Annotated in this window: 57 protein-coding genes, 1 tRNA gene and 1 other RNA gene (1 of these 59 only partly in view); 5 read left to right on the top strand and 54 right to left on the bottom strand. The window is 43.2% G+C overall.

Going from position 1 to position 57671, the window contains the following annotated elements; all coding sequences use genetic code 11:
* Together AA980_RS08660 and AA980_RS08655 are read left to right on the top strand one after the other, a co-directional pair.
* Positions 1-513, top strand: the 3' portion of a protein-coding gene (locus AA980_RS08660) for an ABC transporter ATP-binding protein (RefSeq protein ID WP_024031026.1). The gene continues 231 nt to the left of window position 1, outside the view; 513 of the gene's 744 nt are visible here — the last part of the coding sequence; its start codon lies beyond the left edge, outside the window; it ends in the stop codon at positions 511-513.
* 93 nt (positions 514-606) lie between these two features.
* Complete coding sequence (locus AA980_RS08655; protein WP_024031027.1) at positions 607-1368, top strand: (S)-benzoin forming benzil reductase; 762 nt, start codon at positions 607-609, stop codon at positions 1366-1368.
* 1072 nt (positions 1369-2440) lie between these two features.
* On the opposite strand, the gene AA980_RS08645 is transcribed toward AA980_RS08655, so the two are convergent.
* The 9 genes from AA980_RS08645 to AA980_RS08605 form a co-directional block, all read right to left on the bottom strand.
* On the bottom strand, positions 2441-3808 hold the full coding sequence (locus tag AA980_RS08645) for a HAMP domain-containing sensor histidine kinase (protein ID WP_024029091.1): 1368 nt from the start codon (positions 3806-3808) through the stop codon (positions 2441-2443).
* Positions 3786-4496: a response regulator transcription factor gene (locus AA980_RS08640; RefSeq protein ID WP_024029090.1), complete on the bottom strand. Its 711-nt coding sequence runs from the start codon at positions 4494-4496 to the stop codon at positions 3786-3788. Before AA980_RS08640 ends, AA980_RS08645 begins: the two co-directional genes overlap by 23 nt.
* 553 nt (positions 4497-5049) lie before the next feature.
* Positions 5050-6570 carry a flotillin family protein gene (locus AA980_RS08635; RefSeq protein ID WP_024029089.1) on the bottom strand — a complete coding sequence of 507 codons (1521 nt, stop codon included), beginning with the start codon at positions 6568-6570 and terminating at the stop codon, positions 5050-5052.
* 19 nt (positions 6571-6589) lie between these two features.
* On the bottom strand, positions 6590-7135 hold the full coding sequence (locus AA980_RS08630) for an NfeD family protein (protein WP_024029088.1): 546 nt from the start codon (positions 7133-7135) through the stop codon (positions 6590-6592).
* A 286-nt stretch (positions 7136-7421) separates the two neighbouring features.
* A complete protein-coding gene (locus tag AA980_RS08625) occupies positions 7422-8156 on the bottom strand; it encodes an amino acid ABC transporter ATP-binding protein (RefSeq protein WP_024029087.1) in 735 nt (244 codons plus the stop codon).
* 105 nt (positions 8157-8261) lie between these two features.
* Positions 8262-8957, bottom strand: coding sequence for an amino acid ABC transporter permease (locus AA980_RS08620; RefSeq protein WP_024029086.1), 696 nt, complete (start codon positions 8955-8957; stop codon positions 8262-8264).
* On the bottom strand, positions 8944-9768 hold the full coding sequence (locus AA980_RS08615) for an amino acid ABC transporter substrate-binding protein (RefSeq protein WP_024029085.1): 825 nt from the start codon (positions 9766-9768) through the stop codon (positions 8944-8946). Before AA980_RS08615 ends, AA980_RS08620 begins: the two co-directional genes overlap by 14 nt.
* Positions 9769-10008: 240 nt before the next feature.
* Entirely contained in the window at positions 10009-10824 is an 816-nt protein-coding gene (nadE, locus tag AA980_RS08610; protein ID WP_024029084.1) for an ammonia-dependent NAD(+) synthetase, read from the bottom strand.
* A gap of 62 nt (positions 10825-10886) precedes the next feature.
* Positions 10887-11954: a serine hydrolase domain-containing protein gene (locus tag AA980_RS08605; protein WP_152681117.1), complete on the bottom strand. Its 1068-nt coding sequence runs from the start codon at positions 11952-11954 to the stop codon at positions 10887-10889.
* Positions 11955-12214: 260 nt separating this feature from the next.
* Between AA980_RS08605 and AA980_RS08600 the strand changes: the two genes are divergently transcribed.
* The gene (locus AA980_RS08600; RefSeq protein WP_024029082.1) at positions 12215-12727 is read left to right on the top strand and encodes an acyl-CoA thioesterase; all 513 of its coding nucleotides are present in this window, start codon (positions 12215-12217) and stop codon (positions 12725-12727) included.
* A 26-nt stretch (positions 12728-12753) separates the two neighbouring features.
* On the opposite strand, the gene AA980_RS08595 is transcribed toward AA980_RS08600, so the two are convergent.
* From AA980_RS08595 to AA980_RS08565, 7 genes are all read right to left on the bottom strand, one after another.
* Positions 12754-13752 carry a DUF3231 family protein gene (locus AA980_RS08595; RefSeq protein WP_024029081.1) on the bottom strand — a complete coding sequence of 333 codons (999 nt, stop codon included), beginning with the start codon at positions 13750-13752 and terminating at the stop codon, positions 12754-12756.
* Positions 13753-13828: 76 nt separating this feature from the next.
* Positions 13829-14800, bottom strand: coding sequence for a cation diffusion facilitator family transporter (locus tag AA980_RS08590; RefSeq protein WP_024029080.1), 972 nt, complete (start codon positions 14798-14800; stop codon positions 13829-13831).
* A gap of 131 nt (positions 14801-14931) precedes the next feature.
* Positions 14932-15165 carry a hypothetical protein gene (locus AA980_RS08585; protein WP_024029079.1) on the bottom strand — a complete coding sequence of 78 codons (234 nt, stop codon included), beginning with the start codon at positions 15163-15165 and terminating at the stop codon, positions 14932-14934.
* An 87-nt stretch (positions 15166-15252) separates the two neighbouring features.
* Positions 15253-16254 carry an AI-2E family transporter gene (locus AA980_RS08580; protein ID WP_034724314.1) on the bottom strand — a complete coding sequence of 334 codons (1002 nt, stop codon included), beginning with the start codon at positions 16252-16254 and terminating at the stop codon, positions 15253-15255.
* A 94-nt stretch (positions 16255-16348) separates the two neighbouring features.
* Complete coding sequence (locus tag AA980_RS25750; RefSeq protein WP_024029077.1) at positions 16349-17359, bottom strand: polysaccharide deacetylase family protein; 1011 nt, start codon at positions 17357-17359, stop codon at positions 16349-16351.
* 593 nt (positions 17360-17952) lie between these two features.
* Positions 17953-18564 carry an undecaprenyl-diphosphatase gene (locus AA980_RS08570; RefSeq protein WP_024030771.1) on the bottom strand — a complete coding sequence of 204 codons (612 nt, stop codon included), beginning with the start codon at positions 18562-18564 and terminating at the stop codon, positions 17953-17955.
* 239 nt (positions 18565-18803) lie between these two features.
* Positions 18804-20051: an MFS transporter gene (locus AA980_RS08565; protein ID WP_024030772.1), complete on the bottom strand. Its 1248-nt coding sequence runs from the start codon at positions 20049-20051 to the stop codon at positions 18804-18806.
* A gap of 399 nt (positions 20052-20450) precedes the next feature.
* Here AA980_RS08565 and AA980_RS08560 point away from each other — a divergent pair, with 399 nt between their 5' ends.
* The gene (locus AA980_RS08560; RefSeq protein WP_034725075.1) at positions 20451-21095 is read left to right on the top strand and encodes a spore coat protein; all 645 of its coding nucleotides are present in this window, start codon (positions 20451-20453) and stop codon (positions 21093-21095) included.
* Between the two features lie 502 nt (positions 21096-21597).
* Here the strand turns inward: AA980_RS08560 and ssrA are convergent.
* From ssrA to AA980_RS08490, 15 genes are all read right to left on the bottom strand, one after another.
* Positions 21598-21932, bottom strand: a transfer-messenger RNA (tmRNA) gene (gene ssrA / locus AA980_RS26240).
* Positions 21933-22084: 152 nt separating this feature from the next.
* Positions 22085-22552: an SsrA-binding protein SmpB gene (gene smpB / locus AA980_RS08555; RefSeq protein WP_024030774.1), complete on the bottom strand. Its 468-nt coding sequence runs from the start codon at positions 22550-22552 to the stop codon at positions 22085-22087.
* Between the two features lie 92 nt (positions 22553-22644).
* The gene (rnr, locus tag AA980_RS08550) at positions 22645-25020 is read right to left on the bottom strand and encodes a ribonuclease R (RefSeq protein WP_024030775.1); all 2376 of its coding nucleotides are present in this window, start codon (positions 25018-25020) and stop codon (positions 22645-22647) included.
* A 25-nt stretch (positions 25021-25045) separates the two neighbouring features.
* On the bottom strand, positions 25046-25792 hold the full coding sequence (locus AA980_RS08545; protein WP_024030776.1) for an alpha/beta hydrolase: 747 nt from the start codon (positions 25790-25792) through the stop codon (positions 25046-25048).
* A gap of 637 nt (positions 25793-26429) precedes the next feature.
* Positions 26430-26663 carry a preprotein translocase subunit SecG gene (gene secG / locus AA980_RS08540; protein ID WP_024031179.1) on the bottom strand — a complete coding sequence of 78 codons (234 nt, stop codon included), beginning with the start codon at positions 26661-26663 and terminating at the stop codon, positions 26430-26432.
* A gap of 107 nt (positions 26664-26770) precedes the next feature.
* On the bottom strand, positions 26771-27688 hold the full coding sequence (locus AA980_RS08535) for a DUF7916 family protein (protein WP_024031178.1): 918 nt from the start codon (positions 27686-27688) through the stop codon (positions 26771-26773).
* A gap of 86 nt (positions 27689-27774) precedes the next feature.
* Positions 27775-29073: a phosphopyruvate hydratase gene (gene eno / locus AA980_RS08530; protein WP_024031177.1), complete on the bottom strand. Its 1299-nt coding sequence runs from the start codon at positions 29071-29073 to the stop codon at positions 27775-27777.
* Positions 29074-29145: 72 nt separating this feature from the next.
* On the bottom strand, positions 29146-30678 hold the full coding sequence (gene gpmI, locus AA980_RS08525) for a 2,3-bisphosphoglycerate-independent phosphoglycerate mutase (RefSeq protein WP_024031176.1): 1533 nt from the start codon (positions 30676-30678) through the stop codon (positions 29146-29148).
* A complete protein-coding gene (tpiA, locus tag AA980_RS08520) occupies positions 30671-31432 on the bottom strand; it encodes a triose-phosphate isomerase (RefSeq protein WP_024031175.1) in 762 nt (253 codons plus the stop codon). The genes gpmI and tpiA overlap by 8 nt, the downstream gene beginning before the upstream one ends.
* 177 nt (positions 31433-31609) lie before the next feature.
* Positions 31610-32794 (bottom strand): phosphoglycerate kinase, encoded by a 1185-nt coding sequence (locus AA980_RS08515; protein ID WP_024029093.1) that lies wholly within the window; start codon positions 32792-32794, stop codon positions 31610-31612.
* A gap of 93 nt (positions 32795-32887) precedes the next feature.
* The gene (gene gap, locus AA980_RS08510) at positions 32888-33895 is read right to left on the bottom strand and encodes a type I glyceraldehyde-3-phosphate dehydrogenase (protein WP_024029094.1); all 1008 of its coding nucleotides are present in this window, start codon (positions 33893-33895) and stop codon (positions 32888-32890) included.
* A gap of 52 nt (positions 33896-33947) precedes the next feature.
* The gene (locus AA980_RS08505; RefSeq protein ID WP_024029095.1) at positions 33948-34970 is read right to left on the bottom strand and encodes a sugar-binding transcriptional regulator; all 1023 of its coding nucleotides are present in this window, start codon (positions 34968-34970) and stop codon (positions 33948-33950) included.
* Positions 34971-35092: 122 nt separating this feature from the next.
* Positions 35093-35359, bottom strand: coding sequence for a glutaredoxin family protein (locus AA980_RS08500; RefSeq protein WP_024029096.1), 267 nt, complete (start codon positions 35357-35359; stop codon positions 35093-35095).
* Between the two features lie 18 nt (positions 35360-35377).
* Positions 35378-36700 carry an RNA polymerase factor sigma-54 gene (gene rpoN / locus AA980_RS08495; RefSeq protein ID WP_024029097.1) on the bottom strand — a complete coding sequence of 441 codons (1323 nt, stop codon included), beginning with the start codon at positions 36698-36700 and terminating at the stop codon, positions 35378-35380.
* A 201-nt stretch (positions 36701-36901) separates the two neighbouring features.
* A tRNA-Arg gene (locus AA980_RS08490) sits at positions 36902-36973 on the bottom strand.
* A gap of 206 nt (positions 36974-37179) precedes the next feature.
* On the opposite strand from AA980_RS08490, the gene clpP reads away from it, so the two are divergent.
* Entirely contained in the window at positions 37180-37782 is a 603-nt protein-coding gene (gene clpP, locus AA980_RS08485; protein WP_024029098.1) for an ATP-dependent Clp endopeptidase proteolytic subunit ClpP, read from the top strand.
* A gap of 153 nt (positions 37783-37935) precedes the next feature.
* Here the strand turns inward: clpP and AA980_RS08480 are convergent, their stop codons facing one another.
* From AA980_RS08480 to AA980_RS08375, 23 genes are all read right to left on the bottom strand, one after another.
* Entirely contained in the window at positions 37936-38193 is a 258-nt protein-coding gene (locus AA980_RS08480) for an HPr family phosphocarrier protein (protein ID WP_024029099.1), read from the bottom strand.
* Between the two features lie 115 nt (positions 38194-38308).
* Positions 38309-39259: a DNA-binding protein WhiA gene (gene whiA / locus AA980_RS08475; protein ID WP_024029100.1), complete on the bottom strand. Its 951-nt coding sequence runs from the start codon at positions 39257-39259 to the stop codon at positions 38309-38311.
* A gap of 46 nt (positions 39260-39305) precedes the next feature.
* The gene (locus tag AA980_RS08470; protein ID WP_024029101.1) at positions 39306-40292 is read right to left on the bottom strand and encodes a gluconeogenesis factor YvcK family protein; all 987 of its coding nucleotides are present in this window, start codon (positions 40290-40292) and stop codon (positions 39306-39308) included.
* On the bottom strand, positions 40289-41182 hold the full coding sequence (gene rapZ / locus AA980_RS08465) for an RNase adapter RapZ (protein WP_024029102.1): 894 nt from the start codon (positions 41180-41182) through the stop codon (positions 40289-40291). The genes AA980_RS08470 and rapZ overlap by 4 nt, the downstream gene beginning before the upstream one ends.
* Before the next feature lie 21 nt (positions 41183-41203).
* Positions 41204-41662, bottom strand: a complete 459-nt coding sequence (locus tag AA980_RS08460; protein WP_024029103.1) for an 8-oxo-dGTP diphosphatase — start codon at positions 41660-41662, stop codon at positions 41204-41206.
* 277 nt (positions 41663-41939) lie between these two features.
* The gene (gene trxB, locus AA980_RS08455; RefSeq protein ID WP_024029104.1) at positions 41940-42890 is read right to left on the bottom strand and encodes a thioredoxin-disulfide reductase; all 951 of its coding nucleotides are present in this window, start codon (positions 42888-42890) and stop codon (positions 41940-41942) included.
* Between the two features lie 142 nt (positions 42891-43032).
* On the bottom strand, positions 43033-44529 hold the full coding sequence (locus tag AA980_RS08450; RefSeq protein ID WP_024029105.1) for a tetratricopeptide repeat protein: 1497 nt from the start codon (positions 44527-44529) through the stop codon (positions 43033-43035).
* A 313-nt stretch (positions 44530-44842) separates the two neighbouring features.
* Entirely contained in the window at positions 44843-45448 is a 606-nt protein-coding gene (gene hisIE / locus AA980_RS08445) for a bifunctional phosphoribosyl-AMP cyclohydrolase/phosphoribosyl-ATP diphosphatase HisIE (RefSeq protein ID WP_024029106.1), read from the bottom strand.
* The gene (hisF, locus tag AA980_RS08440) at positions 45445-46206 is read right to left on the bottom strand and encodes an imidazole glycerol phosphate synthase subunit HisF (protein WP_024029107.1); all 762 of its coding nucleotides are present in this window, start codon (positions 46204-46206) and stop codon (positions 45445-45447) included. The genes hisIE and hisF overlap by 4 nt, the downstream gene beginning before the upstream one ends.
* Positions 46197-46931, bottom strand: a complete 735-nt coding sequence (gene hisA, locus AA980_RS08435; RefSeq protein ID WP_024029108.1) for a 1-(5-phosphoribosyl)-5-[(5-phosphoribosylamino)methylideneamino]imidazole-4-carboxamide isomerase — start codon at positions 46929-46931, stop codon at positions 46197-46199. Before hisA ends, hisF begins: the two co-directional genes overlap by 10 nt.
* Positions 46928-47557 (bottom strand): imidazole glycerol phosphate synthase subunit HisH, encoded by a 630-nt coding sequence (hisH, locus tag AA980_RS08430; RefSeq protein WP_024029109.1) that lies wholly within the window; start codon positions 47555-47557, stop codon positions 46928-46930. Before hisH ends, hisA begins: the two co-directional genes overlap by 4 nt.
* 114 nt (positions 47558-47671) lie before the next feature.
* Entirely contained in the window at positions 47672-48259 is a 588-nt protein-coding gene (gene hisB / locus AA980_RS08425) for an imidazoleglycerol-phosphate dehydratase HisB (RefSeq protein WP_024029110.1), read from the bottom strand.
* A 29-nt stretch (positions 48260-48288) separates the two neighbouring features.
* The gene (gene hisD / locus AA980_RS08420) at positions 48289-49560 is read right to left on the bottom strand and encodes a histidinol dehydrogenase (protein ID WP_024029111.1); all 1272 of its coding nucleotides are present in this window, start codon (positions 49558-49560) and stop codon (positions 48289-48291) included.
* Positions 49538-50200 (bottom strand): ATP phosphoribosyltransferase, encoded by a 663-nt coding sequence (hisG, locus tag AA980_RS08415; protein ID WP_024029112.1) that lies wholly within the window; start codon positions 50198-50200, stop codon positions 49538-49540. The genes hisD and hisG overlap by 23 nt, the downstream gene beginning before the upstream one ends.
* Positions 50193-51365 (bottom strand): ATP phosphoribosyltransferase regulatory subunit, encoded by a 1173-nt coding sequence (locus AA980_RS08410; RefSeq protein WP_024029113.1) that lies wholly within the window; start codon positions 51363-51365, stop codon positions 50193-50195. Before AA980_RS08410 ends, hisG begins: the two co-directional genes overlap by 8 nt.
* Before the next feature lie 246 nt (positions 51366-51611).
* A complete protein-coding gene (locus tag AA980_RS27180; RefSeq protein ID WP_156351189.1) occupies positions 51612-51761 on the bottom strand; it encodes a hypothetical protein in 150 nt (49 codons plus the stop codon).
* 286 nt (positions 51762-52047) lie between these two features.
* Positions 52048-52587: an acyltransferase gene (locus AA980_RS08405; RefSeq protein WP_024029114.1), complete on the bottom strand. Its 540-nt coding sequence runs from the start codon at positions 52585-52587 to the stop codon at positions 52048-52050.
* A gap of 3 nt (positions 52588-52590) precedes the next feature.
* Positions 52591-53235: a pyrophosphatase PpaX gene (ppaX, locus tag AA980_RS08400; RefSeq protein ID WP_024029115.1), complete on the bottom strand. Its 645-nt coding sequence runs from the start codon at positions 53233-53235 to the stop codon at positions 52591-52593.
* The gene (locus AA980_RS08395; RefSeq protein WP_024029116.1) at positions 53228-54172 is read right to left on the bottom strand and encodes a nucleoside recognition domain-containing protein; all 945 of its coding nucleotides are present in this window, start codon (positions 54170-54172) and stop codon (positions 53228-53230) included. The genes ppaX and AA980_RS08395 overlap by 8 nt, the downstream gene beginning before the upstream one ends.
* An 84-nt stretch (positions 54173-54256) precedes the next feature.
* Entirely contained in the window at positions 54257-55075 is an 819-nt protein-coding gene (lgt, locus tag AA980_RS08390) for a prolipoprotein diacylglyceryl transferase (protein ID WP_024029117.1), read from the bottom strand.
* A gap of 20 nt (positions 55076-55095) precedes the next feature.
* Positions 55096-56031 carry an HPr(Ser) kinase/phosphatase gene (hprK, locus tag AA980_RS08385; RefSeq protein WP_024029118.1) on the bottom strand — a complete coding sequence of 312 codons (936 nt, stop codon included), beginning with the start codon at positions 56029-56031 and terminating at the stop codon, positions 55096-55098.
* Between the two features lie 129 nt (positions 56032-56160).
* Entirely contained in the window at positions 56161-56526 is a 366-nt protein-coding gene (locus AA980_RS08380; RefSeq protein WP_024029119.1) for a phage holin family protein, read from the bottom strand.
* A gap of 17 nt (positions 56527-56543) precedes the next feature.
* Positions 56544-57653 (bottom strand): DUF4097 family beta strand repeat-containing protein, encoded by a 1110-nt coding sequence (locus AA980_RS08375; protein ID WP_024029120.1) that lies wholly within the window; start codon positions 57651-57653, stop codon positions 56544-56546.
* Positions 57654-57671 lie beyond the last annotated feature (18 nt).

The raw sequence follows: 57671 nt of genomic DNA, 5'->3' as shown, positions 1-57671 counted from the left end.
CGCCGGAAGTTCTCGATTGCCCTGCAGCAATCGTTGCTTCTTGATGGAACTGTGTTTCATAATATCGCCATTGGCTTAACCTTAAGAAAAATGCCAAAAACAGTTATTAAAGAGAAAGTGGCACATTGGCTGGAGCTTTTCGGCATCAGTCATTTGGCGAAAAAAAACGCCCTTTATTTATCCGGAGGCGAGGCGCAGCGGGTTAACTTAGCGCGGGCAATGATTATTGAACCGGAAATCCTTTTTCTCGATGAACCATTTTCAGCTTTAGACTTTCCAACAAAAATTAAGTTAATGGAAGATTTTAAGGGCATTATTGAAACGGCCCGAACAACGGCTGTGTTTGTCAGCCATGATTTAATGGAGATTAACTATCTCACGAATCGACTGGCGATTATCGTCAATGGTGAAGTTAAGCAATCCGGACCCACTCCTCGGGTCCTAGAACATCCTAATTCTTCCACCGCATCCTTCCTAAACGAGTGGAAGAAATTCTATCCCCTTGCACGTTGAAGCAGTTCCTTCGGGAGCTGCCCTTTTTTATTTGATTAAAAATTTCTTGAAGCTTAAAATAAATGTAGCTAGGTTCTAAGGGGGAATTTTTCAATGAAATATGCAGTTATTACCGGGGCATCTAAAGGGTTAGGTGAGGCGATTGCCAAACGGCTTATCCACGAACAAATCGCGATTGTCTCTGTATCCCGAACTGAAAATAAAGATATCAAAAAGCTGGCTTTAGAAACTGACCTTTATTATAAGCATTATTCCTGCAACCTCTCGTTAGAAAAAGAAGTACAGGAAGTTTTTATGGAAATTGCTCATAGTCTTTATCAAAAGGAACCACAGGAAATTCTTCTATTTAATAATGCCGGTGTGGTTGAGCCGATCGAAACGGTTGGAAATTTAGATCAAACACCAATAATTAGCAACATCCAGGTAAATTTAATCGCGCCAATTCTTATTAGCAATTTATTTTTTAATAAAGCACAATCAACGAATACAAAGATTCAGGTTATTAATGTAACCTCAGGTGCAGCCGTTCGCCCGATTGATGGCTGGAGTGTGTATTGCAGCTCAAAGGCAGGCATCAATATGTTCACTCAAACGGCCGCCTTAGAGCAAGTGGAATTAAAAACCAACAATACGATAATCGCCTTCAGTCCCGGCATCATGGATACGAATATGCAGGAAACAATTAGATCCTCGTCAAAGACAGCCTTTAGGGATTTAGAAAAATTTATCGAATATAAGGAAAAAAATATGCTGCTTGAGGCAGATGTGGTCGCGGACGCTTTAGTGGACTTGGTACTAAGCGGCAATGTTGAAAGTGGGAAAGTGTATAATATTAAAGATTTATTGAGTGAGTGAGAAAAAGGGGCTCCTTTTTAAACAATGTTGTGAATATTTACTTAAAAAAATAGTGTTGAGTGCCCGGCTCGGGGAAATAAAGCGCCAAGCAGGCACTGTGAATAGCTCAGAGTGCCCGTTTCGTGAAAAAATTAAGGCGTGCGGGCACTGTGAAACACTCAGGGTGCCCGTTCCGTGGAAAAATTAAGGCCGGCGGGCACTGTGAACCACTTAGAGTGCCCGTTCCGTGGAAAAATTAGGGCCGGCGGGCACTGTGAACCACCTAGAGTGCCCGTTTCAAGAAAAAATTGGGGCCGGCGGGCACTGTGAACCACTTAGAGTGCCCGTTCCGTGGAAAAATTAGGGCCGGCGGGCACTGTGAACCACCTAGAGTGCCCGTTTCAAGAAAAAATTGGGGCCGGCGGGCACTGTGAACCACTTAGAGTGCCCGTTCCGTGGAAAAATTAGGGCCGGCGGGCACTGTGAACCACCTAGAGTGCCCGTTTCAAGAAAAAATTGGGGCCGGCGGGCACTGTGAACCACTTAGAGTGCCCGTTCCGTGGAAAAATTAGGGCCGGCGGGCACTGTGAACCACCTAGAGTGCCCGTTTCAAGAAAAAATTGGGGCCGGCGGGCACTGTGAACCACTTAGAGTGCCCGTTCCGTGGAAAAATTAGGGCCGGCGGGCACTGTGAACCACCTAGAGTGCCCGTTTCAAGAAAAAATTGGGGCCGGCGGGCACTGTGAACCACTTAGAGTGCCCGTTCCGTGGAAAAATTAGGGCCGGCGGGCACTGTGTTGGACGCAGAGTACCAGAGAAAAACGCTTCGGTCACTCAAAAGTTTATTTGTTACCGTTCAAGGTGAAAAAGCGGCTCCCGGTCACAAAAAACATTATTTGTTACCGTTAAAGGAAAAAAGGCGGCTCTTCGGTCACTATAAAGAAAAAAAAGCGCCCCGCTTACCATAAAAGTTAATTTATGCCCAACGCCCCCACTTTTCTTCTAATAAACAAATTGGTCGCCATTCAATTATATGGCGACCTTAGTGTGAAATCCTCGTTATTTCTTTTTCCGCATAGGGCAAGCTTTAATCCTATTGCGGAAACCACAACGTAACGCTAGTACCCTTATTCAACTTGCTTTTCACCTTGACGATCCCTTTATGGGCATCCATCAACGCTTTTACTATTGAGAGTCCGATGCCGACACCGCCTGTTTTGCGGTCGCGTGATTTATCGCCGCGGTAGAAGCGTTCAAAGATATGCGGGATATCGTCCTCATTCATTCCCGAGCCTTCATCTTGAATCTTAAAGCCGACATAACCTTCCTTTTCCGTCACTACCGAAATTGTGACATTTTTGCCCTCTGGTGTATATTTCAGCGCATTATTTAAGATGTTTGAGAGGATTTGCATTAAGCGGTCCTTGTCCGCCTCAAACATTTCCTCCCGTAGCGGTTCCTCAATCTGAAGTCCAACGCCCTTCTCCTTAAATAACGGCATAAAGATTTCCCATAATGCTGCCAGCACACTGCCGGCTTCTAATTCGATTTTTTCGAGCCTAATTTGCGGATTCTCCGCTGCAAGCAGTTTTTCTAATTCATTGACTAGCCTTACTAAGCGCATCAGCTCTTCATGACTTGTCTGCAGGCGCATTGGGGTCGGCTCCCAAATTCCGTCCTGATAGGCTTCGATTTGACTTCTTAACGTCGCAAGCGGTGTCCGTAGTTCATGAGCGAGATCGCCGGTAAATTGCTTTCTGAGCATTTCTTCCTTTGCAAGTGACTCGGCAAGATTATTGAAAGAAACGGCAATTTGTTTTACCTCTGTTGGTAATCCTGACAATGGAATCCGAATATCCAGGTTATGCTGCCGGAGTTCACTCGCGGCAAACGATAGCTTATTCAAACCCGAAGTTAATTTTTTTGAAAAAAGCATACTAAAGATAATGGCGAGCACAATCGTCAAACACACGGCTGCATAAATGTACAATTGAATTGTTTGAATAAAGGTATATTCGTCGTCAATTAAACCTTTCGGGTAGATGGCTACGAGCTTTCCGATTATGGCATTATTGACTTTTAGTGTATATGTTTTGGAATGCCACTCCTCTCCAACCGGCGCCGGTTCCGCTAACCCTAGGCTATTTAACATGCCGCGAATATTGGAGGAGTCCATTTGGATTTGCCCGAAACGATCATACAATTGAAAATAGAGCTGATCGGTCATCGCGTGCTCATGGAAATACCCAAACACCGGGTCGCTTGTAAAATGGCCGTTTTTTTGATAATCCTTTTCAATTTCTGTAATAATTCTATCAATCTTTTTTTCGCGATTGCGGTCTAAATAGCTATTAAAGCTTTCTTCAAAGCCATATTGGATAAAAAAGCTGACAATCAAAATCCCGATCATCGAGATGAGCACTAAGTAAAATAGGATTTTAGACCGGAGCGTTTGCAGCATCTAGTACCCCTCCAAATTTATAGCCCATCCCAAAAACGGTCACGATAAAGTCTGGCTGCCTTGAGTCTGATTCAATTTTTTTCCGAAGGTTTTTGATATGGGTATCAACACTGCGTTCGTAGCCTTCATAATACATGCCTTCATCCTGAATTTTTTCTAATAAGTCCATCCGGCTGTATACGCGGCCGGGATTCACTGCCATATTAGTTAACAGTTTATATTCAATCGGCGTCAAGATAACGGAGTTACCACAAATGGTTACTTCTTTTTTTATTAAATCAATGGCTAGTTTTCTACCGTTAAATTCAAGCCGTTCGACCTTTTCCGTCTTTTTCACCCGTCTTAAAATCGCTTGAACGCGAACGACGACTTCCCTTGGACTGAATGGTTTGGTTAAATAGTCGTCGGCCCCCATGACAATTCCATTGATGCGGTCATCCTCGGCCGATTTAGCGGTCAGCATTAGAATTGGAACGTCCGAGTCTTTCCGCACCAGCCGGCAAACCTCTTCACCGGAAATATCGGGCAGCATTAAATCTAAAATAATCAGATCAGGTTCGATTGTTTTCGCCTTTTTCAAGGCATCAATTCCATTATCAGCACTATGAATTTCATAACCTTCTCTTTCTAGGTAAGCTTCGAGAACTTCTATGATTCTACGTTCATCGTCAACTAATAATATTTTCATTATTATCACTCCCCATATCTTTACTATATCATCCTGGGTCTGTGATGTTTGTAACTTCACAAATTCACCACAACTTCTTCATAACATCTTCAATCTTTCTCGTTAAAATGTAATTGTAGTTAGGAAAGAGTCGATACCGAAAGGACCCCAACCTAAGTTTTGGTTATCTGCTCTTTGATGCAGTACATGGTTATCGGCCATCTTACTCATCCCAAATTTAACCTCTCTTTTTTAAAAATAGTAAGGGCGTCCCAATCGCTGGGGCGCCAAATTTTTTGCTCTTTTAAACTAGCCAGTTGATTTCCGTTCCGGGCGCTTGCTTTCCGCGGGCGAGTCCTGGAGCCTCCTCGGCGCATCCGCGCCTGCGGGGTTCTCCAGTGACCCGTCTATCCCGCAGGAGTCAAGCGCCCTCCACTCCAATCAACTGGGTGTAAAATTAACACTGAGCATTAACAGAGTGTTTATTTTTAAAAAATCCTGTTTGGGTGTCAGGCACCATTGGTATTTTGTACCGAAAAAAATCCTTATCAGATTCGATAAGGATTTTTTCTGTTTATTCGTCTTTCTTCTTAACCTCTTCAGCCAATTCCTCTATGCTTCGCTTTACATTGCCTTTTCCTGAGTAATTCTCAATGAGTTCTTTAACATCAATACCACTTGATGCCTTTAATGACTCTTGCAGGCTTGCCATTAAGTTGGTTGCATAGCTTGTGATTTTATTGGCGCCGCCATTTTCACCAGTACCGCCGCCAGTATCGACAACGGTGATTTTATCAATATTGGATAATGGGGCTGCCACTTGTTTCGCATATTCAGGAAGCATTTTGACGACCATGTCGAGAATCGCAGCTTGACCGAATTGCTCGAACGCTTCGGCGATTTTTTCTTTCGCTTCCGCTTCTGCCAAACCTTTTAGGCGGATAATCTCGGCCTCTGTTGACCCCTGTGCTTTTTGTGCTTCTGCTTTTGCAAGACCGTCAAGGCGAATCCGCTCGGCTTCTGCCTTTGCCATGGCTTCGATTCGGTATTTATTGGCTTCCGCTTCCGCAATTTCCCTTGCCTTGTTCGCTTCCGCAGACTGCTCAACGGAATAACGGTCAGCATCGGCCTTTTTCTTCACTTCAGAGTCGTATTGGCGCTCACGGCGAAGAATTTCTTTTTCTTCCAACTCAATTTGTTTTTGTCTTTCGATAATCTTGATTTGCATTTCCTGTTCCATTACATCCTGTTTTGATCTTGCTGTTTCAAGATCATAGGCCTGGTCAGCTCTCGCTTTGGCAATATCCTGTTCACGGCGGAATTCAGCGACTTTCAACTGATTGACTTTCTCCGCTTCTGCGATTTCCGTTGACCGTTCTAATTCATTACGCTTTGCTTCCTTAGAAGCTTCTGCTTTTTTAATCCGTGTTTCTTTTTCCGCCTCAGCTGTCGCAATATCGGCATCACGTTTTACTTGAGCAATCCGCGGTTTACCAAGTGAATCAAGGTAGCCATTTTTGTCACGGACATCTTTAATCGTAAACGATACAATTACTAAGCCCATTTTTGCAAGATCCTGAGAGGCAACGCGTTGGACCTCTTGAGAAAATTTATCACGGTTTTTATAAATTTCTTCGACTGTCATCGAGCCAAGAATGGATCTGAGGTGACCCTCAAGTACTTCCCTTGCTTCATTTTCGCGATCTTCCTTTGGCTTACCGAGAAATTGTTCAGCTGCTGTGGCAATCTCGCTAATCGATCCGCCGATTTTAATAATCGCGACACCATCGGCCATCACCGGTACACCTTGTTCGGTATAAACTTCAGGTGTAGTTACTTCAAGCTTACTTGAAAGCAAGCTAAGCGGTTTGGCTTGTTGGAATACTGGTAAAATAAAGCTCCCGCCGCCACGAATAATTTTGATTTTATTTCCGGCCTCGTCCACGTGGACACTCCCGTTCCCCAGAAAACTACCAGTCACAATTAGTGCCTCATCTGGTCCGGCTGTTCTGTACTTTGTAATAAATACACCTATTAAAGCTATGAAAATAAGTACGACAATCCCGACAATGACCCAAATAACGTTGAAATCCATTTTTCTATTCCCCCTTTATCTATATATAACTTTCTAATTGATGGTGAACCGTAACCTGGAGCACGCCATCCTTGACCTGGACAACAAGCACGCTTGTGCCGTTAGGAATTTGGTCACCATCAAAGCTTACAGCTGGTTTGGCAATTCTTCCACTCGTACTTTCAATTATCACTTCACCATAGCCATCCGCTGGGATTGAGGTAATGACTGTCCCGATTCGGCCTTGTAGATCCGATTCTTTATAGACAAGCGATTCCTCCGCGGAAGACAATGGTACGAGCACAAAGACATTTAGTAAGGTTACCACAATGAAGGCGGCAACAGCTGAGATACCTAAAATGAGTAAATAATGTAGTGATGATAGCTTTTCAAACAAGTAGCCGCTTGCAGACATGATGGTCACGAAGGCAAAGATCAGTACGGGGTTAAGGAAATGCAGCCCTCCGTCCCCAGTGCCATGAAAATGAAACACATCGGCAAACAGTACATATAAAACCGTTAAAATACCTGCAATAATTAAACCATACAAATAAATTGTCTCTAAAGGAATGCTAAAAGGCTCCATTTACATCACTCCCTTTTTGTATTTGGAACAACACCAAAGGAAAGCAGGGACTACAATTTCAGAAAAATTTAAGCATATAGCATCTTCCCCTTCCCTTTCCTTTGTGATATGTATATTGGGTAATACGGATGAAAAAAGAAAAAGTTTCATTATTCACATATATTTTATCATTATCTTCCAACTAAAGAACCTAACAACTTTCGACACATTTCGCACAAGGCTGTATCCCTGTGAATGCTGAGTCACTTGACATAAAAAAAGTGCCATAGCACCTGGCTATAACACCTTACTGTATCATATTCAAAAACTTTCTTGTTCGTTCTTCTTTTGGGGTGGTGAAAATTTCTTCAGGCTTGTTTCGTTCGACGATGACGCCGCCGTCCATGAAAATGACTTCGTCGGCAGCCTCACGGGCAAAGCGCATTTCATGGGTGACGACGATCATGGTCATTCCTTCCAAGGCGAGATCCTTCATTACTTTTAATACTTCGCCTACCAGCTCGGGGTCGAGGGCGGAAGTTGGCTCGTCAAACAGCATGACCTCCGGTTCCATTGCCAATGCGCGGGCAATGCCGACACGCTGCTGCTGACCTCCTGAAAGCTGGGCAGGATAGTAATCGATTTTGTCGCCAAGACCTACTTTTTCAAGCAGTGCCTGCGCCTTTTTTCTTACTGTCGTTTTATCCTCACCTTTCACAATCACAGGACCCTCCATCACATTCTCAAGTGCTGTTTTATGAGGGAAAAGATTATAGTTTTGAAAAACCATTCCTGTTAAGCGGCGAAAGGATGCGACAGACTTTTTCGGAACCGACTTCGAAAAATCAAGGCTTTGTCCTTCAATGGAAATGGCCCCTTTTGTCGGTGTTTCGAGCACATTTAAACAACGGAGCATTGTCGTCTTTCCAGATCCGGAAGGACCGATGACAACAATGACCTGGCCTTTTTTGACCTCTAGGTTAATTCCTTTCAAAACCTCTAATTGACCAAACTGCTTATATAAACCTTTAATTGAAATCATCGTAAAACTCCCCTGTAAAAGGTTAAAATGGCTGGTACAGAAAAAAGCAGCAATTCGCGGAGTCCCTCCGGTCCCACCTCTAACACCTGTCTTCTAAACTTTAAATCACACATACCGATCCAATCTTCTTTCCATAAACCCTTGTAGCACCGAAAGGAAGAAGCATATCACCCAATAAATAAGTGCGGCTTCGGAATAGACTAATAAGAATTCATAGTTTGCCGCAGTAATTTCCTGGGCACGGCGGAACATCTCGGTAACTAGGACAACGGATGCGAGTGAAGTATCTTTTACAAGACTAATAAACGAATTTGATAATGGCGGTAGGGATACTCGCGCTGCCTGCGGCAAGATGATTCGTTTTAACGCCTGGGTATATGACATTCCAATCGAATAGCCCGCTTCCCACTGTCCTTTTGGAATTGAAAGAATCGCAGCCCTAATTATTTCCGAGGCATACGCTCCTACACTTAAGGAAAAACCAATAACGGCAGAAATAAATGGATCGATGGTTACCCCGATATTCGGAAGCCCATAAAAAATGATAAATAACTGCACCAATAAGGGCGTTCCCCGGATAGCTGAAACATAGATTCTCGCAATGATTTGAAGGAACTTCACATGTGAAATCCTGGCGAGCGCTGTTAGAACAGCTAAAATCAAGCCAATAATAAATGAAATAATTGTTAAGGGAATCGTGTTCATAATAGCACCCTCCAGCAGCGGCCAGAGGGAGGTTTTGGCAATATCAACTAATCTTGCTGTTCTTTCCGGGTCAGCAAAAATACTATTTAAGTACATCTTCACCAAACCATTTCTCAGAGATTTTTTTATACGTGCCATCATCAATCATGTCTTTTAAAGCTTTGTTTACTGCATCGACAAGAGTCTGATTATTTTTTCTAAACATAAAGCCACTGTGTGAAGCATCAGCTTCCGTAGCAACAACTTTTACCGGTGCGTCAGGCTTTTGCTTTTTAAAATCTAAAAAGGCAATCTTATCGTTGATGTGTACATCGACACGCTTCGAAGTGATCAAATCAACAGCTTGGGTAAAGCCGTCTACACCGACAAGATTAGCGCCATATTTCTTTGCCAGATCTGCATAGTTACTAGTTAGTGATTGAGCTGCCTTTAATCCTTTAATGTCTTCAAATGCTTTCACTTTATCATTATCCTTATGAGCGATAAGGACACCCGCTGAACTGATATAGGGATCAGAGAAATCATATTTTTCTTGACGGTCCGGGCGAATTCCCACCTGGTTGGCAATCATATCGAAACGCTTGGCATCAAGGCCGGCAAATAAGGAATCCCATTGCGTTTCCTTGAAATCTGCTTTCACTCCTAAACGCTTAGCCACTTCCTCCGCAACCTCGACATCAAAGCCCGTCAGTTTTCCAGATGAATCATGGAAAGTAAATGGAGCATATGTACCTTCTGTTCCAATTAAGATCTTTCCATCTGATTTTACTTTTTTCAATAAATCTGCAGACTGATTAGTCCCTGTTTTCTTGTTATCGTTAGTCGCTTTGTCACCGCTTGTGCCACATGCTGACAAAATGAACATAAAGCTTAATAATAGTGCAAAAAGAACGGATAATTTTTTCATTTTTCAAACTCCTCAATTCTGATTGTTTTTCTCGGATTTAATCATCTTATTACATCCCTAAATTCCTGTCAAAGAAAATAACCTCAAGATTCAATATTATTTTACCCCTATTGAAAAAATAAAAACCTATCAGGATTGGTGATAACAGGTGAAAGCTAAATTGCAAACGTAAATGAAGCTATAATTTGTATATGACCACAAAAAAGAGACTGCCATGTATAGCAATCTCTCGTTTCAAGCTTATTTCCACCAGTCATCAAACATGTTGGCCGGAAGCTGACGTTTATGTTCGGTGACAATATAACGCTTTTCAATTTTCTCGGCGGCCGCATGTGACACCGGCTTTCCTTCAAGGTAATCGTCCAGTTCATCATAGCTGATGCCTAGTTCGGTTTCATCAGCCTGACCGGGCTTTTGATCGAGCAAGTCTGCTGTCGGCACCTTTAAATAGAGGCTTTCTTCGGCGCCAAGCTCGATTAGCAGGGCTTTTCCCTGGCGTTTGGTCAGGCCTGTTAAGGGCAGGACATCCGCCCCGCCGTCACCATACTTTGTATAAAATCCGCTGACTGCTTCTGCAGCATGGTCTGTACCGATGACAAGGAGTCCTTCCATGCCGCCGACGGCGTACTGGGCAATCATTCTCATTCTCGCCTTAACATTGCCTTTTTGATAATCGCTAAGATGGCCGGCCTCGGTGTCATATTCTTTTTGCACTTCATCAACAGCCGCCTTAACATTAAAAATCAGTTCACGGTCAGCATGGATAAACGCCAATGCACGTTTGGCATCTTCTTCATCCTGCTGGACTCCATAAGGAAGGCGGACTGCAATAAATAAAGCTTCCGCACCTTCGCTCCGCAGCTCTTCGACAGCAAGCTGCGCCAGCCGTCCGGCAAGTGTGGAATCCTGACCGCCGCTGATTCCTAACACATATCCTTTTGCTTTCGTTTTCAATAAATATTTTTTCAAAAAGTCTACCCGTTTACGAATTTCCTCTTTCGGATTAATGTTCGCGGTGACATGTAACTCCTTGATAATCTTTGCTTGCAAACGCATTGCTTGAGCCCCCTAGCTAAATTCATTTATATATGTACTGTACCACAATCCCCGGTCATTCACTAAAATTTACTAGGAACGTTATTGATGATTTTATATAGATCGTTTGATACCTGATGGATGTCAATCTTACTGTCACGAACATTCAGGAGGATTGCCAGCGCGGTTTTATTTTTAAAATAAACATGCAGCGATTCCCAGCCGCCTACGACACCTCGGCTAAACACTTTATCATTTGTCACATAGAGACCTAAACCATACTTCGATTTTGGTCCCGCTGTCAGCATTTTTGTTAAACTCTGTTTAGAAACAAGCGTTCCATTCATTAACGCCTCATCGAAAAGGCATAAATCAAGGACCGTGGAATAAATATCGCCACAGCCAAAAAGGACATTGGTCTTAAGGGGCTTGGCCGGGATCAATTGAGTTCCAAGTTTAAGATAGCCTGTTGAATAATGGGCGGCCGCTTGCTCCTCGGTAATAAAACCTGAATGGCGCATCGAAGCCTTGGTAAAGATATTCTTTCGGATATATTCATGGAGCGGCAGCCCCGATACTTTTTCGACAATATGCCCGAGGACCAAATAATTGATATCATTATAATCCCACTGTGTCCCTGCTGGAAATCGAATCTGTTTGGAAGCTATTTTCTTCACTATTTCTGCCGGCTTCGGATTACCGGGCTGCCAGCGGGGAGTATCGATTCCGGATGTATGGTTTAATAAATGGATGATTTTTATCTTCTTCCCATTTGGAAAGTCAGGAATATAAGCTGCCACCGCATCTTGTATTGATAATTTCTGTTTATCCTCAAGCTGCATAATACTGGCGGCGACGATTAACTTCGTAATTGATGCAATCGGATGGGCAGTCGCCGGCTGGTTTACGATTTTCTGCTGAACATTTGCAAACCCTGCTCCCTCTTGGAAAATGATTTGATTTTCTTTTACAATAGCGAAACTGCCATTTAAGTGGTTTGCAATTAGATAGTTTCTTAGCTTTCGCTGCAGGTTTGTTTCATTCTGTTTCGTTTCAAAATGGGCGGAAACATTATGTTTCGGCTTTAGTAAATATGGATTTTTTAAGAATCCTACAGTCCCGATGCTAAGAGAGATAAACCATACAATCATTTTCCATTTCACGTCTAATCACATCTTCCTCTATTCCATTTAATCATTCTTGCGTTTATTATGGATGAATAAACAGTGAGTTACTCTTTTTTTATGTAATATGGAAAATTTTCGAGTACAAAATCTCCTTGTGGTAAAAATAGTTGTTATCTACAATGGAGATTACACACTGTGACTGTTTAGTTATTTTTCAAAAGGCTCTGTTAAAAGAGAATGTTCTTTAACACAACCTTTCAAAAAGATAATCTGGAGGGAATATGATGGAAGCTAAAACATGTAATGAATCAAGAGTAGTGAGAACCAGCAGGATTTTTCCTAATGATGTCAATAATCATAATACGCTGTTCGGAGGGAAGCTGATGAGTGATGCCGATATGCTTGCCTCGATTTCGGCGACAAGGCACTCACGAAAGGAGTGTGTCACCGCATCGACTGATTCAGTTGACTTTCTTAGCCCGATTACACCAATGGACTCTGTTTGTTTCGAGTCTTTCGTTACATGGACAGGCACGTCCTCTATCGAGGTCTTTGTCAAGATCATTGCAGAAAACCTAAAAACGGGTGACCGAAAAATTGCTGCTACCGCCTTCTTGACCTTCGTTGCCCTTGATGACAACGGGAAACCGACTGCGGTCCCAAAAATTATTCCTGAGACAGAGGAAGAAAAAAAGCTCTACGAAACTGGACACGAACGGGCCGAAAAACGGAAACTCCACCGAAAAAACAGTAGAGAACTTGCGAACTATTTCACAACTAAGAAGCCTTGGGAATAATTAAAGGTTCGCGAGTAATCGCGAACCTAGATTTTTTGTAGTTTGCCTCGATCAGGTGCATGGGGCGGTTTTTGCATCCAGCCGCGATTAACCATTATCTTAAAACCCTTTGCGGAGTAAAGTAAAATTTCCAAAATGTACTTTTCATAATAAGCCGCTAGATCCGTTCGCAGTGAGAGTGACAAGGCATGTCCAATCATCGTGACATCAATCGCATTCAATGAGTGGAAAAGCGTAACAACAAGCCGGTCTGAAAATGGCGAAACCGTTGAATCCGTTACTTCCATACTTACACTGATATTCCCTAATAATTCCTCTCTCATTAGAATGTCATTAAAGGTTCTAATTTGTTTCTCAGAAATTTCCTTTCCTTCCTGGATATATTCATGAATTTCTTTATCTTTGACTACCTGCAGCAATCCCATACAAAGTAAAATAGAAAAATAATTCCGCTCGGTATTAAAAAAGATTTCGGTAATTTCTGCCGCATTGACCGGTCTTTTTTTCCCAAATCCACTCACATAAGATTTACTTTCAATATATTCCACTTGATTTGGATAAGGAATCATCGGTGGACGGTCATAGATTCCCTTCTCAAGCATTAAGGTTGTTGCTTGCTGATATAATATCGACGATTGCTGGACCATCGCCACAAAAAAATCCATCACATCTTTCCGAGCCGTATTCACCGTAATAAAGCTCGTGTTAATCATGCTCATTCGATTCATTGCATAAACAAAACTCAAGCCATACATATCATAAAATAATCTCGGTGCCGACAAATTAACGTCTTTTTCGGAAAATCCATCGGGGATTGGAATACCCTCCTCAGTAAAAATACGGGTGATCCACTGGACATGACCATCAGATATCTCAAAGGCTTGCTGTAAAATTTTCTTGATTTGTTCATCTTGATTGTGATGAAGAAAATAGGTTAATAAACAAACAGCCATATTCTCTTGGAGATAGACAGCCCACAATCCGCCAATTTCTGAACTAGATAATCTTATGCTGTGTTCAGTCATTTTGGAGTCCTCCTAAAATAGTGCTTTACGAATAGAGTCCCAAGCAGTCAGCTGGATTATTCACGAAACCAGGACATCATTCGTCTGCATCATTGCGTTTCTGCCACGTCATCACTCCATCTTCTTCATCAATCTCAATTGTGACATCAACAACGCCTTTTTCAGCTAGGATTTTTTCTTCTAACCGATCTTTAATATCGTCTGCTGCAGCCACCGTTAATTTCGGATCTACCTCAATTTCCAATTCAACGTGGAGGTCCTCGCCCTCTTTAATCACGGTAATATCTTGGATATCCATAACATCTGGATCCGCCATGACCAATGCTCCGATTTTGTCTTCCATTTCTTCATCAGCCTGCCCAATCACTCCGGCAGCATTATCTAAAAAGACTTTGCCAACGACGAAAAACATCATTCCCCCTATTATTATCGAGGCGATTCCTTCTAGCTGATGGAACTTTGTAAAATAAGATAGGACCACGGCAATAATTGCCAGCAGACCGCCCAATGTCGCAACAAGGTCTTCCATGAACACAAGCTTGGGTGCTGGTTTCGCTCTTCCTAAATTGGCAAAGGTTTTTACAAACACATTCGTGCCGCTTGCTTCAATTTCAAGATCATGAAGGATTTCTCTCATCGCTTTAAAAAGGACAAAGGTTTCAAGTATAGTGGAAACCCCTAAAACAATAATATTGATGATAAAACCGGCTGACTTCGTTGGATGAATGACGTGATGCCAGCCTTCGCGAATCGTTTCAAACGCCATAATGCCCACGATTAACACAGCACCTAAAAGAACGAGGTTTACTAAGCGGCCAAACCCATTTGGGAATTTTTCCGTCGGCGCCTTTTTACTTAAGGCTGAACCAACGAACACAAAGAACTGGTTCGCAGCATCACCGAGGCTGTGCATAGTTTCCGCAAACATTGCAACATTGCCAGTAAACATATAGGCGGCACCTTTAATAATCGAGATGACCGTATTAATAATCGCAGCTAGCATCGCTGATTTATTGCCGCGTTTTAAAAGTTGAAATATTTCTCCCATCGAATCCTCTTTTCTGTTCCTAAAATGACTTATCCTTACTATTTTCTAAAAAAAGATATTTCATAAACAAAAAGCGAAGACAAGTATTGGCAAAAATAAAGAAGACCCCCAGCCGTGGGAGTCAGTTTTGTTTATAAGTTTTCCAGTACCATGTTTAAACGGTTTGTTCGTTCATTTTTTTCATCCTCTGATGCTAAATCATATTTTTTCAATAAATGGAACACTTCATTCAGGATTTCCTGTGTATGTTCTTTTGCAAAAAATTGTACAAATAATGGCTTCATTTCTTCCGGTAAAAAAGCCGCCTGTGATTCGTATTTACTCTTTACATCTTCATGTGTATGATTCAGCTTGCATTCGCTCATGGTTATTCCTCCTGGCTCTGTAATAGCTTTAGCATAACAGAAATCAACCCAAAGAAAAAAGCCCAAGAATAATCGAGGACCTTTTTGTTAAACCTTTTTAGTTTCTGTTACTTCTAAGACGTCCAATAGGAAAACAAATACCGGAATCCCGACAATCAGTCCCCAGACACCAAAGAAATGCTCAGAGAATATTAACACGATGAACGTATAGAAGACAGGCAAATTTGTCTTGGAGCTCATTAGATTTGGGTTCAAAATATAGGCCTCGATTCCATGGATAATTGCAATCGCGATGCCGACATATAGAACTTTCATCAAACCGCCGATGCTATAAGCGATAATAACGAGCGGAATTAATGATATTATCACACCGGCAACAGGAATAAGCCCCAACAGGAAAACCATTATCGACAAGCCGCCCAGCTGCGGAAAATGGAGCAGCCATAAGGAAATGGTTGTTAGAATACAGTTTACAAGAGCAATGATTAATTGCGCTTCTATTACTTTTCCAAACGTTCTTACGAATTTGCTTGCAAAAAACTCAACTTCAACGTAAATCGAGGCAATTTTGCTCGTTCTAAATTTCTTTGTAAATTCAATTAACCGCGGCTTTTCCAGTAAGAAGAATAAACTTAACAAAAGCGCTAAGAGAACTTGTAAGGTAATTTTACTAATATCGGTAAAATACTTTAATAAGAACGTAACACCCTGTTCTAAGTAGCTGGAAATTTTGACTTCTTCAATTCGTTTCACGATATAATTTAGAACAAAATTATCATGCTTCGACGTGTAAAAGGCTGTCAGCTGCTTGATTAACGCTGTAATTTCACCGGCAATCATCGGCAAATACATGATTAAGCCGTAGGAAAGCAAGCCAACAATACAGGCATACGAAATGATAACAATCAACTTACGGTTAAGCGGAATTTTACTGCCAATGAATTGAACGAGCCGATCCATTAAAAACGCAAAAATAAATGTTAACAAAATCAAATTAATCATGCTTCTCATCGCATAAATAATGACTGCAATGACAATAAATATTGAAATTCGTTTGAAACCGCTGCTCTGCAAAAGTTTATTTATCATAGGCAATTATCGAACCCCATTTTTTTTACTATGAACCCAGTGTTACCTATTTTTATTATAGCAAATCAGTAGTTATTTTGTCTTATTTGAACCGTTATCTCACCTTAAATTGGTAAGGGGTCATCGAGCTGTCGATTGCTTTACCTTCATAGCCATTTTTACTTAAATAGTCGAAAAGTGCAGGCAAATGGGCAAGTGTTTCTTTTCTTTCGTGTAAAAGAATCACAATGGGACCATCATGGTGTGTCATTTTCTCTAATTGGTTAATGACACTGGTGACATACCGTGCATCCTTATAATCCCAATCCCTGCTGTCAATATTCCAATCCCACATAATATACCCATTATCATCTACTGCTTTTCGATATTCAGCCGTCATTTTCGGAACACTGCCATACGGCGTTCTCATGATATACGAATCGACACCGGAAATTTCTTTCAATGTGTTGCGGTTCTGGGTTAGTTCAGCGATAACTGAATCTGCAGAAGCGTAAAATTTCTTAACATCATGTGTTACGCTATGAAGACCGACCGTCTCTCCCTTTGAAACCATCAATTTTACTGCATCTGGATAACTGCGAATATTCCCGTCAAGCATAAAGAAGGTTGCTTTAAAATGATATTTTTCTAGAAGCGAGATGATATCACCGGAAAATGGAGCCGGGCCATCATCAAATGTTAAATAAACCGTCTTATTGTTCCCTTGCTGCTCCGTTCTATTTTCCCCTTGCTCTGCTGCATCGGATTCCTTTACTGGTGGCTGAGTAGTACCTGTTTCGTTTGTGGAAGGCTGCTCCGCAGTATTATCTTTAGTCGTAGTATCTGGCACATGATCTTGCTTGTTCCTCCATTTTATCGCTTGATCTTGCAGTTTTCGCATCCGTTCTATTTCAAGTCTTGCATCCGCAGAATCCCTGATGATTGTTTCTGGTGTTGGACCCTTTGCTATTGCACGATTAATAGGGTTATTTTTTTGGTGATTACTAGGTCCGCTTGTAGCTTTTGCCTGAAAATAATTGCTCACAAATATCCCTGCAAACAAGAACCCAATTGCAATAACGACAATGATTGTCCCTTTTGTCCAACCGCTCTTTAGTTTCCCCATGGTTCTATCCCTCTTTGATGGTTTTATTTTTCTTTCTTCATTATAGACGATATCCCGCCCGATTTGTTACTAATCTATTAAAAATATTACAATACTATTAAAAATATAGTGAGAATAGTAGAAATATAGCTGATACTGTCTTATTTTCCCTAAACTACACAATTTAATCACTTCATAATAAATATCTCTAATAACCATAATAACCGAAATTTGGGAATAATGGGGTATTTTTAAATTAAAATTTTTAAAAAACAGATAGGCAAGTTTTGGACAATATCGGAATACATATCACTGAACAAGATTTTACTAATCAGGTTGGGTTTTGTTTTATTTAGGAGGTCAGTTCTTGACTACATATCATTATGGGGGAAAACGACAAAACCTCTTTGAATTTAGGTTCAAAGAGGTTTTTCTTGGCTGTATTTAAAGTGAATGTTGATTTCCGTTCCAGGCGCGAGCGGTTCGCGGGGCGGGCGGTGAGCCTCCTCGGCGAATGCCTGCGGGGTCTCATCTGTCCCGCTGCTCCCGCAGTATCCACGTCCAATCAACATTGTGCTCAAAATCAACAATGTGCTTTAACACAGCCTTCTTTTTTAAAAATTTTTCGATTTGCCGTCAGCCTTGGCTTTTACCGGCAATAGCGATTGCTCTATTTTTTCATATTTCGTAAGGACCGTTTTTACAAAGCCAAGCTTTGGAACTATCCAGTAGGCAGCAAGAGCGGCAACGATTCCAATAAGAGCACCGGTTACCACATCGCCGGGATAGTGAACGCCGACCCAAATCCGGGAGACTCCTACGAAGCAAGCAAACACAAGCCATAGCCACCCATCTTTTTTTCGAACGAGCCAAAATGAAAAACAGACAGAGAAAAACAAAATCGAATGGTCACTCGGAAACGCATTGTCGACCACGTGGGCAATAAGCTGGTTTACATGTGGCAGCTCAGCAAATGGCTGGTTATGATAATACATAGTTCCGGCAATTTTCCCCAGGACTTCGGCGAGCACAAAAGCAACTCCGCCTTGGATTACCATCATTCTATTTTTATTGATTCGTGTAAACCAATAAACTAGCATACCTAATGCTAAAACAATGATCATGTAATCAGCCATGAAAATAGCGATTGGGTTTAGCGAGGCATGTTCTTTCCCTATATCATTAATTGCTCGAAAAACATCAACATTTAATTGCGAAATAGACATAATTTATGTTTCACTCCTGATTCATTACTATTTTCTAGGTGCCCTGTACTATTATCGTTTAATTAGCTTTAAATAGTCCTTAACCATTTCTTAATTTTTTCTTAAAATTACACTATACTCGATTAGAGCTCAATAAAAAATGGACTAGATGACTAATTTTTAAACTAAGCCCTTAGTTGTATTTCCAAAAGAAAAATCGCGGATGAGGAAAAAGCAGAGAAGTAAGATTCTCTGCTTTGTTATTTAGAACCGAGGATTTCCGGTTTAGCTTGCTGTTTCTGATTATATATTGGCAAAATGAAGAGCAAACCGATGAGAAACAAGAAGGCGGATGTTTCAAACGTGGCTACCAATGAAAAATGCTCCTTTAGAATACCAGCGACACTCATTGTTATCACCATTGATCCGGCGAACAGCGGGCTTAAGATACCGTTGACGCGGCCGATAAAGGCCTCTTCTGTTTTTTGTAAGATCAGAGTATTGATCCCGATTTGAATACATGGCATCATCAGACCGTTACAAAACTCGGCAATCAATGTAATCGAGAGGTTTGTTGACCAGCCCATAACAGCGATTCCGATGCCATTAACGAGCATTCCAAAAACAAGCAGCCGTTGCGGCGGGACATTTTTTGCAAAAATCATCGCTGCTGCTCCGCCAATAATCATCCCGACACCATTGACCATAAACAGCCACTGAAGGTTTTCCTTTGGAAGGTTTAACTGTTCGGTGACAAGGAAAATCGATAACGGATTAATGAAGCCAATTCCCAGGCCTGCAGCCATAAAGCATAGTCCTAAAAGACTTAATTCTTTTTTCCCTAAAACATACTTAACTCCACTTTTCATTTCCTGCAGTAATGTGGATTCACCCACTTCTTCTAATGGACGGTCCTTCGGCAGGAAGGCAAGAGCTGCGGCTGAAAGCAAGAAAGCCGTGCCGGTAACAGCGATTGAGATATCAATGCCAAACGATTGAAAGATGGATGTTCCAATAATCGGGCCAAGTACCATAAATAAAGCAAAGACAGTTTGATAGACGGACATCGCCTGTTGCACTTGATCTGCTGACAAGTGCATCTTAAACAATTTCATCCCTGAAGGCTGGGAGAATTGTGAGAGGATCGCTGAGATTAACGTCGCAAAAAACACGACTTTCCATGTTCCGAAAATAAGTGTAATGAGCACGACAAAAATGGACACTGCACTCAAAATATCACACCAGACCATTGTCTTTTTCGGTGCCCAGCGGTCGGCAAAGGTCCCGCCGATAAAGGAAAAAATAAAGATTGGCGCGAATTCAGCCACCGAAATCATTGAGACTGCAAAGGCATCGCCGTTGGTCTGCTCCATGACAAACAGGAGAACGGCAAAGTTTCGGACCCAAATACCTATCTGTAAAAACAAGCCCGACATAATAATCGCAAGAAAGACTCTGTTGCGAAATAAACCACCCGATGGTGCGGGTTGGGTTAAGTTATTTTCCATATAAAAACCTCCTACGTAAATTTCTGGCAGGAGGCGGCACAATACAATTCCAAAGCGGCAAAATATCCCGGCGTGAGGGGACACTATGATCTTATCGACTTGTATAAAAGTACAGACTAATCCTATCCAGAAAAAAGATTATATTTTTTTCATGAGAAATAGGATTATAAGATCATCGTTCCAAGGTCACCCTTCCGTTTTTTGTAAGGTTTATTCTAAATGATTCCGGGCATTAAATCAAGTATTAATCCTTTTTTGCCGGGGTCTCCTAATTAGTCATTATTGAAATGGTATTTCTTTTTAAAACAAACAATTCATTAGGCAGTCGTTGAATAACTCCCGTTTTCTGAAACATAATAACTATGGTTGTTCAATTCCGTTAGGAGGAGATATTTGATGATGCAAAATCAACAGGGACAAACGCACCAAAATATGCATACAGGGACTGTGCCGCCGCAAATGAACCATGGCGGTCATGAAGTATTTGATGTACATGAAGTTCTTTCAGGAGCCATTGGCACGATGGATTCGTACATGCTGCTGCGCCAGCACGTAAAAGACCCAGAACTGCTGGATATTCTCGATCGCCAATACCAATTTATGCAAGAGGAATACAACATTACGGTGGAATGTTTCAAGTCGGGACAGAACCCTTCAAAACCGACACAAAGCTATAAAATGACCCAGGGGAATGACTTTATCTATGGTTTAACCCCAACCCAGCCAAAAAAACCGGTGCAATCTCCAACAGAACTTACCGATGCTTGCGTTTCAGGCATGATGCTTGGTTCTGTCAAATCAGGCGCATCCATGAAAGCAATGGCTGCCTGTGAGGTGACTAACCCTGTCGTACGGCGCGTGCTTGCCGATTCTGTGCCAAATTGCATTGAAATGGCTTACGAGCTCTCGATTTATCAAAATAAACATCATTACTATCAGGTGCCGCAGCTTGCTCAACAGGATATGCAGCAGCTGCTTAATGCGTATGCACCTGCACAGGGGATGCAGCAAATGCCGAATAATAATATGAATACGACACATTAATTCGGAATTCCCATTAAAAGGAAAATCTACCCTAATCTGATGATAGGGTAGATTTTTTTGGATTATTGATTAAAATTAATTAGAATGTAACACCAAGGAACGGAATATATAACCAAGGATTACTTCAAAAGAAAATAGCTTTTGAAGATACCTTTTTTAAGATATAAAAAAGACTAGCATCTCTGCTAGCCTTGTTATCCACCTATGTATGGTGGAGACGGCGGGACGTGCGTTTCCATGCTTTCGTCATGGCACTGACTATATCTTAGACCTGATTTAACAGGCCTCTCGGCGTATTATGCAAAATGTATATTTGCCTTTTAGGCAGGATTTCGCATCCTAGTACTACCATTTCAATATGGCAGCCTATAAGTCGATACACGGCTGTTGGATTGCTCCACATACCGCTCGGCATTGCCTTATCACTTTTTAAAAGTGACTTAGGTTTCACCGATAAAGCCGAATTTTCACTTATGTGTTACCACATAAGGCGACTAATTACTAATCGAACCCGCGTCCAAAGATATCGCCACTTAAGCATCTACGAGTGTAGTCGATATATTGGTGTTTCACTGAGCCTTCTGCCTATCGACCGGCGTCCGGTCAGCTAGCCTGGTTGTTCTCTTCCTTCATCCTCAGGCGGTGGAATCCGGCGTAGCCCACTTAGAGTGAGTCCCTTACCCTACCACATGGGCAATGGAGGGAGGAACCGCTATGCAGTATTAAGCTGCGAAAGCGAGGTTGTTGTTAGTTTTGCCAGTTATGGCTTTGACGTTTTAACGAGGCCGATCCCCTCGACTCGCAACCTAAGCTCAAACTACCCCTGTCGAATCCGTAGCGTCCCCATTATAAAAATGAAACTAGACGTTAGGATGCTCAACAATGTCTTGAGCAAAAGTTTCTGCCGCTTATCACTGCGACAAACTTATTATAACACATTGTCAGGAAATTTCAATTGTAAGTATTTGTAAGTTGTTTTTTATGGCACCTTACATCTTCTGACGGTCGCGGAAGGCACGTTCGATTTCACGCTTTGCTTCTTTTTGCTTTAAGGCTTCACGCTTATCATAGTTTTTCTTACCCTTTGCTAGACCAACTAAAACCTTACAGAAACCATTTTTTAAATAAAGTTTTAAGGGCACAAGCGCATAACCTGCTTCTTTCGTTTCCCCTAGCAGCTTATTGATCTCCCGTTTATGGAGCAAAAGCTTACGCGTTCTCAATGGATCGTGATTAAAAATGTTTCCCTGCTCATATGGGCTGACGTGCATCCCGAAAAGAATCGCTTCCCCGTTTTGAATCCGCGCATAGGCATCCTTGAGATTCACTTTTCCGGCGCGAATGGACTTAATTTCTGTCCCCTGAAGAACGATACCTGCTTCGTACGTTTCTTCGATAAAATAGTCATGATAGGCTTTTTTGTTTTGCGCAACTACTTTTCCTACACCTTTTGGCATATGTTTCACCTCATCTATGGCTTTATTTTAGCAAAAAAAATGAGCTGATACAATTGAAAGAGAGCCTCGCAAAAAAGGCTCTCTCTTAATAATTATTTATTTTTCCGCTTTATACTTTTTGACTTAGGAACATTTTCGTAAAATTTGCGTTTCTTCTTCGGTTTTTTACCTTGACTGCCTTCTTTTTCTGCGTTCTGGCTACCGCCTTTATTTCTACCTTGTTTACCGTTTTGATTACGATCTCCCTGTTTATTGCGGCGAGGCTTGTGGGTATCACTACCCGTTTTGAAAACCTTTGGCGTCGCGGAACGTTCTCTGTGAGGAGTTCCCTTCATACCGACAATTTCAAAATCAATCGCACGCTCTTCTTTATTGACTTTAACGACCCGAATGGTAATTTCATCGCCAATTCGGAATACATTCCCAGTCCGCTCGCCAATCATAGCGAGATGGCGCTCATCATAGCGATAGTAATCATCGGTCATATAGCTGACATGAACAAGCCCTTCAATTGTATTTGGCAGCTCGACAAACATTCCAAAATTGGTTACTGAGCTGATAATTCCATCATACTCCTCACCAACCTTGTCCTCCATGTACTCCGCTTTCTTCAAATCATCTGTTTCCCGTTCCGCATCCACGGACCGGCGCTCCATTTTGGAAGAATGGTCTGCAATTTCAGGCAGGCGGGCATTCCATTTTTCCCGCGTTGTCTCATCCAGCTTTCCTTCAACCAAATATGTCCGAATCAAACGGTGAACGATGGTGTCCGGATAACGGCGAATTGGCGAAGTGAAATGGGTATAGAACTCCGTCGATAAGCCGAAGTGGCCAAGACTTTCCGGATCATATTTTGCTTGCTGCATCGAACGCAGCATGACCTTTGAAACAACCATTTCCTCCGGCTTGCCTTGAACCTCTTCAATGATCTCCTGAAGGGCCCGAGGATGGACGTCATTAGCTGTGCCTTTTACAATGTAACCAAAGTTGGTAATAAACTCGAAAAAGCGGCGCAGTTTATCTTCCTTTGGATCCTCGTGAATGCGGTAAATAAATGGAACATCCAGCCAGTGGAAATGTTCTGCAACTGTCTCGTTGGCAGCAAGCATAAATTCTTCGATTAGCTTCTCCGCCACCGAACGCTCACGCAGGATAACATCGGTCGGTTTTCCATCTTCATCGACAAGAACCTTTGATTCTTTGAAATCGAAGTCAATCGCTCCACGCTTCATTCGTTTATGGCGGAGAATGGCAGCCAATTCTTCCATCATTTCAAACATCGGTACAAGCGGTTCGTATCGCGCCCGTGTTTCCTCATCTTGATCAACAAGAATTCGATTCACATCATGATAGGTCATCCGCTCAGTTGTCTTAATCACACTTTGAAAAATTTCATGGGAAACAACTGCGCCTTCCGGTGTGATTTCCATATTACAGGAAAGCGTCAGCCGGTCCACTTTTGGATTTAACGAACAGATCCCGTTCGATAGCCGGTGCGGGATCATTGGAATCACGCGGTCGACTAAATAAACACTTGTTGCCCGCTCCTCTGCCTCGAGGTCGATTGGCGTACCTTCTTTTACATAATAGCTGACATCGGCGATATGAACACCAAGCTTGAAGTTGCCGTTCTCAAGCCTTGTTACCGTTACTGCATCATCAAGGTCCTTGGCGTCCGCACCGTCAATCGTAACAATCGTTTCATTCCGAAGATCGCGGCGATTGACTAGTTCGCTTTCATCTATGGTGTCAGGCACCTCATTTGCCTGCTTTAATACCTCATCAGGAAAAGCCATTGGCAGGCCATGCTTATGTATGACAGACAGGATATCCACACCTGGATCGTTTTTGTGACCGAGTATAGTGATGACTTCGCCCTCGGCGCTCTTTCGCCCCTCGGGATAGGTGACGAGCTTAACAACAACTTTATGCCCTTCCACTGCCCCTTTTGAAGCGCTTTTGGGAATAAACACATCGCTGGCGAATTTTTTATCATCGGGAATCACAAAACCAAAACTTTTGCTTTCCACATACGTCCCTACGATTTGCTGTATGCCTCGTTCAATAATGCGGATAATGCTTCCTTCACGGCGAGATCCTGAGGTTTCTGATGAAACACGCGCTAACACGGTGTCACCGTGCATCGCCGTGTTGGTTTCATTTGGCGGAATAAAAATATCATCCATACCGGGCTCTTCCGGTACGACAAACGCGAACCCTTTTGCATGACCGATTAGCTTTCCTCTGATTAAATTCATTTTTTGCGGCAGGCCGTATCGGTTACTGCGGGTTCTTACGACTAATCCCTTTTCTTCCATTTGGACAAGGGCTTTAACAAACTCCTTAAAGTCACTAGAGTCCTGAATGCCAAATGCCTCTTCTAGTTCTTGGACAGTTAATGGCTTATATGCCTCGTCTCTCATATATTGCAATAGCTTGTCAATATGTTGTTGAATGTTATCTTCCAAGCGAATCCCTCCTTTGGGTGCTTTATTAATCGTGCCAGTCCAACTTCTCTAAAAAGGCGTAAATATCCTCATGCAGCTGGTCACGTTCTTTATCGAGCGTGATTACGTGGCCGGATTCTTCATACCATTTGATTTCCTTTGTGACTGACTCGATTTCGTTGTAAATAATGTTGGCACTTTCAGTATTAATCATGTTATCGTGGCGTGCCTGAACCACGAAGGTCGGTGCATAAATCATCTCGACATTTTCACGGACATCGGCGATTAATTGCTGCAGGGCTTTTAATGTTTTCATTGGTGTCTGTTTAAACTCATTCATTTCCTTTTCGATTTGCTCGTCTGTTTTTCCTTCGCGCTTTTTAAATTCACGGGCATATTCAAGTATACCTTCATACATCACTTCTTCACTTTTTATATGCATCGGCGCACACATTGGTACAATCGCTTTTATAGGTACAGTGTAACCTAATTTCAAGGAAAATACGCCGCCAAGAGACAGCCCGGCAACAGCAATTTCTTCATGACCGCTATTTTTTAAAAATTCATAGCCATTTATTACATCCTGCCACCAGTCTTCAGGTCCAGTATGGACAAGTTCCTCCGGCGGTACACCATGTCCCTTGTAGTGCGGCGCATGGCAGGTGTAGCCTCTTTTTTCAAGAAAGCGGCCGAGCATCCGGACATCAGCAGAATTGCCGGTAAAGCCATGGAGGAGCAAAATGGCCCTCTTTCCCCCTTTGAAGGTAAATGGCTTAGGTAGGGTGACTTTCATTTAAAAAACTCCTTTTATATTTGCTTATTTTTAGTTTAAGCAATGTAGCGATGAACATGCTAGGAAAAAGGCTTGCGGGTTGTTCAGTGAGCGCCAATTTGAATTGGGATTCCGGCTAATTTGTTTAATCCCGCCAGTTTTGATTGAGATCTCGCCAAACTTTGGGTTTATCTCGCCAAACTGAGAAGGGATTTCGCCAACTTTTAGCTTTATTTCGCCAAACTGGGACGGGATCTCGCCAACTTTGTTTATTCCAGCCTTTTTTAATTGAGATCTCGCCAAACTTTGGGTTTATCTCGCCAAACCGGGACGGGATCTCGCCAACTTCTAGTTTTATCTCGCCAAACTGGGACGGGATCTCGCCAACTTCTAGTTTTATCTCGCCAAACTGGGACGGGATCTCGCCAACTTTGTTTATTCCAGCCTATTTTAATTGGGATCTCGCCAACTTTGTTTATTCCAGCCAATTTCGACTGAGATTTCGCCAAACTTTCTGTTTATCTCGCCAAACTGAGAAGGGATTTCGCCAACTTTTAGCTTTATCTCGCCAAACTGAGGCAGGATCTCGCTAACAAGTATTTTCCCGTTCGGGACAACTAAAAAACCCGGCACTTTGGCCGGGTTTTAACTGTCTATATTAGATTTTGAAGTAAGTAACGGCAAGGGCAAGAATGAAGAACAATACTGATAATACAATCGTAATACGATGTAGGATCAAGTCAATTCCTCGTGCTTTTTGCTTTCCGAAAAGGGATTCAGCACCACCAGAAATGGCACCGGATAATCCAGCGCTTTTACCTGATTGAAGTAAGACAACCCCAATAAGTCCAATACTTACGATTACTAATAAGATAACAACAAATGTATGCATGAAGGCCACCTCCTGTAGACGTACATTTCACAGTAATTTAAATTTACCATATTATTTGACTTTTAACAATAGCGATATTTGTGATTGCTGGAAGTGGCCTTCATCTTTTATCTCAAAATCGACGATGCCATCCTCACATATGTATGTCGTTTGCCTCTTACGACAATGGAATAAGCCGTAATGTTTTCGGGAATCGCCATTCCAGCTGCCCCGGCATCACCAATATGGAATAAGTCCGCTCCGGCCATTTTACTATTCAAAGCAATTTGTTTAATCGTCGCTTCATCAGCGCCTTCTTGACTTGTTCCTGTTGTTAGAATGGCAAGGGCGCCCTTTTCATGAACAGCATCTACTAATTTTGCTGTTTTTTCAACCGTAAAGCCTGGCACTGTTCCCGGTGATGGGATAAGGATAATATCGGCTCCTGCCTCGATAAATGAATGCAGCGTCTCCGTTGACATCAGGCTGCCGCCTGCCTCGCCGGCGACACCGGCACTGTGCATTTTTCCTGCGATAATAAGGCCTTCCGGACCAAAAATCGAGCGTGCCCTTCCAATTGCCTTTGTTATTTCCGCATTGGAAACACCTGTTTTTGGATTTCCCGTTAAGCAGACAAAATCAAAGCCCAATTCCTTCGCTTTTTGCAGTGATTTTTCCGTTGCCAGACGGCCTTCAGGGAGTTCTACTAATGCTTCTACCTTCTCAGCATCCAAATCAACTGGCTCTAGATTTAACCCAATCGGCCGCCCAACATGTCTTTTTAACGTTCGAACTAGGGTGTCAGGCACCTCAACATCCAAACCCTCCATACTTGGATTAAACACATCGAAGAAGTTTAGTAAAATCAGATCAGCACCAAAGGCTGCAGCCATTTCTGCATTAGTAACCGCAGGATAATACGGGGTTACTGCTCCGATTACCTCAGCTACAATCGTCCTTCCCTCCGATGCTAGGATTGATTGCCGCAAATCACTTCCGTTCATTTTTTCAAAATCAGCTGCCGTACAATCTAATAACCTTTTCATACTTTCCGCCTCCTCTTTATATACAAAAAGTACCACATATTTGAAAAAAAGGCACTCATATGCGAGTGCCTTTTTGGATAGGAAAATTATTTACTCAAGTTATAGAAAGATTTAAGACCATTGTATTGTGATGTTTCACCTAGATTGTCTTCGATACGAAGCAATTGGTTGTATTTTGCGACACGGTCTGTACGGGATGGCGCACCAGTTTTGATTTGACCAGCGTTTGTTGCAACGGCGATGTCTGCAATTGTGTTATCTTCTGTTTCACCAGAGCGGTGGGAGATAACAGCTGTGTAACCTGCGCGTTTTGCCATTTCGATTGCATCGAACGTTTCAGTAAGTGTACCGATTTGGTTCACTTTGATTAGGATGGAGTTACCAATTCCTTTTTCGATACCTTCAGCTAGTTTTTTCGTGTTTGTAACAAATAGATCGTCACCAACTAATTGAACTTTTTTGCCAAGGCGTTCAGTTAATAGTTTGTGGCCTTCCCAGTCGTTTTCGTCTAAGCCGTCTTCGATAGAGATGATTGGGTATTTGTTAGCTAATTCTTCGTACCAATCAACCATTTCTGCAGACGTTTTTACAACACCTTCGCCAGCAAGATGGTATTTACCGTCTTCTTTGTTGTAGAACTCAGAAGATGCAGCGTCCATCGCAAGCATAACTTCTTCACCTGGTTTGAAGCCGGCTTTTTCGATTGCTTCAACGATTGTTTGCAATGCTTCTTCGTTTGAGCCTAAGTTTGGTGCAAAGCCGCCTTCGTCACCAACAGCTGTGTTAAGGCCTTTGCCTTTAAGAACTGTTTTTAACGTGTGGAAAATTTCTGCACCCATGCGAAGCGCTTCTTTAAAGCTTGGCGCACCGACAGGCATGATCATAAATTCTTGAATATCGACGTTGTTGTCGGCATGCTCGCCGCCGTTAACAATGTTCATCATTGGCACTGGAAGCTGCTTAGAATTGAAGCCGCCAAGGTATTGGTATAAAGGAATATCTAGGTAATTTGCTGCTGCGTGAGCAACGGCCATTGAGACACCAAGAATAGCGTTGGCACCTAATTTGCCTTTGTTGTCTGTACCATCAAGCTCGATTAACGCGTGATCGATCGCCACTTGATCTAAGACACTGAATTCTTCGCCAACAAGATGTGGTGCAATAATATCGTTTACGTTGTCAACTGCTTTAAGCACACCTTTGCCAAGGTAACGAGATTTGTCACCGTCGCGAAGTTCGACTGCTTCATACTCACCAGTTGAAGCACCGCTTGGAACTAGTGCGCGGCCGAAAGCGCCTGATTCTGTAAAAACTTCAACCTCAACAGTAGGGTTACCGCGGGAATCTAATACTTCACGTGCATATACATCTGCAATAAATGGCATGTAAATCTCTCCTTAAAATTTGGTTTTTCGATAATTTAGAAATCACCAGTTTGTTCAACCGGTCTTTCACTTTTATTTTATCAATGATTTTCCGGTCATTTCAGCCGGCTGATCCAGCTTTAATAAGTCTATCATTGTTGGCGCTAAATCACCAAGGATACCCCCGTCACGCAGTTCAATCCCTTTCTTTGTAACAATCACCGGTACAGGGTTCGTCGTGTGTGCCGTCATTGGCTCGCCATCTAATGTTATCACTTCGTCGGCATTTCCGTGATCGGCGGTGATGATGGCTGATCCGCCTTTTTCAAGGATTAAATCGATAATTTTTCCTAGGCATTCGTCAACTGTTTCGATGGCCTTGATTGTTGGCTCAAGCATGCCTGAATGGCCGACCATATCCGGGTTGGCAAAATTTAAAATGATGGCGTCAACTTTATCATTTTGAATTTCCTTCAATAAAGCATCGGTTACTTCATAGGCGCTCATTTCAGGCTGAAGGTCGTAGGTCGCTACCTTTGGCGAGTTGATTAAAATCCGCTCTTCACCAGGGAATTTTTCCTCACGGCCGCCGCTCATAAAGAAGGTGACATGCGGATATTTCTCTGTTTCGGCGATTCTTAATTGCTTCAGTCCATTTTGCGACAGTACTTCACCTAAGGTGTTATCTAAATTCGACGGTTTAAAGGCAACATACCCGTTTACTGATTCACTGAAGTGGGTTAAGCATACGAAAAATAAATCCTTTGGATGCTTTGGTCCACGGTCAAAAGAGCGAAAGTCTTCGTTTGTGAACGTATTGGAAATTTGGATTGCCCGGTCTGGACGGAAGTTATAAAAAATAACAGCATCGTTATCTTGGATCGTTGCGACCGGCTGACCGTCCTCTTTTGTAATCACAGATGGGATGACGAACTCATCAAAGATTCCATGTGAATAAGAGTCCTCGACAACCTCTAACGGATTGCTGTAGGCTGGACCCTCGCCGTAAACCATCGAACGATATGATTTCTCAACGCGTTCCCAGCGCTTGTCGCGGTCCATCGAGTAATAGCGTCCAGATACGGTGGCGAATTCGCCGACACCGTACTCCTTCATTTTATCCAGCGTTTGCTGAATATATTTGGCTGCTGTTTTTGGACCGACATCACGGCCGTCAAGGAATGCATGCACATAGACCTTTTCCACGCCTTCTTCTTTAGCGAGCTTCAACAAAGCAAACATATGCTGAATATGGCTGTGAACGCCGCCGTCTGAAAGCAGTCCGAATAAATGAAGGGCAGTGCCATTTTTCTTCACGTGTTCCATCGCCCCGGTAAAGGTTTCGTTTTTTTCAAATTCGCCTTCGCGAATCGCAATGTTTACGCGTGTTAAACTTTGGTAAACAATCCGGCCGGCGCCAATGTTCAAATGCCCTACTTCAGAATTACCCATTTGTCCTTCCGGAAGGCCGACTGCCTCACCCGATGCAGTTAAATGGGAATGTGGATAGGTACTCCAAAGGCGGTCAAAATTTGGCTTCTTCGACTGTGCTACCGCATTTCCTTTTGTCTCACCCCTGCAGCCGAAGCCGTCAAGGATAATGAGTGCAACTGGAGATTTACTCATAGCTGCCTGCCCCCAGTAGTTGTAAAAAAGATTGCGGCTCAAGGCTTGCTCCGCCCACTAAAGCCCCATCAATATCGGACTCAGCCATATATTCTTTAATATTTTCCGGTTTCACACTGCCGCCGTATTGAATTCGAACGGCATCAGCAACATCTTGGGAAAATTGTTTTGCCACTACCTGGCGGATATGGGCACAAACATCGTTCGCATCCTTAGATGTTGACGATTTCCCTGTGCCAATCGCCCAGATTGGTTCATAGGCAATCACTGTTTGTTTTACTTGCTCATCTGTTAATCCCGCTAACGCCTTTTCAACTTGTCCGCCAACGAATTGATTCGTTTCGCCATTTTCTCGCTGCTCTAGGGTTTCGCCACAGCAAACGATTGGGCTTAAATTGTATTTGAATGCGGCAAGCGTCTTTTTGTTTACTGATTCATCGGTTTCATTGAACATTTCACGGCGTTCAGAGTGACCGATAATCACATATTGAACACCGAGATCAGCAAGTGCTTTCGGGCTGATTTCGCCTGTAAACGCTCCGTTTTCCTCAAAGTGCATATTTTGGGCACCAATTTTCACGTCAGTCCCTTGTGCTGCTTCAACAAGTGTTTGTAAAAATAATGCCGGTGCACAAATCACAGATTCGATTTTGTCTTCGACAGGAACAAGTCCTTTGACTTCCTCAGCAAAGCTTTTTGCTTCAGAAAGGGTTTTGTTCATCTTCCAGTTCCCTGCAATAATAGGTTTACGCATGGTGGCTCATCCTTTCTTTTCCTTATTGTCTAGCTCCAGCGCCCTAGCGGCTAGTGTCCTTCGCTCTCCGCCCTACGATAAGTCAAGCACGAATGCGCCTCCGGCTCTTCGTGTTTCCTTTATCTCAGTTGGAGCGCTCCAGGCCATACGCCGCTGAACAGGGCGCTTGCGCTTTTCTTATTTATCGTTCAATGCAACGACTCCTGGCAATGCTTTGCCTTCCATAAACTCTAGGGAAGCGCCGCCGCCTGTGGAAATATGACTCATTTTCTCTGCTAAGCCAAATTTCTCGACCGCTGCTGCTGAGTCACCGCCGCCAATAACTGAATATGTACCCTCTGCTCCAGCAAGCGCTTCGGCAACGGCTTTTGTGCCGCCGGCAAATTTGTCGATTTCAAATACGCCCATTGGTCCATTCCAGATAACCAATTTGGATTTTTGAATGACATCGCGATAAATTGCAGCTGTTTTTGGTCCGATATCGAGTGCTTCCCAATCAGCTGGGATTTCTTCTATTGCAACCACTTTAGTGTTAGCGTCAGCAGAGAAATCGTCCGCAACAACCGCGTCTACTGGCATGTAAAAATTAACGCCCTTCTCCTTCGCTTTTTCAATGAAAGATTTCGCAAGATCAATCTTGTCTGCTTCAAGCAGGGATTTACCGATTTCGTGTCCTTGTGCTTTCACGAAGGTATAAGCTAGTCCGCCGCCAATAATTAAGTTGTCCACTAGCTCTAAAAGATTTTCGATAACACCAATTTTGTCCTTTACCTTGGCACCGCCGATAATCGCTGTAAACGGACGCTCAGGATTGGAAAGAGCCTTACCAAGTACATCCAGTTCTTTTTCCATTAAGAAGCCGGAAACTGCTGGAAGATTATGGGCGATGCCTTCTGTTGAAGCATGCGCGCGGTGGGCAGCGCCAAATGCGTCATTCACATATACATCAGCAAGTTCTGCAAAAGCCTTTGCTAACTCAGGATCATTCTTTTCCTCACCAGGATAGAAGCGGACGTTTTCTAATAGAAGCACTTCGCCATCTTGCATCGTCTCAATCAATGCTTTCACAGAATCACCGTATGCTTCATCTGCCTTTTTCACATCTTTACCGAGAAGTTCAGCTAGTCTTACGCCAACCGGTGTTAAGCGCATTTCTTCGACTACTTTGCCCTTTGGACGGCCAAAATGGCTTGCTAGAATTACTTTTGCACCTTGTTCCATTAAGTACTGAATCGTTGGCAGCGCGGCGCGAATCCGCGTTTCGTCGGTTATTTTTCCATCCTGCATTGGCACGTTGAAATCTACCCGGCAAAATACGCGTTTCCCTTTCACATCGACATCTTTAAGTGTTTTCTTATTCATGTAAAAGACCTCCTTAAAGTAGTGGCATTTATTTACGTAAAAAAGGGAAGGGGGCATCAACTCCCCGCTCCCCTTTGGAAAACCTAAAGCTTTTTATAGTCCTTTTGATGCGATGTAATCAACTAGGTCAACAACGCGGTTAGAGTAACCAACTTCGTTATCATACCAAGAAAGTACTTTTACCATGTTGCCTTCAAGAACCATGGTTGATAAAGCATCGATTGTAGAAGAAACAGTTGCACCGTTATAGTCACTTGAAACCAATGGAAGTTCACTGTATGCTAGGATGCCTTTTAATGGGCCTTCAGCAGCTGCTTTTAATGCTCCATTAATTTCTTCTGCTGTAACGTCCTTTTCTAATTCAGCAACTAAGTCCACAACAGAAACGTTTGGAGTTGGAACGCGCATTGCCATACCGTTTAATTTACCTTTTAGTTCAGGTAAAACAAGAGCAACAGCTTTAGCAGCACCAGTTGATGTTGGAATCATGTTTTCAGCAGCTGCACGGGCACGACGATAGTCCTTATGCGGCAAGTCAAGGATTTGTTGGTCATTTGTGTATGAGTGAACAGTAGTCATCATACCGCGCTTGATGCCGAATGTATCATTTAATACTTTCGCAAATGGTGCTAAGCAGTTTGTTGTACAAGAAGCGTTTGATAATACATGGTGGTTGTTTGCATCGTATTTGTCTTCGTTAACACCCATAACGATTGTGATATCTTCGTTGTTTGCCGGTGCAGAGATAATAACCTTTTTCGCACCTGCTTCAAGGTGTTTCGCAGCATCTTCACGTTTTGTGAAACGGCCAGTTGATTCAACCACTACTTCAACGCCAAGATCACCCCAGCCAAGTTGTGCAGGGTCGCGTTCAGCGAGAACCTTCACTTTGTGTCCGCCAACTACTAGGTATTCACCATCTACGGTCACGTCTTCTGCAAGCGTTCCGTGAACGGTATCATATTTTAAAAGGTGGGCAAGCATGTTTGCATCTGTTAAGTCGTTAATTGCCACGATTTCCACATTGCTATTGTTTAAAGCCGCACGAAATACATTACGACCAATACGTCCAAATCCGTTAATACCAACTTTTACTGTCATGATAAAATTCCTCCTTATAATTGGGTAGAAATATATTTTTCTTAAAAAGGATTTACCCTTTTAATAACCTTTTTGCCGCACCTTCATCGGTTATTAAAATCGTCGCCGCCGGTGCTTGTTTTAAGTATGCTTTAATTGCCTTCGCCTTTGAGGATCCGCCTGCCACCGCAATGATATTAGGAATCCCAGCAAGGTCTTCGCGCTGTAGTCCAATCGTTAATACTTTATGGACAATCTCGCCTTCTTCATTAAAATAATAACCAAACGCTTCGCCGACGGCATTCCCGGTTTCGAGTTTTTGCTGAATCTTGGGGGTTGTTTTTCGCCGCTCGGCCATTGTGATAGCATCCCCAATCCCATGAAGTACCATGCTTGCGGATTTAATTAGCTTTAAAACCTCATGAATCTCTGGCTCTTTGATGAGGGATTGATAAATTTCTGAACTAACCTGATCAGGAACATAGAAAACACGATGTTTAGAATCGGTGTTTTTTGCCATATTTGAGCATATCGTATTCGCTTGATTTGCGACATCCTCACCAACTCCGCCACGAGCCGGAACAAAAAGCAAATTCTTCCGGGTAAGCTCAGGAGTTAATCTTTCTGCAATAGCAGCCATCGTTGAACCGCCAGTAACAGCGATAATATTTTCCCCTGTTAAAAGCTTTTTCATGCAGGCGGCACTTGCTTTGCCAAGCTCGCCTTTGACCAATGGTGACTCGTCGCTGTCGCCAGGAACAATGATGACACCCTTGATGCCAAGCCGGTGTTTTAATTCTAATTCCATCACGTCAATACCCTTTAATTCACGCATTAAACCTTCTAAATCCTCTAGTAAATTTTTTCCTTCCGAAGTTAAACTCATTCCCACGCTGTTTGCGTAAATAAGATTTTGCTCTTTTAGGAAGTCTACTTCACTGCGCAGGATTCTTTCGGTTAGCCCGAGGCTGACTGCTAAACTTCTTCTTCCTACCGGCTGCATAAATCCTATGTATCGGAGGATAGAATATCTTTTTTGCAGGACGATAAGTAGGTCGGGTAATAATCTTTTTTGGATATCGATAAATGATTGCATGAGAGCATGCTCCTTAATTCTATGTAGTTGGGCGAAAAATGTCCACCATAGACATATTGTGTCCCAGCTACACTAAAAAAAATCACCCCTGCTATGATTTTTATTCTAGCAGGAGTGAGTTCCTATTTCAACTCATTTGATTGGCTTTTTTCATGTAAACGGTTACTTATGTCAAATTTGTCTATAAAGCCGAATCCGACTTCTTCCCCGTCCAAATGAACCACCGGAATCATCAGGCCATATCGCTCGGTTAAGTCATCATTTGTTTCAATATCGACTTCCTCGAAGGTAAATTCCCAATTCTCTTTTAGCTCAAGGAGAGTGGCTTTTGCTTTATCGCATAAAGGGCAGCGATTTCGTGTATATAATGTGATGGTCGTTTGTGTCATCGTTTTAGTCTATTCCTTTCAATTAAACCTTTTTCGTTTCGAGGAGGAGGGGATTCCCAGCTGATCGCGGTATTTGGCGATGGTCCGCCTTGAGACTACGATTCCTTTTGTCTCCTTCAATTGATCGACTATTTCTTGATCGGAAAGCGGCTTTTCCTTATTTTCTTCCTTTATTAAATGGTTAATCGCATTCTTCACCTGTGTCGATGAGGTATTTTCATCGGCTGCGACTGTTTGGATGGTACTCGTGAAAAATGATTTTAACGTGAAGGTCCCGTTTGGTGTCTGCACATATTTTTCGCGGACTGCTCGGCTGACCGTTGATTCATGAACCTCAAGCTCGGCGGCGACTTCCTTCATCGTCATCGGCACTAAATGGCGTGCGCCCTGTTGAAAAAACAACGTCTGTTTTTCGATGATTTTGGCTACTACCCTTGTTAAGGTTTCTTTTCGTTGTTCAATACTTTTGACAATCCATTGATAATCCTGAAGCTTATCCTGGATAAACCGGCTGACCTGCTGGTCCTGGTCCTTGAATTTTTTATAATAGGACTCATTAAGACTAATCCTTGGCAGGGCATCATCAAACATCCGTACCGTCAGTCCTTCAGCGGATTGTTCGACAATTGCATCAGGAATAATGTATGTCGTTGTATCTTTCCGTAACTTAGCTCCCGGTTTTGGGTCTAGAAGTTGAACCTCATCAAAAATATCTTGAATTTCTTTTAAAGATACCTTCAGTTCTTTGGCAATTTGTTTCCATTTCTTTTCGGCAAACGGAACGAAATAATTGGAAATAATCGTTTGCGCAAGTTCGTTAGTTGGATTTTGATAATAGATTTGCATCAGCAGACACTCTTGAAGGTCTCTAGCTCCGATTCCGGCCGGTTCAAGCGTTTGAATCACCGCAAGGCCATCTTCAACTGATTCCTCTGATACCCGTAAGGTTGTGGCAATTTCCCCAAGGTCACCAGAAAAGTAACCGTTTTCATCGAGATTATCAATTAGGTGGCGGATGACTCTTAATTGCTCCGCAGATAAATTTGCTATATTTAGTTGTGAGATTAGATGTTCTTCAAGTGAAAATGGCTTATCAGCAAGCTGCTCAATCCAGTCCTTTTCCGACTTTTGATGCTTCCGGCGATTTCGGTCCATTAGGGGATTCATTGGCTGGACATTCCCATTTTCAATCTGCATAAGGGGATTTTCCAGCGCTTTATTTTCTAAAAATTCAGCAAGTTCCTGGCTCGAGTACTGCAATAAGGCAATCGCCTGCGACAACTCCTGCGTCATTGCTAATTTTAATGTTTGCTGCTGCCACAACCCTGCCTTTAAGTTCATGCCAATCCCCCCTTATGTTCCATTTTACATGAAAGATGGTGTTTCGGGTATGGAAAATAAATATTGAATGAATTTGGGAGTTCGGTTTAAGGCTTTTGGCTATTTTTCTGGAGTTATGGCTAATTAGACATTTTATGGAAAAGTAATTATTGTTAAAAAAATAAAAACCCCCTGTTTGCAAAAAACAGGAGGCCTTCATTACGCGCTCGGAGGGAATCGAACCCCCATTTTAAGAACCGGAATCTTACGTGCTATCCGTTGCACCACGAGCGCTAAATTGTAACGACTTACATATTATATGCCAGTTCCGTTAACTTTGCAAGCAAAAAATAGGTTTTAAATTATTCCGAATTGGTTATGCTTATGTAGGGAAAGTTGTCGAACATTATAAAGTTGAATTGTTTGACCTTTATTGACCATCAGTGTATGATTACTATACATATTATTTTAAACTTTCACACTCAGGAGGAGGAAGAAATATGAATTTGATTCCTACAGTTATTGAACAAACAAACCGCGGTGAACGTGCTTATGACATTTATTCCCGCCTACTTAAGGACCGGATCATTATGCTTGGCAGCGCTATTGATGACAATGTTGCTAATAGCATTGTAGCACAATTATTATTTTTAGAAGCGGAAAATCCTGAAAAAGATATTACACTTTACATTAATAGCCCTGGCGGAAGCATTACTGCCGGAATGGCGATTTACGATACCATGCAGTATATCAAATCAAGTGTATCAACAGTTTGTATCGGAATGGCCGCTTCTATGGGCGCTTTCTTACTTGCAGCCGGGGAAAAAGGCAAGCGTTATGCCCTTCCAAATGCTGAGGTCATGATTCACCAGCCACTTGGCGGTGCTCAAGGACAAGCAACCGAAATTGAAATTGCTGCTAAACGGATCCTTTTCCTTCGTGAAAAATTAAATGGAATTTTAGCAGAGCGCACTGGCCAACCGCTTGAAATCATTCAAAAAGATACCGACCGCGATAATTTCATGACTGCTGAAAGAGCAAAAGAATACGGTCTGATTGACAGCATCATTACCCGCAACACACTTGATAAAAAAGAGAAATAATCGAATGGATGCAGTTGGCAGAGTGCCAACTGCATTTTTTTGTGACCGAGGCGACCCATTTTTACTGTCTCTGGGCACAATTTTCTCTTTTTCCCTTCCTCGGGCAAAAATAAAAGGGTTCAACCTCCTAAATAAAGCTGAACCCTCCTTGATTTAATTATCCTTTTGAATAAAATCTGTTAATGCGTTGATGGCTTTTTCTTCGTCGTCGCCGTCTGCGATAATATTAATCACGATTCCTGAACCAACTGCCAAGCTCATTAATCCCATGATACTTTTTGCATTTACTTTTTTGCCATCTTTCTCTAGAAAAATATCCGCTGAAAAGCGGTTTGCCTCCTGAACAAATAGTGCTGCTGGTCTTGCTTGCAGACCTGTTCTTAATTTAACTTCTACTTGTTTTGCCAACATTATCTAATTCCTCCTTATGTTTTTAATCCTATATCATGATAACAAATTCATTATTTCACAAACTCAAAATCACTTAGCCCCAAAGCGGGTAATGTTCGGGATTCTACAGATCCGTCTACATCCTAGGAGCCATTTCGCCCCCCCGGAGCTTCTCGGCAATCTCATCAATTTTCCTCAGACGATGATTAATTCCCGATTTACTAATGGAGCCGCCGGAAACCATTTCACCCAGTTCCTTTAGTGTTACATCCGGAAATTTCAACCGGAGTTCCGCAATTTCTCGCAGTTTATCTGGTAAAATTTGCAAGCCAACCGTCGAATCAATCAAACGAATATTCTCTACCTGGCGGATCGAAGCACCGATTGTTTTATTGAGGTTTGCGGTTTCACAGTTTACCAGACGATTAACCGAGTTCCGCATATCCCTGACAATTCGAACGTCCTCAAAGCGGAGCAGGGCGTTATGGGCTCCGACAATATTTAAAAACTCGGTAATTTTCTCTGCTTCCTTTAAATAGGTAATAAAGCCTTTTTTGCGCTCAAGCGTTTTACTATTCAGTCCAAATGTATTCATTAATTCGCATAAAGAGTCATTATGATCTTTATAGAGCGAAGCGATTTCCAAGTGATAGGAGGACGTTTCCGGATTATTGACAGAGCCTCCAGCTAAAAATGCACCGCGCAGGTAAGAACGCTTACAGCACTTCTTTTTTACAAGCTCCGGTGAAATTTCGTGAATGATGGTGAATCCATCTCCAATAATTTTTGTATCCTCGAGAATTTCCTTGGCGAGCTGGGATAAACGAACAATGTACACATTGTTTTTCTTCAGGCGCATTTTTTTACGAACAAGCAATTCTACTTGCACTTGGTAACTCTTTTTCAATAATGTATAAATTCTTCTCGCAATCGCGGCATTTTCGGTTTGAATATCAACAACTAACTTACGGTTTGAAAAGGAAAGGGAACCGTTCATCCGGATCAAAGCCGATAGCTCTGATTGAATGCAGCACGTTTTCACTTCCAGGTTAGTTAATTCTTTTTTCGTTTCCGAAGCGAAAGACATCCCCTCACCCCTTAATAAAAAACATTAATAAATTGCCTGCTACTATCTACGCTTTACATCGCTTTTTGGTTTCATCTACGAGCAAATTATATAAAATACTTGCTACTTTTTTCGGATCATGCCGGAGTGCGCCATCTTCCTGGTAGGCAATATCCGCTTGAACCACCTCAAGCCCCAGCTCAAATAGCTGTGGTAAATCGTACTGCACCGGGTCAGCCAGCTCTTCATTATAGCGCAGCTGCACATCCTGTGGAATTTCTTCATTATTGACAAGGACCGTATCTACAAAGGCACAGCTCATATGGCTATATAAGGCCTTGACATGATCGCTCGCCGTATAGCCATGCGTTTCCCCTGCCTGTGTCATGAGATTACAAATATACACCTTTTTCGCATTAGAACGGCAAACCTCATCCCCTAATCGCGGGACAAGCAAATTTGGCAGGATACTGGTATACAAACTTCCCGGTCCAATGATAATTAAATCAGCCTGGCGAATCGCTTGAATCGTCTCCGGTAATGGGCGAATTGCACTTTTAGAAGTTAAATATACTCGTTTAATTTTTTTACCTGAATACGGAATTTTTGATTCCCCGGAAACAATGGCCCCGTCCTCCATCTCCGCATGCAGAACCACGCTTTGATTAGCAGCTGGAAGCACTTTGCCGCGGACATTCAAAATTTTGCTCATCTCTTGAATGGCATGAACGAAATTGCCGGTAATCGATGTCATCGCCGCCAAGATTAAATTCCCGAGCGAATGTCCGGAAAGTTCATTGGAGGTTTTAAACCGATGTTGAAACATTTCCTCGACCAGCGGTTCAACATCCGACAATGATGCTAATACATTGCGTATGTCACCGGGAGGGGGAATATGCAGGTCCTCGCGCAAGCGTCCTGAACTGCCGCCGTCATCCGCGACAGTCACAATAGCGGTAATATCCACAGGAAACTGTTTTAACCCTCGCAATAAAACCGGTAAACCTGTTCCTCCGCCAATGACGACAATCCGCGGCTGTCCTATCTCTCTCATGTTGTTTTATCCTTTCTCCTCTCAATGTCACGGTGGGAAACGCATGTCTTATAATCATTTTTGAAAAATTGGGCTATATACTCTGCAAGGGCAACTGAACGGTGTTGGCCGCCTGTACAGCCAATCGCAATTACCAGCTGCGCCTTTCCTTCCCTCTTATAATGCGGAAGCATGAAGCTAAGCAGGTCCGTTACTTTTTCCAAAAACTTTTGCGTTTCGTTCCATTTTAAGACATAGCTCGAGACCTCTTCATCCAGCCCCGTCTTTGGTCGCATATGTTCAATATAATGGGGATTCGGCAAGAAGCGCACATCAAAAACTAGGTCTGCATCGATGGGCAGCCCATGCTTAAATCCAAACGACATGACATTGACAGTAAAGATTAATTGTTTATTTGCCGTAAATTCCGTTAATATCTTTTCGCGCAGTTCACGCGGTTTCATCTGAGAAGTATTGTAAATTAATTGTGCCCGGCCTTTTAATTCTTCCAGGAGTTCACGCTCAAGCGAGATGCCCTCAAGAGGTAAGCCTGACTTGGCCAGCGGATGCGACCGCCTAGTTTCCTTATATCTGCGAACTAATGTCGAATCATCCGCATCTAGAAATAAAATCTGCGGCTTCACCCACGATGTTTCGTCGAGCTCATCCAATGCTTTAAATAAATGATCAAAAAACTCTCTGCCCCTTAGGTCCATTACGAGGGCAACCTTATTCATTTTATTCCCTGATTCCTTCATAAGTTCAAGAAATTTCTGGAGCAGCGTCGGCGGCAAATTATCGACACAGAAGAACCCTAAATCTTCAAAGCTTTGAATCGCCACCGTTTTTCCTGCACCTGACATTCCGGTAATAATCACCATCTGGGTATCGCTAATCGAACCGGTACTCACTTTAAATTCCCCCTAAATATATTAACTTGGATCTAATCGATAGCTGATTAGTTGAAAATCTTTTGTATAAGTAAAAGTACCGTAAATGATGCCCTTTCCATGAATCATGTAATCGATGATATGATAATCACCTGCAGCCATCGGCAGAGCTTTCACCTGGTCTGTCGGATGCCATGCCAGTTTCCCCTCTTCAGATTCGACTAAATCAATGCCATCTGAATCCGCTGCCATAAAAGTAAACATCATCCATTCGGACAGAAGCTCATCACTTTCCTTCATAATCATTGTAAAAATACCTTTTAATTGTGGATTTTTTAAATAGATGCCCGTTTCTTCACGGTATTCCCGAATGCAGGAGTCCCTTACCGATTCGCCCGGTTCCATTTTTCCGCCTGGAGCCACCCACCAGCCCCGGCGCGGTTTCTGCAGTAACAAGATTTGATTATTTCTTATCAAAACACAATTGGTGACACGCTGCATTGTTTTCACCTACTAAAACTAATATTGTAACAGTTTATTTTATTCTTTTCATTATACTATTTTTAGGAAACACCCACAATGAATACAAATTTGATATTTTTTTACCTTGGCACAAAAAAAATGGCACAAGCTGCTGGGCTTGTGCGCTCAAAAGGTATTTATTTTAAAGGGGGTCAATTTATTTAATTGTACCCTATCTTTATTTCACTATTGTTACAGGAAAATTAAAACAGAATTACTTTTTCGTAAATCTAACCTTTACATTTACTCTGCAGCCTTATTTCTTCAACTTCATTTCTTCTTTAAGCTCTTCGACAAAATGCTGGGCAGTTTGCGCGGCTATACTGCCATCTCCAGTTGCGGTGACGATCTGGCGGAGTGTCTTTTCACGAATATCTCCAGCGGCGAAAATACCCGGCACCTTCGTCTCCATCCGTTCATTTGTTTCAATATAACCATTTTCATTCGTAATACCAAGACTGACAAATGGTTTCGATAACGGCAGCATTCCGATATATACGAATACACCATCAGCCGGCAGTTCCTGCTCTTCACCAGTTTGCGTCGACACCAAGGTCACGCTGCCTACTTTGCCATTCTTATCATTAATCGACTTAATGGTGTGATTCCAAATAAAATCGACCTTTTCGTTTGCAAAGGCACGGTCTTGAAGGATTTTTTGGGCACGCAGCTGATCGCGGCGGTGAACAATAGTAACTTTGGACGCGAAACGGGTTAGGTAAACCCCTTCCTCAACGGCAGAGTCGCCGCCGCCAATGACGTAAAGTTCTTTATTTTTAAAGAAAGCGCCATCACAAACGGCACAATAAGAAACACCGCGGCCGCCAAGTTCTTTTTCACCAGGAACGCCAATTTTCTTATACTCAGCACCGGTTGAAATAATGACTGCGCGTGCTTTATATTGTTTAGACCCAGCGGTAATGAGTTTGTAGTCACCATGGTCAACGATTTCCTTAATATCGCCGTACGCATATTCAGCACCAAATTTCTTGGCATGTTCAAACATTTTCGTTGATAAATCTGGCCCTAAAATACTCTCAAAGCCTGGATAATTCTCAACATCCTCGGTATTAGCCATTTGCCCGCCCGGCATGCCGCGCTCAATCATCAATGTAGAAAGGTTCGCGCGTGATGTATATACAGCAGCCGTCATCCCTGCAGGACCAGCCCCGGCAATGATGACATCATAAATTTTTTCTTCAGTCATGGTTGGTTCACTCCTCAATTGAAAAGCGGAAGCGCCTTGTCCGGGCGCTGCAGCTAGACATAATATTATAAAAAAATACGATTAAGTATATCTTTCCCTACTTAATCGTATTAAACAATTGAATTATAGTCCATTTATCTGCTTAATTTAAATAGTCATTTACGATTTTTACATATTTGCCGATGGTGGCGGTTGATAACCCGTAGCGTTCGGCAACCTCCTGCTGGGATACCTTTTCGCTGCGCAGTTTGTGCCACATATATTCTACCGCTCCCGCCCACGCCCGTTTATTTTTCAAGGAAATGTTGGCCTTTGAAACTTCGACATACAACGAGAACCACATCAAGTACAAGCCAGATTCGATGGTGCCAATTGGCTGAAAGTTTTCATAAAAAAGCTCGGCAATTTCCTGTGCGTCGGATGTCATCGATGGTTTTCCCGACCTGATTAACGAAATATATTCTTTTTCCAGGCTGGTGAATTTCTGATTTTGAAACAGCCGCTTTGAGGTAATGATTTCTTCTTTTTTACTTGAAATAGTGGTAAGGAAAAGGGCAAATAAGCGCTCTTCGACATAGTCACTTTCAAGCTTTTGAAAAATAGATCCAGATTGGTCTTCCAAACCATTTACCTGCGCCTTTTCAGCATTCCATGGTTCCATGCCTTCTTTATCTGGATAAATCGCAAGCATCTTTTTCCAGATGTTTTGGGCAAAATTTTCATAGCCGGTGAAATAGGCTGAATAAGAAAGCCAGTAATAAAACGGACCATCACCATCAAAGCCATTTTTATATAATTTTTTCAACAATAAATATGCAAGCTCATACTCCCCGACCAAAGCAAAGCTGGTACCAAGCTTAAATTGATGCTCAATAAGGAGCGGCTGAATTTTTTTCAATGATTGCAGCATGGTTGTGACATTCTTTGTCTGCCCCTGATAATGGGCAAATATAAGTTTGTTACAGAGCGCATGCAGATTGCCAGGATTGCGCTCGAGCACATCCTGTAAGATTGATTCCGCTTTTTCCGTTTTGCCTAAATAAAAATAGGCTAGCGCTAAGTTATTGTACGCCGACCAGTATTCTGGATATTCCTTGACGACATCTTTTAACAGCTCAATCGCCTTTGGAAAATAACCCGATTCTAGAAGTTCACGAGCCTGTTCCTGTTTGAAAATCAAATCATCCTGCTCCAGAAACAGCCCATCCTCAAGATCATCTGATTCAAACGTAAGCAGTTCAAGCAGTTCCTCTGTATCCTCTGAAAAATCACCATCCGGATCTAATTGTAAATAGAGCTTTGCATGGTGATAAGCATCTTTAAAAAATCCTATATGGGCATAATTATTCGCTAAAAAGTAATGGCACTCGACCATTTCAGAGTCTAGTTCTTCAAGGATTTGATGCAAGAGCCGGTTGGAATTTTCAAACTCGCCAAGTTCTGTTGATACAATGGCCAGCTGGCATGTAATCATCGGTTCACCAGGCTCGAGCTGCATCGCCCGTCCAAGATATTTTTTTGCTTTGATAAAATCACGTCGATGGTATGCCTTTAAACCCTTCGTGAAATAATATTCGCCCGTAGGAATAAATGAAAGTAATTTTCCCTTTTGAATTCTTGCTTTTGCGTCTTTTCCCATGAAGTCCTCCACATTTTTCAATATAACTTATGTAGTATACCATATTTTGCGGTTGTTCGAGAAGGGATTTGGGGATGGGATTAACTTGATTCTTCGTTTGGGTGGTTTTTTAGGGGTTTTAGGGAGTTCTTGTGGGTCTTGGGTAGTTTTTATATAGGTTTCAGGTAGTTTTTTTGAGTTTGGCTACTTTTTGATGGGTTTTGGCTACTTTTTTAGGGGTTTTGGTTATTTTCCCAGGGGTTTTGGCTATTTTTTAAGGAGTTTTGGCTAATTAGACATTATATGGAAAACCCCAAAAAAGAAAGACCGCGGATTATGAACGGTCTTTGTGTCTTTCCTCTAGTGTTCTTAAAACCTCTTTGAATGGTAGTCCTTGTTCTACCAACAATACCTGCAGGTGATAAAGTAAATCGGCGGCCTCCCACCTAAGCTCTTCGTGGTCGCGATTCTTGGCTGCGATAATCACCTCGGCGGCTTCTTCGCCGACTTTTTTTAAAATCTTATCGACGCCTTTTTCAAAAAGATAGGTGGTGTAGGCACCCTCTGGACGCTCCCGCTCACGTTCTAAGATTACTTTTTCAAGTGATTGTAAAATCTGATAATCCCCCAGGCTCGTTGACCGCTCCGAAAAACAACTAACTGAACCAGTGTGGCAGGCGGGGCCTTTTGGAGTAACCATTACGAGTATCGCATCCTGATCGCAATCGTAGTTGATGCTGACAACGGTCTGCGTGTTCCCGCTTGTCGCACCCTTATGCCACAGCTCCTGACGCGAACGGCTGAAAAACCATGTTTCCCCCGTATCCATCGTCTTCGCCAGCGACTCCTCGTTCATATAAGCGAGCGTTAACACTTCTTTCGTACCGGCATCCTGAATGATAGCCGGGACAAGACCTTTTTCATCAAATTTTACATTCATCGGACCGTCACTCCTTTTTCGCGCAAATAGCTTTTTACCTCACGAACCGAGGTTTCCTTATAATGAAAAATCGAGGCAGCAAGGGCAGCGTCTGCTTTTCCTTCCAAAAACGCTGTTTCAAAATGAGCGGCATTCCCTGCCCCGCCCGAAGCTATAACCGGAATGGGAACTGCCTCACTTACAGCTTTTGTCAAGGCGAGATCGAAGCCATTTTTCTCGCCATCACTATCCATACTGGTTAATAAAATTTCTCCGGCCCCAAGCTCGGCCGCTTCTGCCGCCCACTCTACCACTTTTTTATCAGTCGTTTTTCGGCCGCCATGCGTAAAAACTCGCCATGTGCCGAGCACAGCATCAAATTTCGCATCAATTGCTACCACGATACATTGGGACCCGAAATAGCTGGCACCCTCGTTAATTAAAGCGGGGTTCAATACAGCAGCAGTGTTAAGCGACACTTTATCCGCCCCAGCACGGAGGAGTTTTTTCATATCGTCAAGGGAATTGATTCCGCCACCAACCGTGAATGGAATTGCGAGCTCGGAGGCAACCGCCTTTACGACCTCGACCATTGTCTTCCGGCCTTCAACTGATGCCGAAATATCAAGGAAAACTAACTCATCTGCACCTTGCTCATCGTAGAAGCGCGCAAGTTCAACAGGGTCACCGGCATCGCGGAGCTGAACAAATTGAATCCCTTTCACTACTCGTCCCTCCTTCACATCGAGGCAGGGAACAATCCGTTTTGTCAGGACCATGATTTCACCTCTTCCAACGCTGCTTTCAATGTAAACCGCTTCTCGTAAAGTGCTTTTCCGACAATCGCTCCGCTTACAATTTTCACTTCAGCTAAAGCCTGCAAATCTACGAGACTGCTGACCCCGCCTGAAGCAATAACATTTTTTCCGGTGACTTTAGCCATTTCACAAACAGCAGGAATATTGGGACCTAAGAGCGTGCCATCGGTCGCAATGTCTGTAAAAATAAAGTGTTCAGCCCCCGCATCGGCAAAGCGTTTACCTAGTTCAACGGCCTTTAGTTCCGATGTTTCCAGCCAGCCATGTGTGGCGACATAGCCATTTTTCGCATCAATTCCGATGACAATTTGCCGGCCATATTTTTTAATCATTTCAATTGCAAATTCAGGCTTTGAGACAGCAACACTCCCGATTATCACTCGATCAACACCCTTTTCAAGGTAGTGAAGGATATCTTCCTCAGAGCGAATGCCGCCGCCAACTTGGATTTTCACACCGTTCAGTGTTTGGGCGGCCTCAATCACAAAGCGGTCATTGACACGCTTGCCATCTTTTGCGCCATCAAGGTCGACCATGTGAATCCACCCTGCCCCTTCAGCGGCAAAACTTCGGGCCATATCGAAAGGCGAATCCCCGTATATCGTTTCCTGATCATAATCCCCTTGGAGCAGACGGACACAATTGCCGCCGCGCATATCAATGGCCGGATAAATCGTCATACTCATCGTCGAACCGCCTTCCTTTCCTCGACTATTTTTAAAAAATTATCTAGCAGGGCCATCCCGAGCCTGCTGCTTTTTTCAGGATGAAATTGCATCCCAAGAATATTACCCCTGCCCACTATTGCAGAAACCTGTTCGTGGTAATCTGTTTTGGCAAGGAGGACATCGGAGTTATCTGCATTAACATAATAAGAATGTACGAAATAGACATAATCCTCACTGAGATTTTTAAATAGAGGCGTTTCTTCGACAAATTCTAATCGGTTCCAACCCATGTGCGGAACTTTATAGGGCTGGCCATTGCGGGATTTTCCAGGGAAACGGTGAACAAGCCCTGGTAGTAACCCCAACCCTTCCGTCAGACCATTTTCTTCACTTTTTTCAAACAGCAGCTGCATGCCGAGGCAGATGCCGAGCAGCGGTTTACCTGATGCCGCAAATTCCTTTATGGTATCCGCGGGGAGCCGTTCCATCGCATCACGGAATGAGCCCACCCCAGGGAGAATCAATGCATCTGCCTGAAGCAATTTATTCTCATCAGCGGAAATAAAATACTCAGCAGAGAGCCGTTTCAATGCTTTACTTACACTGAAGAGATTTCCCATACCGTAGTCAACAATACCTATCACGTGCCTGTCACCGCCCGAATTTTGTCGATTTTTCTTCCATCATAGCTTTTATAGTGTCTTTTAAGGTGTCAGGCACCATTTGTAAATAAATCCCTATTGGTGCCTGACACCACTTTAGAGCATCCCTTTTGTTGAGGGGACGCCTTTGATGCGCGGGTCTATTGTTGTTGCTTCGTCGAGTGCCCGGCCTAGTGCTTTGAAGACTGCTTCTATCATGTGGTGTGTGTTCGTCCCATAATGAACGATCACATGGAGGTTCATTCGTGCCTCGAGGGCGAGTTTCCAGAGAAATTCGTGGACGAGTTCGGTATCAAATGAGCCCACCTTCTGCCCAGGGAATTCCGCACGCATTTCGAGATGCGGACGATTGCTGAGGTCGACGACTACCTGTGCCAAGGCCTCATCCATCGGTACAAATGCATTCCCGTAACGCTTAATGCCCCGCTTGTCTCCGAGTGCTTTTTGTAATGCCTGGCCTAAGCATATGCCAATATCCTCGGTAGTATGGTGGGCGTCAACCTCGATATCACCTTTGGCATCGACTGTCAGGTCGAACTGGCCATGTTTCGCGAACAAATCAAGCATATGACTAAGGAATGGAACGCCTGTTTCAAGATTGGACTGGCCCTCCCCGTCAATTGCTAACGATAGCTGAATATCCGTTTCATTTGTTTGCCGTTCAATACTTGCGATTCTTTCCATGTAAGGGACCTCCTTGAATTGATAGACTATTAATCATTCTTAAGTCTTATTTCCACTGCCCGGGCGTGTGCTTCGAGTCCTTCTATGCGGGCAAAGGCGGCGATTTTTGCGCCATTTTCCTTTAACGCCCTTTCACTGTAGATAATCACGCTTGATTTCTTTTGAAAATCGTCGACATTCAGCGGGCTGGAAAAACGCGCGGTGCCGTTAGTCGGAAGCACATGGTTCGGACCCGCAAAATAATCACCGACGGGTTCGGAGCTGTATCGGCCAATAAAAATCGCTCCAGCGTGGCGGATTTTTCCAAGAAGCTCCAGCGCATTTTCGGTGATGATTTCGAGATGTTCAGGCGCTAACTGGTTAATCGTCTCAACCGCTTCATCGATGTCTGTTGTTACGTAAATTGCCCCGAAATCGGCAATCGAACGGGCAGCAATTTCCTGACGCGGCAGCAAGGCTAGCTGCATTTCTACTTCAGCTGCCACTGCTTCGGCAAATCGTATTGATGGGGTAACCAGAACACTGCAGGCCCGGGGGTCGTGTTCGGCCTGGGATAACAAGTCGGCTGCGACCTCATCTGCACGCGCCGTTTCATCTGCTAAAATCGCAATCTCACTAGGACCGGCAATCATATCGATATCCACATCGCCAAATACCTCACGTTTGGCCAGCGCCACAAAGATATTTCCCGGGCCAGTAATTTTATCAACAGATGCAATCGACTCGGTCCCGTAAGCTAGCGCGGCAATCGCTTGCGCCCCGCCAACTTTATAGATTTCTTCAACCCCGGCTTCCTGAGCAGCCACAAGGACTGCTGCAGGTACAACGCCATTTTCGTTTGGCGGTGACACCATCACAATGCGTTTGACACCGGCCACTTTCGCTGGAATCACATTCATCAGTACCGATGATGGATAGGCCGCCGTCCCGCCTGGCACATACACTCCTACCGAATCAAGCGGGGTTATTTTTTGACCAAGAATGGTGCCATTTTCTTCGGTCGTCATCCATGAAGGCCGGAGCTGCTTTTCATGGAAGCTGCGAATATTTGCTGCCGCTTCCCGAATGATGGAAATAAAACGCTGATCGACTTTTTGGTAAGCTTCCTCAATTTCTTTGGTAGTTATGGAAAAAGTAGATTGGTTGACCTGGTCGTATTTTTCCGTATACATACGTAATGCCTCATCACCATGGGTGCGAACATCGGAGATTATCGAATTGACAATCGCTTGCTGCTCAGAGGTCCCCGAATCAATGGAGCGTTTGATCGAAACCTTGTCAGATATTTTTACTATTTTCATCGTCAGAACCCCCTTGCACAACCACTTCATGCAGTCTTGTTACCAGTTCGTCAATCCGGGCATCTTTCATCCGGTAGCTGACAGGATTGACAATCAGCCTGGATGTTACATCAACAATTCGTTCATATTCGACCAGCCCGTTTTCCTTTAATGTCCGACCTGTAGACACGATATCAACGATTCGGTCAGATAAACCAATTAACGGGGCAAGTTCGATTGAGCCGTTTAAGTTGATAATTTCGACCTGTTCTCCTTGTGCGCGAAAGTAGGTTTCCGCCACATTCGGATATTTAGTAGCGACTCTTGGTGCAACCTCATTCATCTGTGTATTAGGAAGTCCGGCGACCGCAAGATAGCAGGGGCTGATTTTGAGATTAAGAAGTTCATAGACATCGCGTTCCTCCTCAAGCAAAACATCCTTTCCGGCAATCCCGACATCAGCAACGCCATGCTCGACATATGTAGCGACATCCATCGGCTTGGCTAAAATAAATCGCAGTCCTTCCCCAGCCGCTTCGATTATCAATTTTCGTGACTCATCAAATTCCGGCGGCAGCTTGTAACCCGCTTTCCTTAATAATTCAGCAGCTTCTTCAAAAATTCGCCCCTTAGGCATTGCTATCGTTAAGATGCTATTCATCACTTCTCCCTCCGATTAAAAAGGTCGTATCGGTAAACCTTTTTGTAAAAGCATCAAGGTTTTTTACTCCGGTAATGTCCTGCAGTACCGCTAGTTTACCTTGCCCGTGCATTTTTTCTGCTAATTGAAAGGCTTCCTTCCGCCGCTCCCCGCTGAAAAAAATACAGTGGGCAGCATGTTCGAGCTGGACGCCATCAAGCGCTTCAAGAAGCATATCAAGCCGAACCGCAAACCCGGTTGCAGTTGCTTTTTTTCCAAATTTCTCGATTAAACTATAGCGTCCGCCATTTCCGATAGGGAAGCCGACATTCCCAGCATATACTTCGAATAATATGCCAGAATAATAGCTCATATGGCTGACAATCGAAAGATCAAATTTAACATATTCCTGAACGCCATAATCCTTGAGTACATCCCAAAGCTCTTTCAGCTCGATAATGGCTTGTTTACCTGTACCGTTTTCAATAATGTCGAGGGCCTGGCCGATGACTTCTTCTCCGCCTCTTAATTGATGGAGCTGGAGAAGCCTTTGCTTATCAATCGATGATAGCTGCAGTGAGTTCACATGCTCACGGTAGCCGACATAATTTTTTTCATATAAAAATTTCCGTAATGCTGTCGCCCGCCCGTTCGTTCCAAGGATTTGCATGAACAACTCCTGTGCGAAGCCAACATGGCCAACCGAAACTTGAAATTGCGCCAATCCTGCTTTTTTTAAGGAAGAAATCAGTAAGGCAATGGTCTCGCCATCACAGGAGACGGTATCCTCGTTCAGAAATTCAACGCCAATCTGCTCGAACTCAGCAGGACGTCCTCCTTCGCGCTGCTGGGCACGGAAAACATTGGCTGAGTATGCCAATCTTACAGGTAGATCCTCAGCTAAAAGCTTTGATGCTGCCACCCGGGCTATTGGTGCTGTCATATCCGGTCTAAGCACCAGTGTATGCCCCTCTTTATCGAGCAATTTAAAAAGCTGTTGGTCAGCAATCGCAGATGCAGCCCCAATCGTTTCGTAGTATTCAAGTATTGGTGTTTCGATAAATTGATAGCCCCAGAGTTTCATAGTTTCCGCTATTACCGAGCGAATCTGGTGCTTTTTTTCATATAACTCCGGCAGCGTATCGCGCATTCCTAAAGGTTTTTCAAACATAAACAAGCGACTCATTTGGTTCACCCTCTTCATTTGCTTTAGTATGCTAAATTGGTAGCGAATTAAAGTTATAATTAGTAGTTTACTCTCTAGGTATGTTTTCGTCAATGGAAAACCTTTTTTGAGGGCGTGAGATGTAGTGGTTGAGGAGGAATTGTGCAGGTTATGGGGGTTATTTCGCCAAGTTTGCCCTTTATTTCGCCAAACTTGGGAGTAATATCGCCAAACTTGGTGGTAATTTCGCCAAGCCGCGAATGATTATCACAAACTACCCCTAATCCCACCAAACTTCATCTCGATTTCGCCAATCGAGGCTGGAATCTCGCCAAGTTTTACTTTTATTTCGCCAAACTGAACGGTTTTTTCGCCAATCGGAGAATTATATTCACATACTGTCCCGAATCTCGCCAAACTTCATCTCGATTTCGCCAATCGAGGCTGGAATATCGCCAAGTCATACTTTTATATCGCCAAACTGAACGGTTTTTTCGCCAATCGGAGAATTATATTCACATACTGTCCCAAATCTCGCCAAACTTCAACTCAATTTCGCCAATCGAGGCAGGAATCTCGCCAAACTTCACTTTTATATCGCCAACTTTCAAGGGAATTTCGCCAAATGCCTAACACAGTGAAAGACAGCTTCAAAAAGCTCATTAAAAAAGCCCGATTCACTACCGTGAATCAGGCTTCATAATTATTTATTTATTTTCCCACCATAAATCACATCATCGGCCCAGCGTGCGGCTAGTTCTTCCTTTGTGTAAATCACCCGCATTGGGTTGCCGCCGACGAATGCCCCCTCGGGAACATTTTTGTGGACAAGGGTTCCGGCTGAGACGATGGCCCCATCGCCAATGGTCACCCCGGGAAGAATCGTTGAATTGGCGCCGATCATGACCTCGCTGCCAATTGAAACTGGCCCCAACCGGTATTCTTTAATCAAATACTCATGGGCCAGGATGGTCGTGTTATAGCCGATGACCGTGTTACGGCCGACACTGATTTTCTCCGGGAACATCACATCGAGCATCACCATCAGCGCGAAGGAGGTCTGCTCGCCGACCTTAACTCCGAGAAACACACGGTAAAGCCAATTCTTCATCCCTAAAAATGGCGTGTAGCGGGCGAGCTGAATCACCATAAAATTTTTGACAACCTTCCAAAAAGGCACAGTTTTGTAAACATGCCATAAAGAATTCGCGCCTTCAACGGGGTAGCGGGTCGTATTCCTCATAACTCACTCTCCGAGAATTTTTAATAAATCCGTCATGTGATCAAGAATATAATCTGGTTCGTATTTGGCGATGTATTCTCTGCCCTTAATCGACCATGCGACACCTGCAGTCGATGTGCCGGCATTTTTTCCTGCTAAAATATCATGGTAATTATCACCGACCATCAGTGATTCCTCAGGTGTGGATTTTAACTGCTCAAGCGCATTTAAAATCGGCTCTGGATCAGGCTTTACCTTTGTCACATGATCTAGCGCGACAATCACTTCAAAATAGCGGTCAAGGTTCATCAGACGCAGCCCTTTCAAGGCAGTATCATGACGTTTCGTTGTGACAATTGCGAGTTTGTACCCTTTATCGAATAAAGCTTGAACCGTCTCCACTGCACCCTCAAATTCCCTCACTAGTGCATCATGATTGGCGAGATTAAATGTCCGATACTCCAGAACCATTTCCTCGACACGGTCAGGATCTACTGTACTAAATGCTTCATGCAAGGTAGGGCCCATAAACGGTAAAACATCCTCGCGTTTGTACTTGCTTGGATAATATTTTTCAAGCGTATGCAAATAAGTTGCAATGATCAATTCATTCGTATCAATTAACGTACCATCTAAATCAAACAGTATTGTCGTTATTTTTTTAGTCATAGGTAGCTTCCTTTCTTTTCACTAACCCTCTGCGTTTCCAAATCATCCCAACCACCAAGGTTAACACAATCGCGACGCCGAGCCGGATTAAAAACAGCGGCCAAACCGGGATGCCGAGCGGTACAAAGATTAACGTGTCTTCAACAACCGCATGACAGGCCATTAGAAATATAAATGCCAGGGTAATATCCTTTTTACTGACGCCATCTTCTTTTACGGCTTGAATCATCACGCCGGCACCATAAGCTAAGCCGAATAATAAACCGGCAGCCATCGTCGTTGAGGTATTCTCCTTCATGCCGAGCGTTTTTGTTACGGGGGACATCATCTTAGAAAACTTATTTAACCATTGTAAGTCTTTTAAAATTTGGATGACCACCATCAGCGGGATGACAATCATCGCTAATTGAAAAATGCCAAGTCCTGCTTTTTGAACCGCCTCTAGTAAAATAGCAGCGATTCCGTCGGGATGTTCAGCACTCGGCTGAATGAAGCCATACTTTGCTGTCTCTGTGCCACCATGCCAAACAAGATTAATCACGACAGCAGACAGGAGAGCAAGCCCGGGCCTTGTGACAATGACCACCCACAGCTTGACGCCGGCTTTCATGGCGACGCTGGATTCGATGAATAAATTATGTGAAAATGAAAGCATCACGGCTAGAATAAATACTTCTTTTACTGAAAAATCGAACGTCAAAATGGCGCCGATTGCCGCATACAGGTTCAGAAAATTCCCGAGCACAAGCGGAATCGCGGCATCCCCTGTTAATCCCAACAGATTCATGAGCGGGGAAATCATCTTCATTACCCATGGCAGAACTGGCGTATACTGCAGCACTGCCACAATCAGGGTAACTGGAAAAATAACTTTCCCTAACGTCCATGTTGTTTTGAAACCAACCAGTAACCCCTTTTTCATTGAGCTTAGCAGCATTCCCCAAACTCCCCCATTCTCTAGTTCTAAGTAACGGGCTTCCGTCATTTTCTTTTCACAGCGATATAGTATAATCCCTATTCGCTACAAATTCGCTTGATCTAAGTACCGGGCTTCCGCCATTTTCTTTTGACGGCGATAAAGGATAATCGCTATCGCTCCAACGATCAATGCAATCGAAATCATTTGAGCCATCCGCAGGCTCCCAAGCATTAAACTATCCGTCCTTAAGCCTTCGACAAAATAGCGACCGATGGAATACCAAATGACATAAGAAAGAAATAGCTCGCCGCGGCGGAAATTCGCACGCCTGAGAAGGATTAATAAGATAAATCCGGCAAAATCCCAAAGAGATTCATATAAGAAAGTAGGGTGATAATAGACCCCTTCAATATACATTTGGTTGATAATAAAGTCCGGCAAATGCAGGCTTTGGAGAAAACTAAGACTCACTTCACCGCCGTGTGCCTCTTGGTTCATGAAATTGCCCCAGCGGCCAATCGCCTGGCCAAGAATAATACTCGGGGCCGCAATGTCGGCAATTTTCCAAAAAGAAATTCCGCGTTTTTTGGCAAATACAATTGTGGTAATCACGGCACCGATCAACGCGCCGTGAATAGCAATCCCGCCCGTCCAAATCTGCGGGATGTCGATTGGATGTTTGACATAATACTTCCATTCAAAAATCACATAATAAATCCGGGCAGAAATAATCGCAATTGGAATCGCCCAAAGCATCAAGTCGGCAAATAAGTCCTTCGGAAGCCCTCGGCGATTTGCTTCTCTAATTGCAAGAAACAGGGCAAGTGCTAAACCTGAACCAATAATAATTCCGTACCAATGCACCGGAATTGGTCCAAGGTTAAAGGCAATCGGGTTAAGCGGTTCTATCGTTTCGTTCATCTCTCTTTCTCCTTTTTCCCTTAAATATCTTCCTGTTCCCCTTCATCAATCACATCGGAAAGCCGTTCCGTAAATTGCTGTGCAGCATTTACGCCCATTCGTTTTAAGCGGAAATTCATCGCTGCTACTTCAATAATAACAGCGAGGTTTCGTCCGGGGCGAACTGGAACGGTCAGCTTTGTAACCTCGGTGTCAATAATCTTTACTTTTTCTTCATCCAAGCCTAAGCGGTCGTACTGTTTTTTGGAATCCCAAATTTCTAAATCCATGATGAGCGTAATGCGCTTATTACTGCGGACAGCGCCGGCACCGAAAAGCGTCATGACGTTGATAATACCCAAGCCGCGGATTTCCAATAAATGTTCGATTAATCCTGGGGACGTACCAACAAGGGTATCTTGGTCCTCTTGGCGAATTTCTACACAATCGTCGGCTACAAGCCTGTGTCCACGCTTGACAAGTTCGAGCGCTGTTTCGCTTTTTCCGACGCCGCTTTTTCCAGTAATCAGCACGCCTATTCCATACACATCCACTAATACACCGTGCACCGCCGTCGTTGGCGCAAGCTGACTTTCTAGAAAATTCGTTAACCGGCTTGAGAACCGCGTCGTTTTCATGCTTGTCCTAAGGACAGGGACGGATTCACGTTCCGATGCTTCGATTAGCTCCACTGGAACTTCGATATCCCTGGTGACAATAATCGCTGGGGTAATATCGGTGCATAAGCGTTCCATTCTTGAAATTCGTTCGCTTTCAGGAAGCTCTTCGAAAAAGGATAGTTCTGTCTTCCCTAACAGCTGGATGCGCTCAGCTGGATAAAATTCAAAATACCCGGCAATTTCAATTCCCGGCCGTGAGATATCACTCGTGGTAATCGGGCGATTGATGCCCTCTTCCCCACTGACCAATTCAAGATGAAATGTATCTACTATATCTTTGGTGCTTACTTTTGGCAAGAAGCTTCCTCCTCAACGCGGACTAATTTTTTTCACTATCTCTTATTTTAGCATTTTTTGACTAAGAACCAAATGGAAAAACAATTAAAAAAGGTACACACTAATAAGTTGCAGTGTGCACCCGGACATTTATCGTTTTGATTTCCTTGATGGCTCGAGAATGGTTTTTTGAATGACTAAGTTGAAGAGTGACATCAGCACCGCAAAAAACAAGGCCATTCCGAAGCCATGAATCTCGAACGACGATCCCATCAGCCAATCCGTCAGTTCAAGCGTGATGGCATTGATGACAAATAAAAACAATCCCATCGTTACTATCGTTACCGGCAGGGTAAACAAAATCAGGAGCGGGCGCACCAGCACATTTAAAATGGATAATAAAATGCTCGCCTGAAATGCGGCCATAAACCCTGTTAAGTAAAAGCTTTCGTGAAAATAACCCGCAAGTGCCATAAACAAAACTGCATTAATCAAACATCCAATCAGCCATCTCATTTTCTCTAGTCTCCTAGTTATTCTTCAAGTGATTTTTGAATTGAAATCGACCCTGTTTTTGTATCAGCGTAGATCCTTACCATTTTATCAGGATGGTTGACGGATTGGAAGCGAAGCGATTTCTGAATCATTTCACTTTTCTCCTCCAGCACCTGAACGCCGACAAGATTCAAATTAAAACCGCCCAGATTGGTCTTAAACTCGCCATTGATAGGCGCGCCCTCTGGGACAAGCAAATCAATGCCGCCCGTTGTGGCTTTTGCTTGAAGTAATTCGGCGCGGCTGCCAGTTAATTTGCAGCTGATATTTCCGTTAAAGGACTGCGTTTCAACTTGTTTAAAATCACCTTCAAGCTTTATTGCGCCGTTAATGGTTTCTGCCTCAAGGTCATCGAATTGGCTGTTGGTCATGTTGATTTTTCCGTTCGCTGTTTCAATCTCTGCTTTCGTTCCGTTCAAACGATTAAGACTGATTTTTCCATTAGCGGTTTTCACCCGCAGGTCATGAACATCCATTTCTTCACCTGTAACAGCGCCATTGAACATCCGAATGCGCACCCGCTCATATTGAGCTCTTGGCACAAGAATGATAGCTTCCACCTTCATCCATTTCTGCTGGGTCATAAACCGTAATTTCCGGTTGTCGGCGGAAAAATTCACGTCTCTTAAAAAGTTTTGCCGTGCCTGATCCTGGTTGTCGACTCGGTAAACCTTCGCCTGGCACTCAATCCTGACGTCCGGCTGATCCCAGGCCGCAATCTTAACGGAACCGTTTGCGACGTCAATGTCCAGATCCTTTAGATCGACGTCCGCTTGGTGAAAGATATGGGAAATATCAACTGATTGTCCGAAGTTCAAGTCAAAATCCAAATCTTTTATTTTTTTCAAAGCGCTGTCGACAAAGTCAAAAATCTTATCCTTTGTCGATTGGTATTTCGCCTGGAAAGGCTCTTCCTTTTTCGCTTCCTCAAATTGAACGGCCGTTGACAGCTCATTCACAATTTGCTCCTGCTTCTCTTCCATCGTCTTCTGTGCTTTTTCGAGTTCTTCCAGCAATGTTAAGGCTTCGTCAACTGGCAGCTTGCCTTCTTCCACCATTTTTAAAATGCGTTTTCGTTCCTCTTTCATGGTCTCCACCTCAAATAT

Source organism: Neobacillus vireti, from assembly GCF_001026695.1.
GTDB classification, from domain to species: domain Bacteria; phylum Bacillota; class Bacilli; order Bacillales; family Cytobacillaceae; genus Neobacillus; species Neobacillus vireti.
The sequence above is the reverse complement of the archived record's forward strand: the minus strand, read 5'-3'. Positions and strand labels throughout refer to the sequence as shown.

What these genes read in the sequence shown, in the direction of transcription:
- AA980_RS08570 (WP_024030771.1), bottom strand. Translation starts at nt 18,564, where the DNA reads ATGTCTATTTCGCAATTAAATGTTGATGTTTTTCGAGCAATTAATGAT.
- AA980_RS08625 (WP_024029087.1), bottom strand. Translation starts at nt 8,156, where the DNA reads ATGATTTCAATTAAAGGTTTATATAAGCAGTTTGGTCAATTAGAGGTT.
- gap (WP_024029094.1), bottom strand. Translation starts at nt 33,895, where the DNA reads ATGACAGTAAAAGTTGGTATTAACGGATTTGGACGTATTGGTCGTAAT.
- AA980_RS08560 (WP_034725075.1), top strand. Translation starts at nt 20,451, where the DNA reads ATGCAAAATCAACAGGGACAAACGCACCAAAATATGCATACAGGGACT.
- AA980_RS08480 (WP_024029099.1), bottom strand. Translation starts at nt 38,193, where the DNA reads ATGTTGGCAAAACAAGTAGAAGTTAAATTAAGAACAGGTCTGCAAGCA.
- trxB (WP_024029104.1), bottom strand. Translation starts at nt 42,890, where the DNA reads ATGACTGAAGAAAAAATTTATGATGTCATCATTGCCGGGGCTGGTCCT.
- AA980_RS08505 (WP_024029095.1), bottom strand. Translation starts at nt 34,970, where the DNA reads ATGCAATCATTTATCGATATCCAAAAAAGATTATTACCCGACCTACTT.
- eno (WP_024031177.1), bottom strand. Translation starts at nt 29,073, where the DNA reads ATGCCATTTATTGCAGATGTATATGCACGTGAAGTATTAGATTCCCGC.
- AA980_RS25750 (WP_024029077.1), bottom strand. Translation starts at nt 17,359, where the DNA reads ATGGGGAAACTAAAGAGCGGTTGGACAAAAGGGACAATCATTGTCGTT.
- hisF (WP_024029107.1), bottom strand. Translation starts at nt 46,206, where the DNA reads ATGGTCCTGACAAAACGGATTGTTCCCTGCCTCGATGTGAAGGAGGGA.
- gpmI (WP_024031176.1), bottom strand. Translation starts at nt 30,678, where the DNA reads ATGAGTAAATCTCCAGTTGCACTCATTATCCTTGACGGCTTCGGCTGC.
- AA980_RS08410 (WP_024029113.1), bottom strand. Translation starts at nt 51,365, where the DNA reads ATGAGTCGCTTGTTTATGTTTGAAAAACCTTTAGGAATGCGCGATACG.
- rpoN (WP_024029097.1), bottom strand. Translation starts at nt 36,700, where the DNA reads ATGAACTTAAAGGCAGGGTTGTGGCAGCAGCAAACATTAAAATTAGCA.
- AA980_RS08635 (WP_024029089.1), bottom strand. Translation starts at nt 6,570, where the DNA reads ATGGATTTCAACGTTATTTGGGTCATTGTCGGGATTGTCGTACTTATT.
- clpP (WP_024029098.1), top strand. Translation starts at nt 37,180, where the DNA reads ATGAATTTGATTCCTACAGTTATTGAACAAACAAACCGCGGTGAACGT.
- AA980_RS08380 (WP_024029119.1), bottom strand. Translation starts at nt 56,526, where the DNA reads ATGAGATGGCTGATTGGATGTTTGATTAATGCAGTTTTGTTTATGGCA.
- hisG (WP_024029112.1), bottom strand. Translation starts at nt 50,200, where the DNA reads ATGAATAGCATCTTAACGATAGCAATGCCTAAGGGGCGAATTTTTGAA.
- lgt (WP_024029117.1), bottom strand. Translation starts at nt 55,075, where the DNA reads ATGAACGAAACGATAGAACCGCTTAACCCGATTGCCTTTAACCTTGGA.
- ppaX (WP_024029115.1), bottom strand. Translation starts at nt 53,235, where the DNA reads ATGACTAAAAAAATAACGACAATACTGTTTGATTTAGATGGTACGTTA.
- AA980_RS08580 (WP_034724314.1), bottom strand. Translation starts at nt 16,254, where the DNA reads ATGATAAATAAACTTTTGCAGAGCAGCGGTTTCAAACGAATTTCAATA.
- secG (WP_024031179.1), bottom strand. Translation starts at nt 26,663, where the DNA reads ATGCATACATTTGTTGTTATCTTATTAGTAATCGTAAGTATTGGACTT.
- AA980_RS08515 (WP_024029093.1), bottom strand. Translation starts at nt 32,794, where the DNA reads ATGAATAAGAAAACACTTAAAGATGTCGATGTGAAAGGGAAACGCGTA.
- hisA (WP_024029108.1), bottom strand. Translation starts at nt 46,931, where the DNA reads ATGAGTATGACGATTTATCCGGCCATTGATATGCGCGGCGGCAATTGT.
- AA980_RS08655 (WP_024031027.1), top strand. Translation starts at nt 607, where the DNA reads ATGAAATATGCAGTTATTACCGGGGCATCTAAAGGGTTAGGTGAGGCG.
- AA980_RS08450 (WP_024029105.1), bottom strand. Translation starts at nt 44,529, where the DNA reads ATGGGAAAAGACGCAAAAGCAAGAATTCAAAAGGGAAAATTACTTTCA.
- AA980_RS08500 (WP_024029096.1), bottom strand. Translation starts at nt 35,359, where the DNA reads ATGACACAAACGACCATCACATTATATACACGAAATCGCTGCCCTTTA.
- whiA (WP_024029100.1), bottom strand. Translation starts at nt 39,259, where the DNA reads ATGTCTTTCGCTTCGGAAACGAAAAAAGAATTAACTAACCTGGAAGTG.
- AA980_RS08590 (WP_024029080.1), bottom strand. Translation starts at nt 14,800, where the DNA reads ATGGGAGAAATATTTCAACTTTTAAAACGCGGCAATAAATCAGCGATG.
- nadE (WP_024029084.1), bottom strand. Translation starts at nt 10,824, where the DNA reads ATGCGTTTGCAAGCAAAGATTATCAAGGAGTTACATGTCACCGCGAAC.
- AA980_RS08375 (WP_024029120.1), bottom strand. Translation starts at nt 57,653, where the DNA reads ATGAAAGAGGAACGAAAACGCATTTTAAAAATGGTGGAAGAAGGCAAG.
- AA980_RS08395 (WP_024029116.1), bottom strand. Translation starts at nt 54,172, where the DNA reads ATGCTGCTAAGCTCAATGAAAAAGGGGTTACTGGTTGGTTTCAAAACA.
- AA980_RS08640 (WP_024029090.1), bottom strand. Translation starts at nt 4,496, where the DNA reads ATGAAAATATTATTAGTTGACGATGAACGTAGAATCATAGAAGTTCTC.
- tpiA (WP_024031175.1), bottom strand. Translation starts at nt 31,432, where the DNA reads ATGCGTAAACCTATTATTGCAGGGAACTGGAAGATGAACAAAACCCTT.
- AA980_RS08615 (WP_024029085.1), bottom strand. Translation starts at nt 9,768, where the DNA reads ATGAAAAAATTATCCGTTCTTTTTGCACTATTATTAAGCTTTATGTTC.
- hisB (WP_024029110.1), bottom strand. Translation starts at nt 48,259, where the DNA reads ATGGAAAGAATCGCAAGTATTGAACGGCAAACAAATGAAACGGATATT.
- AA980_RS08600 (WP_024029082.1), top strand. Translation starts at nt 12,215, where the DNA reads ATGGAAGCTAAAACATGTAATGAATCAAGAGTAGTGAGAACCAGCAGG.
- AA980_RS08405 (WP_024029114.1), bottom strand. Translation starts at nt 52,587, where the DNA reads ATGAGGAATACGACCCGCTACCCCGTTGAAGGCGCGAATTCTTTATGG.
- AA980_RS08620 (WP_024029086.1), bottom strand. Translation starts at nt 8,957, where the DNA reads ATGTACTTAAATAGTATTTTTGCTGACCCGGAAAGAACAGCAAGATTA.
- AA980_RS08585 (WP_024029079.1), bottom strand. Translation starts at nt 15,165, where the DNA reads ATGAGCGAATGCAAGCTGAATCATACACATGAAGATGTAAAGAGTAAA.
- AA980_RS08545 (WP_024030776.1), bottom strand. Translation starts at nt 25,792, where the DNA reads ATGAAAGTCACCCTACCTAAGCCATTTACCTTCAAAGGGGGAAAGAGG.
- hisD (WP_024029111.1), bottom strand. Translation starts at nt 49,560, where the DNA reads ATGAAAATAGTAAAAATATCTGACAAGGTTTCGATCAAACGCTCCATT.
- AA980_RS08460 (WP_024029103.1), bottom strand. Translation starts at nt 41,662, where the DNA reads ATGCAGCGTGTCACCAATTGTGTTTTGATAAGAAATAATCAAATCTTG.
- AA980_RS08595 (WP_024029081.1), bottom strand. Translation starts at nt 13,752, where the DNA reads ATGACTGAACACAGCATAAGATTATCTAGTTCAGAAATTGGCGGATTG.
- AA980_RS08565 (WP_024030772.1), bottom strand. Translation starts at nt 20,051, where the DNA reads ATGGAAAATAACTTAACCCAACCCGCACCATCGGGTGGTTTATTTCGC.
- smpB (WP_024030774.1), bottom strand. Translation starts at nt 22,552, where the DNA reads ATGCCAAAAGGTGTAGGAAAAGTAGTTGCGCAAAACAAAAAAGCCTAT.
- AA980_RS08630 (WP_024029088.1), bottom strand. Translation starts at nt 7,135, where the DNA reads ATGGAGCCTTTTAGCATTCCTTTAGAGACAATTTATTTGTATGGTTTA.
- AA980_RS08470 (WP_024029101.1), bottom strand. Translation starts at nt 40,292, where the DNA reads ATGAGAGAGATAGGACAGCCGCGGATTGTCGTCATTGGCGGAGGAACA.
- hisIE (WP_024029106.1), bottom strand. Translation starts at nt 45,448, where the DNA reads ATGAATGTAAAATTTGATGAAAAAGGTCTTGTCCCGGCTATCATTCAG.
- AA980_RS08605 (WP_152681117.1), bottom strand. Translation starts at nt 11,954, where the DNA reads ATGATTGTATGGTTTATCTCTCTTAGCATCGGGACTGTAGGATTCTTA.
- AA980_RS08535 (WP_024031178.1), bottom strand. Translation starts at nt 27,688, where the DNA reads ATGAAAAGGTTATTAGATTGTACGGCAGCTGATTTTGAAAAAATGAAC.
- AA980_RS08645 (WP_024029091.1), bottom strand. Translation starts at nt 3,808, where the DNA reads ATGCTGCAAACGCTCCGGTCTAAAATCCTATTTTACTTAGTGCTCATC.